Here is a 53,059-nt window from a genome sequence, read left to right as displayed (position 1 = left end):
GTACTTTCATCGGAGTAACCTCACTATGGGTTGGGAACGTTTGAGCACAACAGCCTCATCATCGCCCGGGCCTTATCAGGTAACGCGGCCTCAATCAGATAGGTGGTGTCACCGCAGACAACACGCATGCCGGCAACGATGGTCTTGCGAAAGCGCACCCGGATTTCAGCGGTTACCACGGTGCTGAGCTGAGCAGCCACCGCAGCTATTCGCCCGGTAGGAAGAGTGATCTCGGCCCATACCTTGCCGGCATCGACCCAAGCGACAGACGCGCCGCCGCCCTGCCGCCTTACCTCTTCCGACCGGAGCAAAGAACAACGACGATCCAGCGGACCTGCACGCATATCAGAACCTCGGCGGGACAGTGATCGGGGCCAGCAAGGTGTCGAGCATAGAAGCAGGCAGCTCGGCCAAGCTGACGCCCACCACCAGTGTTTCCCGGTTCTCATGGGCCGTGGCCGCCTGCATCAGCAACCAGGTGCGCACCGAGGGGTAAACGTTGAGGTCGGTGCCGGCCTGGTAGCGAATCAGCAACTCACCCGCAGGACGGCCTTCTGGGAAAAACAGAAAGCTCTCCCGGCCCCGGTTGCGCAGTGAATACGCCACCGACAGCTCTAGCTCGCTGCCATCTGCCTGGAGCCGGCTGATGGATACGATGGCCGTGGCCTGCCCGATGTCGAGCGCATGCCCGGAGGGGTAATGCGCAGGCCACTCTTCCTCGTACTCGGCGAGCTGGATACCGGCGCCCGTACGTTCCTCTGCCTGCGCCGTGACGCCGGGAATGATCAAATCCGTGATCAGTTCCGGTACCGTGTCTTCAGGGTCAAGCCGACACTGGAACGCTACCTGCTCCAAGGTCAGGACCGGCTCACCGATGTATGCGATTCGACGTGCCATGGTTACGGCTTCGCGTCATCGTCATCTTCTTCGGGCTCGCCGCCACTGCCATCGACGACAGTGCTGCCGGTTGATTCAGGGCCATCCTCGCCCTCACCGCCACCAGCGTCCGCATCTTCCAGCCCATCGTTGTCCGGACCTGGCTCAGGGGCCACCATCGAGGCCGCTGGCAGTGCCGACACCAGCGAGCCGGCGCCAGACGACCCGTTATCCACCTTGGCAGTACCGACCCGCCTGGCAGGCGCCTTGTTTGTAGCCGGTTTCGGCGCCTTGTCGATCGGCGCGCCAACAGGCTTGTCGCTGTAAGCCGTGGCCACGCCACCGCCCACCAGGGCATCGGCAATGTCCTTTTCAAATCCGGCAACATCACCAGGGAAATAGGTGCGCCACGGCTTCGTGAAACGCACGGTTACGGTTGTGCTCATAATCAGTACCTCGCTCAAACTGAAGTGATGGCCCCGGACGATGGCCAGGGCCTCGCCGACTTACATCCCGGCGCCCCAAGTGATGCCGGTACCTACCGATACCGACTCCACATGGCGAGGACCGAAGTCATGCTTGCTGATGACGCGGATCAGGGTCTGGTCGCGCTGGAAGGCACTGACGGTGTCGCCGTTGGCATCCTTGTAGGAAGCCTCGGTACTGATAGCGATCGCCAAGTTGGTGTCCTCGCCGATGTAGCAATCGGCGAAGTTGACGAAGTAGATCTCGGACTCATTGCCACCGGCGCCAAGGTTGGTCGGGATCTGCGTGGTCAGTGCCACCTTGTAGCCCTTGAGCAAGCCCAGATCGATTTCCGGGTAGGCCTTGTTGCCGTTGCCATCACGCAGCGACTGGAGCCAGCGCAGGGTGCGTGGCGCCATCAGCCAGCCACATGCATTCAGATCGACGTTCGCCGCCTCGAGGCGCAGCATCATGCCGCCAAGGTAGCGATCAACGATCTGCAGCGTCTCACCAGCCGGTGCCGGCAGAACGTTTGCCGCTGGTGCCCAGTAGCGCAGGCCCTTCGGCAGGGTCGCGCTGCCCACGCTGCGGATGAAGTGCAGGTCTTCCGACAGGCCCATGCTGGTGGCCAAGTCACCGCTCACTTGCCCATCGATGCGCGGGTTAACACCAGCATAGGCCAGCAGGTCATTGGAGATTGGCACAATAGCCGCCGCCTTTTTCGAGGACAGCTTCAGGTCACCGAACTGCATGTCGGTGACCGCGATGTCTTGCTCGGTGCCGATATAGCTCACCTGGGTGTTGCCGATCACGCGGGGCATGGTCAGGTTTCCGTTGTTCAACGGCAGGCTGACCGCGCCCATGCTGCGGACCACTGATTTCGGTCGCAGCGATTCGATAACGCTGGTACTGAAGTTCTCCGGTACCAATACCCCGCCAGCGCCAGGGGTCACGGTCGACAACGCCATGTGCACGTCAGCACCGTAACCACCGGTTTTGGCCATTTCGGCAGCAGCGTGCTGGTTGCCCTGCGCCTGGACCAGCAGGCGCACCATCTGAGCCATCGCGACACCTGGCTTGGTGGCCTCGTTGAACGGACCGGAGATATGGCTGGCCGGCTTGTCGAGGGCCTTAGGGTCCTCGCTCAAGGGCTTGGCAGTTGCAGCGGCAAGCCGCTCAGCCGTCTCGGCACGGGACAGTTTCGAGGTCAGTGCGGTGAATTGGGCCTCCAGCTCAGTGAACTGAGTGAGTTGCTCAGCACTGAGGGTGCCGCCTTCAGTCTCGATCTTGGCCAACGCCTGAATCGAGGCGTTCAGCGTGGCGCGTTCGCTTCGCAGTTGTGTAACAAGGGACATAGTGCCTCCTGGGCATAAAAAAACCCGCCGAAGCGGGTTGTAGATCACTGCCGCGAACGCGGTCAGAGGGTTGCTTGAATGTTCATTGCCGAAGCCCGAAGGCCGATTCGGCTGCCCCGCCGCTGCATCCGGCTCTGCGCGACAGCGCGGGCCAAATCATCGACTGCGTCCTGCGGGGTTTGCAGGCGATCCGCAAAACCAATGGCTATCGCGGCTTGACCGCGATACAGCCCTGCCTCAGTAGCCCGCACCGCCTGGATGCTCATGCCACGATAGTCGGCCACCGCGCCAGTGAAGAGCTGATAGCTTTCCTGCACCAGGTCATTGAGCACCCTGATCGATTGCTCGGTTAGCGGCTCATTCGGGCTCAGGTCGTTCTTGTGCGCACCGGCATACACCGTCGTCACCTTGACTCCCGCCGTCTCCAGTTGCTTGGAGCGCTCCATATGACTGGCGATGACACCCACCGAGCCAACGCCACTGGTCTGGCTGACCACCAGCTCGCTGCACGCCGCGCCGATCAGATAACCGCCGCTGTAGGCCATGAAGTTGACGATCCCGGTGATGGGCTTGATCAACGACATCGCCCGGATGTCCGCAGCCAGCTCGAAGGCACCCACGGCCGAGCCGCCTGGCGTGTCGATATCCAGCACGATGCGCTCTACCAGGGGATCAGCGATGGCAGCGCGCAGTTGCTGCCGCAAACCTTCGTAACTGGTCATCGTCTCGCAGGCATTGATATGGGCGCCGCGACTGACCAGAAAGCCATGTACAGGCAGCACTTGCACCCCGGTGGCCTCCAGCGCTACGCGCTCCCGCTCTGCTTCGAGGTTGGCGCGGTCTTGGGCTTCATCATCGTCATAGAAGCCCAGTTTGGCCACGCCTGGGGCCAGATTGATGATGTTGAGGTTCATGGCCTGGTTTGCCCAGCGCACACCTAGATCGAGCATGTCAGGCGCAAGCAGCAGCGGCTGATTGAACAGCAGGCCGGAGGCCCGGATGTAGTGCTTCATTGTGCAAGCATCCTTTCGATATCGCGCAGCTGCAGCTCCAGCTGAGCCCGCACCTTCGGATCATTGAGGTCAGGCTGTCCTTTGCCCGCGCCAACCATGTTCAGCGGCTGGAGGTAGACATCGCCGCCCGTCACAGGCGGCATGTTTTCCAGACGCCGGATGTCGTTGACCGACAACCAGCCCCACTGCCGACCAATGGCGTAGGACTCGTATCGGCTTTTTTGATCGCCGCGCAGGAGCCCTGCCATGTTGAACTCGATGAAGTAATCGCGCCGATCCTGCGGCAGCAGGAAGTCGCGCATCATCGACTGCTCGTGCCGCTTGACCCAGGGCAGCAAACCAAACACCACGAACTGAATCAGCAGTTGCTCGATGGTGTTGTAGTTGGCCTTGTCCAGGTCGTTGACCATCGGCAGCGGGATCTTGTAGATCCGTGCGCAGTCGACCCCGGACAGTTTGAGGATGCCGACAATCTCCGCGTCAACGTTGGTCATCGAGACCGGCTTGAAGGTCATACCCTCCTGCAGCATCGCGACCTTCTTGGCGTTATCCATACCGCCAAACTTGTTGCCCCACTGATCCAGGACGCGGTCAATCGAACCCTGATCCTTGATAGCCGGTGATTCGCGTGGTCGCTCGATCACACCCGAGACCGTCACCCCGTTAGCAAACGACTTGCCGGTGTACTGACGGACCGCCTGAGCCAGCCCCACTGCCTCGGCGTGCAGCAGGATCGGTGACAACCCCTCGTAAAAATTGTGCGACTGCCACCGGACGAGGTGAATCAGGCGCATCGGCAATCGGTCTTCGAAGGCGCCGATCTGGTAATACGGCAACATGTCGCCGCCTTTACACACAACCACCTTGTCGTTGTGGATCGGCCAGAGCCCGACTACGTTGCCATCGTCGCGCCGGTCGATGTAGCTGTAGCTGTTGCCCCGCAGGCCGGCTGCCATCTGACTGCCTTCGCGATGTTCGTAGGGAGTCTGAAAGGCGTTGGGCTGGTAGCGCAGCACGTCGTACAGCGGATGGTTGATCGCCGCGTCTCGTTGGCCGTTACCGGTTCGCCGGTACAGCTCAAGTGGCAGCTGCGCGATGCTCTCGGCCAGCAGCGTGACGCAGTTCTGAATGACCGGCACTGCGAGCGCAGATTCCGGGGTGACCCTGGCGCCTGAGCTGCTGCGGCCCGACCCAATCAAACCGCGCCAAACATCACCGTCCGGGCTGGACACCACGCTTTGCGCCGATCCGCGTTGTTTGCTGAAGAACATCAGCCACCCCCGTCATGCATGGGCGCCGGAGCGGCCGCCGCCTTGTCTGCCAGATAGGCCCACAGCAGCAAGCCGATACCGGCCATGATGAATGCGAAGGGCACGCTGAGCATCGCCAAGCCAGCCACCAGCAGGCCAAAGCCAAGCAGCCCCACCACCCAGGCCAACAGTTCGAGTTTTTTCATATACCAGCACCTTCGTCGTAGATTGATTTGCCGCTGCCTTCGATAGCCGCACCGCTGATTCCGGTAGCCATCAAGCCCGCAACGATCCCGTCAATACGGCCTGTGGCCTTGGCCTTGTCTGCTTTGCGGTTGTTTGCCGGGTCACACACGATCACCGCGTTGCCGGCGCACCAGGTCATCACCGGGTTTCCGTCGTGCCGCAACGTCTCGACATCGGGCACTTCGCTGACCACCTCAAAGTCCTCTGCACTCAGATCGGTAAACTCGCCCTGACTGGGTTCGGGCGGCAGCCCCAACAGCCGGCGCTCGAACTCATCAACCGCCGGCCCCATGTCCTTGAACCCCTGGCCAAACGGCAGCATTTCCGGCAGCTCGATGTCGTGCTCGATCATCAGCTGTTTCAAGTCTTCAATGCGCCAGCGATCGTAGGCGATCTTGCGCACGTCAAAGTACGCGCAGATGGTCTGCAGTCGACGCAGCACATGCAGCTTGCTGATAGCGCGACCCGGCGTGGTTTCCAGATGGCCCTCCTTGATCCAGAGCGCATACGGCACCTTGTCGCGCTTTTCCCGCTCGGCCAGGTCGTGATCCGGGATCCAGAAGTAAGGCAAAAGCCGCCAGTGCGGGTCCTCGGCCGTGGGGTAGAACAGCAGCACGAACGCCGTGAGGTCGGTGGTGCTCGCAAGGTCGAGGCCACCCACACAGGGCCGATCGCGAAGACGGCGCATCCGCACCCGCTCCGTAGCCTGGCTCCAGATCTCCCAAGAAATCCATGGCGACTCGGCCTGCGTCCACTCGCAGAAGTTCAAGCGGCGAACGACCGATTCCTGCGCGGGTAGACCGCGTGCTGACTGGACCTGTTCTCGCAGGTACTTGCGCCCGGGGATCCCGTCGCTCTGCCCTTCGGCAATGTAATCCAGCGAAGGGTTTACTTTAGCCCAGCAGCTTTCGTCCTTGAATGGATCGTCGCCCTCATCAAGGGAGCAAATGAACGCAAAGAAGCTGTCGTCATCCTCCTGGCCCGCACAGATGCGCACACCGAGGTCGTGATACTGGCCGCAGACCGTTTTCTTGTCAGAGCCGCTGTTGGTGATCATCACCACCATGGCCTTGCGCCGGTTCTTGGTACCGGCGCGCATCATGTTCACGGTGGTCGCGGTCTTGTGCTCGTGCAGCTCATCCAGCAAGCCGATGTGAGGCCGGGGGCCGGACTGGCCTTCGTCCGCGCTGATCGGTTTGAAGAACGACTTGGTGTTCGGGTAATAAAGGTTCCACACCTTCTCATCGCGGCCTGACTGGACCACTCGGCTGGCCATATGCGGCGACATGTTCACCATGCTGACTGCATCGCGGAAAAGAATCATGGCCTGGTCACGCTTGGTCGCGGCAGCGTAAATTTCGGCGCGGTTTTCGCCATCCGACACCAGGCCATACAGGCCGATGCCGGCAACCAGGGGGCTCTTCCCTGAGCCCTTCCCGGTCTCGATGTAAGCAAGGCGGAAGCGACGGTAGCCGTCTTCGGTCATCCAACCAAACAGGCTGCCCACCACGAATGCTTGCCAGGGCGCGAGGAAGAACGGCAGCCCCTCATAGTCGCCGCCGTTGAGGCACAGAACATCCTCGAAAAATCCAATGGCGCGATCAGCTGCTGCCCGATCCCAGACTAAGCCCCGCTCTGCGCCAGATTCCAGGTCGCGCAGGTGGCGCGCACATGCGTTGCGGACATTGGGGCCCGCAACAATTTCGCTGGCCAGGACAGCCTGTGCGAATGCGGTGACACGGTCATCAGCTGAAATATCGGGTTGCGGCGTCTCGTTGCTCATTGGGGAAAAGCTCACCTTGCGGCGCTGGGGCCGTTTTCAGATTCCGGCGAGCCATGGGCGAGAAGCCAAACTGAGCGCCTGCGGCGTTGGCGCGCTTCTCTGCATCGTTCGCGAGCTGCCGCAAGACATGCATCTGCTGGGCGCCGGTCTTGAAGGTTTGAATGTCGCCACCAAGATCGTCTGTCGACTGCGCATTGCGCTGGGCGATCAAGCGCTGGTAGCGCAGCCAATCGGCATATGCCTGGCAGTACGTGGCCAACGCCATCTGATCCAACGTGGAGATCAAGCCCAGCGCGGTGAGGTCAGGAATCAAGCGCTCCCATTCGGCGACGGCATCGTCGCTCAGCACATCAGGCATCGGCGGCGCAGCCACCGGAACGGCCGGCGACTTGATTTCCTCGATCAGCTCATCGAAGTTTTTCTTGCTGCGGTTGCCCTGCAGGATATGCAATGATGCGGGCTTCGCAGGACGCCCTGAATTTCCATTTCCTGCCATGTTCCCTCCTAAATTCGATACCCCCCCCTCCCCATTTTTCCCGCATTTTGCGGAAAGAGGGCGAGTGGCGGTCTAGTGCTGGACGGGTAAAAAGTTTTTCACCCCCCCTCCCCTGGCAGCGGCTTGACCGAAGCGGTCACGCCCCTGCCAACCCAGCGACCGACCCGATCCCAGTCGGGCTCGCAGCCCGTGAGCATCGCCGCCGCCTCGACGCCCCGCAGGTACCAGCGCACCCACCAAGCGACGCGAACTGTCACAATCACGCTGATCGTTTTCATCACCGATTCCAGTGGTGGTTAGGGTCAAGCGGCCTACCGTCAGACGCGCATCCGACCATTCGTCCTGACTTCTCCAAGCGCTGCTTGGTCGAGTCGTGACAGAGCTTGCACAGCGGCTGCCAGTTGTTCTGGCTCCAGAAGAGTTTCCATGCTGCCTTGATACGCGCCGGATCACCGCTCGCTTTGGCATCTTTCAACCTGGGCGCAACCTTGTGGTCAACGACAGCTGCCGCTACCGGGCGGTCATCGCGGGAACACATGGAGCAAAGCGGATGATCTCGCAGGAATTGGTCGCGGGACTTCTGCCAGCGGTAGCCATAACCCCGGGCAGCGCTGCTGCCTCGGTCATCAGTTTTCATTGCGGCCGACTTCTGGCTTCACATCGCAGACGCCCAGCCGCTTGGCCACCCAACGCTTGTACAAGCCGATGGCGACATCCGCACCGGCTGTGGCCGTGAGGCAGCCGATGGCACTGGCCGACCACATCGACATGCCTGCCGAGTACAGCAACATGATGGTCGACAGCCCGCACACGACGCAGGCGCCGGAGCGCAGCAGCACCTGACGGAAAATGAACCAGCCGCTAACACCGGCCATGTCGGCCCGCCACATCTCGCCTGACACCCCGCCGACCAGGGACAGGAAGATCACCAACCAGATAGGCATCTCAACTAACGCTTGCTGCTCGCTGTTCATCGAATCCCCCAAATGCAAAAACCCCGGCGCTAAGGCCGGGGTTTTCAGTGTTTAGCGGGTCGCTTTATGTGCCCGCACGTCTCGAAGATGGGTACATTTTGCAGGTCGAGTTTCCTGGCAGCAAGAGAGTTTTAATGCCACCCAGCAATAAGGGGTAAACGCCTGGGGAATGTCTAGCGAATATCGAGGCAATACACCTTCCCGGCTTAGCTTTACTTTGACGCTGGCCCATTGGACCCAAAGGGAGCAGAGATAGTGGGACTTGTAGAGCCCCCGAAAATCAAGGGCTGTCCCACTGTCTAACTGTTATTAACCCTTTCCCGTGTAAAGAGAGAGATTAAAAGCACGCTGCGCGCAACGCGCGCGTAATACGCTGCATGCGCCTATGTGCGCGCCTTCGTGTGAGCGGTGGGACGGTGGGACAGCCCGCGAGCTGCGCGGGCTGGAGCTGGGCTCACCTGCGAAAAACGCAGCAGGACCGCAGCGGGACGGTAGGACCATAGGTGACGGATCATGCAGCCCTCTTCCCTTTCAACAACATTTGAATAGCAACATGGGCCTGGTGCAGGCGCTCATAGTACGTCTTTCTACTGCACCTACAATACGACATCTTCTGCTCGAGCAGGCTGTCCTGGTTGCAGTAGTGCTCTTTGACAATGACGTACAACTGTGGCTCCAGATGCTTATTCACGATGATCTCGATATCCGCAGACTCATCAAGCAGCACCCGACTTCCCCTTGTGCCTCGGATCAGATCTCCACGGCAGTCCATGAGAAGCCCAAGCATGCTACCACCACCCGAACCACCGCCGTAAACATCTGGCGTGTGCAGTTCTTGCGCCCACAGCTTCAGCATCTCATCAATATGCTTGATCAAAAGCATTCCTCCTTCGGCGCCGGAGGCTGCTCCAGGGGGGGCGTCCGCCCCCAGCCCTCTGGCTTCTGATACGCCCAAGGGCGCTTGCCGCTCTTTGGCAGCGCCGCTAGCCTACGACGACGCCAACCCAGGCGGTGCATGATCGACCCCACACGCATCTGCTCGGGCTTGCCCCAGTGGCCAGGGTCTAGGTTCAGCGCCTGACCCAGCACTTCGCTGCCAGTCACCGTTTCACCGACTTGGGAGGCCTCCAGCCAATCGAGTATCGGCCCCTCCCATTCATCCACCACGAAGCGCTCTTCCTGCTCCGCAGTGAACAGCTCTTCCTCCTCACGGGTCACCCACCAGATATCACCGGCTTGGTAGCAGAACATGGCTTCTGCCCACAGCTGGTCGCGCACGCGGCGCAACGCCTCCAGATCGACCTTGACGCAGGCGACCGGCCAATAGCGCCGGTTACCCGTGGCATCTTTGAGGTATTCATCTTGGTTGGTGGTCCCCGCGAAAACACACTGGCGTGGAACGTCGCTTGTTCTTCGACCATAGCTTTCGCGGTAGGTATCGATGGAGGCCGAGAAGAATTGCTTGGCCTTGGTGCTCTCAGCCTTGTTGAAGCTGTCCAGCTCACCCAGCTCGACGATCCACTTACCGCGGATGGCCTGAAACGCGTCCTTGTCTCCCAGGGTGAACGGCGTGTCCATGAACCACTCACCCCCAAGGATGCCCAAGGCCGAGGACTTGCCCGCGCCCTGCGCGCCCTCAAGGATCATTACTGCATCCGCCTTACAGCCGGGCTTCATGACTCGCGCCACTGCTGAGATCAGCCAGCGCTTCCCGACCTTTGCGCTGTATTCATTGCGTGGGACGCCGAAGATCTCATGCAGCCAGCGCTCCAAGCGCGGCACACGATCCCATTCGAGCTTGGCCAAGTAGGTGCACACTGGGTGGAAGGCGTTGTCGTGCGCGACGACGCTGACCGCTTCAACCACATGGGAGGCCTTAACGCGCAGGCCCTGCTGAGCTAGCCATTTCATCACTCGCATATCGTCGATGTCGCTCCATTCCCCTGGCACACCGCCATAAGGCGCAGCACGAAGGCGCATAATCTTCGAGCTGAAGGCGTTGTAGCCGATCACCCCGCCCCAACGCTCATCATTGGCCAAGATCAGCTCGACGTTCTGCATGTGGGCGATCAGGGCACCGCTCTCGGTCCTGGCCAGCATGTCCTTCCAGCCACCGGTAGCCGGTGGTTTGATCACCGCCGTGACTTGCCGGCGAACGGCCTCAAGGCCTTCAGCGCAGTGAAGGTCGTTGAAGTCGGTCCACTTGACCTCACGCTCGCCCGAAAAGATCGGGCCGACCACCTGGCCACCCACAACCACCGCTGCGTTGTTGGCCTTTTCCTCACCAGGGTTCCAGGGCTCGCCGGTCGGCCGCTTGGTCTTCCAGTCGTCATCGCGGCAGATGATGATGGACCGACCAGGGAAGCGTTCGCGCATGTGCTTGGCGACCGCCATCAGGTTGCCCGCATCGAAGGCGATGGCCACTGCCTGGGAGGTCGCCATGTGCAGGCTAGCGCCGGTGGCGTAGCCCTCACACACAAGCACAGGCTCACCGGGCTCTGGATGACCACCAATCATGTGAAAAGCACCATCCTTGGCCATGCCATGCGGCCAGTAGGACTTGTCCCGTCCTGTATCCTCCTGGATAGTCGGGAAAATCACCTGCAGGCCGACAATGGCGTCCTGAGCATTCTGCATCGGAACGAGCACTGCGCCCGACTTCGGCGCATAACGAACGCCGAAACCGACCACCTGCTTTCGATCCAGATAGGAGCTACGCCCCTTCTCGGGCATACGTTTGAACAGCGCTTCCGCCCGCTTGGCTGCACGGCGTGCAGCGTTCGCGGCGATCTCGGCAGCACGCCGCTTGGCGTCAGCCTGCCGTGCGCGCATAACTTCACGCTCGTCCGGGGTCAGCCCCCGGCCGTCAGTTTTCACCTTCTGCGTTTCGCCCAGGCGCCAATCGCCAAAGCTGCCGAAGATCAGGGTTTGCCCCTTCTCGGCCAGATGCTCATGCAGGACATACCAACCGTTCTTTTCCTTGCCCTTGTCATCCTTGGTGCGGCAGCGGGTCAGCTTGGCGAAAATCAGAGGCTGGTCGGGCTGCAGGCCGTAGTCATGCAACTGATCAAGAACCTTATCCAGCATACCGAGCCCCTTTCTTCTCGAAATATCCCTGGCATTCGATGCAACGCTGGCAACCTTGCACGGCTAACCGGCGCGGCTCAGGGATGGAGCCCCCACAACCAACGCAATCTTCCAGTGACTCACACTCGGGCGCAGGCAAGCGTGCCGACAGAACCAGGTCCAGGTGCCATTGGGCGCGATCATTCGCCAGATCTGCGATATCAGCCACGGTGAGCCCCCCGAGTGGTCTGGTTGACGTACTCGGCACGGCGATACATGCCGAGCAGCCCCTGGATGCCCCGGAACACCTGATTCTGGATTTCAGCCAGTTCCTGATCGTCGACCTTTCCATCACCGATGCTGCGGGCCCAGGTTTCGGCCAGATTGGCTACCTGCCGGAAGAACTCGGCAATGCCCATCGTCAGCGTTTCGGGGATGTCATGGGTGTATGCGTCAGACAGCTCTTGCCAAATGGTGTCACCGACAAGAGCGTGGACCGAATCAAGGATCCGTGGGTCCTTGGTCAGCTCCAGGATCTCACTGAACTCTTGAACGTTGACGATGTGAGTCGGATGGGTGGGAGACAACTTGTGTTGGAGAGTCGTGGCGTTACGGCCGGTGGTGGCGGCAATGGCGGCAGCACCGCCTGTGTAGTCCCGCACAGCGTGGTACAGCGCGAGTTCGAGCGGGAGCACTTCGCGCTTGGCGCGCTCAATGCAGCTCATTGCAATTCGGCTCATGGCGTTGGTCCTTGTCGGTAGCCAGTGCCTGCGGCGTGTTGTGGTGAAACCAGCACCGCATAGCGTTGTAGGTGTGCAATAGCCGTCCCATCAAGGGCAGAAACGGCCTCAGACCGGGGCGGCGCTCCATCGACCAGCCCCGGCGAAACAACCACCTCCCGTGGTGAAGGAGATGACACCCAAGCTCCCTGCTTGGGCGTTACGATCAAGGTGAGTGGACCTATGTGGTGTGCCCGACTACCTATCACGCGCCCCGGCAGCATCGTGGTGCTACTGCCGGGTTTGAAAGACGATCACTCGCCTTCCTTCTGGCACATGGCATTACGCTACTAAAGCTGCCAGTGCCAGCGACGAGCGGTGGTGTTAGACTCGCCGCGTGGTTCGTAAAGAGCCCTTGCCAATGATGTCGCCCGACTATCACTGGCACCCCGCCGCCCTATCTGTGGTGGAGAAAGGCGGCACCCCAGGCACCTGTGCCTGGACCCCCGGGTTCAAGGACAGTAGTTTCGTGGTGTGCACCACATCCTTGAACGCGGCCCGGTAGCACTGTGGTGGTGCTACTGGGGGAAACCAGGCGACCTTCGGGTCGCCTTTTTTCTATGTTGGCCGCTGTCTCTGAGGAGCGGCTACTTCAAGCAACCAGGACGCTTCAAATGGGTTACCTTTCTGTCCAGCAGCATTCGCTAAGCGCTCTGCATAATTCGTTTCGCCGGTGTAGTCCGTCCTAGGCAAGGAGCCAGCCAGACGCCATTTATTCAAAGCCTGATAACTGATCCCGCATACCTTGGCAGCAGCACCGATACCTCCAACAGCTTCAAAAGCGAACGCTATCGCATTCGGAAAATCTTCGGGCCGCAGCATGTCAACCTCCATTATCAACCCGGAGTTGATATTATAGATCAACTGACTATTGCGCAAGCTCTGTGCAACCATCAACCCATGGTTGATAAAAATGAGCTACGCGCAGCCTTCAGCGCACGACTACATGAGGCCCTCGACGACGCCGGCGTTAGAAGCCGAGGCAGAGGCGTGGACATCCACAAACGCCTGAAGATGGTCGGGGTTCATAAAACGACTCAAGCCATCAGCAAATGGCTGAATGGCGAGGCAATTGCGGAAGCTGACAGCATGGCCGCGCTGTGCGCTTGGCTGAACGTACGCCGCGAATGGCTGGAGTATGGGGTACTGCCTAAAGCCCAGGAGCCTAACGGTAAGGCTCACCAACTCAAGGTCGGCGATCAATCCAATGTGAGTGGAATACTGGAGCGTTTCGGGAAGGTGCCTCTAATCTCCTGGGTTCAAGCTGGTGCATGGTGTGAAGCCATCTCAAACTTTGAGCCCTACCAAGCAGATAGCTGGCTGTCATGCCCAGTCCCCATCAGCGACAGCGGTTATGCCCTAAAGGTGCTTGGCGACTCAATGACAAACCCTGGACCAGGGAGAAGCTATCCTACCGGCTGCATCATTTTCGTAGATCCCGAGGTAGAGGCACATACAGGTGATCGTGTCATAGCGAGGGTACCAAGGACCAATGAGGTGACCTTCAAGGTGCTTGTGTCAGATGCTGGACGTCAATTCCTGCGGCCCATAAATCCTCAATATCCAATCATAGACATCACGGAAGAGACCCACATCTGCGGTAAGGTCGTGGGCTCCTTCATCCCCGAGTAATCAACCATTGGACACATGGCCCCTTACAACATCAATTTTCAGTTGACATAAAACAACCAGAAGTTGATATTTGCCTCACTCTTCCACCACAGAGTGAGGCAACACCATGCACACCACTGCATCACTACATGTCCATCCAGCAGCCGCATCCATCGACCTGACCTTCAAAGTCCGGCGACTGGCCAAGCAGCACGGCTGCGCATTCGTCACTACCAAACGCCCTACGTCATCCCCCGCTTCAAACTGCACGCCCCCACACGATGGAGGGCACGCGGCATGAGCTACGCACTTAGCCATAACGCATTTGCCTGCCTCAAAGCGCAGACAAACCTGACCGGGCAGTTCACCCACATCCTTCGCGACGAATCGAATGGCGCGCGCGCCAAGGCAACGCTGCAGACTGAGGTTTATCTCGACCAGGTCAATGTCGTAATCCGCATGGGCTCGACAGTGAACAGCGTGACGCTGCCAGCGAACAATCTCGCCAGTGCGCGAAAGGTTGCAGCGCACCTCGAAGCTATCGCCAACGGCAAGCTGGACACAGCCGACATGCCACATGTCGAGCCTGTACTCGCCGACGTGGCTTAGGAGGTGGACTTGGAACGCACACTTGCACAGACCGCCAAGCACTTCGGTATCAGCCGTAACGAGCTGATCCGCCGCATGCGTGAGAACGAACTGTTGACCGAGCGCAATCTGCCCCGCTACCCCACGCGCGACCGCGAATACCTGCGGATCAAGGAGGGCAGCTGGTTTCACCCCGAAGCCGGGATGCAGTACAGCGAGTCGACACGCGTGAAGCAGGCCGGGATCCCCTGGCTTGCCGAACGCCTCAATCTGCAACTTCCGACACCACCGGAAGACAAGCGCTATGCGGCCTAGGCAGTACGCGGCCCAGATCCTCCAGTTCAAGACCCGTGAGGAGCGCAACGCTGCGCTCCAGGAGGTTCCTGAAGAATGGCGCGACCTGGTACGCAAGCACTGCGAGATCACTTGGCACCACCCGTCACGCCACAAGCTCAGGGAGAGCCCGAAGCCTGATGAGCAATACCAACCAAATCGCGCTGCGCCTGCCGCACGCACCTGACGCAACCACCGTTGAACTGCTGTACCGAACCTTTGGCGATGTGCTCATCCCACTCGACAAGGTGCGCGTGCAGTACTTCCGCAACCTCAACGAAGACACCTTTGCCGAACAACTGAAGGTCGGTCGGATCTGCTTGCCCATCACGACACTGGACAACAGCCAGAAAGCCCTGAAGTTCGCCCACATCCGTCATGTGGCCGCCTTGATAGATAGCAGGGCCTACCTGGCGGATGAAAAGCACTCTCGGCAGCCAGATCAAGAAAAGCAGTAACACCCAGCAAGGGCCGCCACCACCGGCCCGCACACCACCAGGAGTAAGACCCATGACTACCCAACAGGTCATCGCCCTCATCGTCATCAGCGCGTTCATAGTCGGGCTGTATGCCTACGCCTATTTCCTTGGTCGAAAAGCAGGTCGTGCCCACCACCAAGGCGGCTTGTTTTTTGATCTCCTGCTAGGCAATAACAGTGGCACCACCATCATGGGGATACCACCACAGGGCTCGAACCCGGAGGGAAGCGGGCACGCGATAACACAGGACTTCATCGAGGCCACTCCCGCTTCGCTCCGCGAAGTCCGTGTTGTCGACGCGCAAAAAACAAAAAGTTTCTGCTGCGAAGCAGCAGGCATTATCCGCCCCGTCAGCAGCCCCGCCGAGGCACTGATACCCCACTACAAGCTGCGCGAGGCAGCGCCCGCTGATGCAACGCTAATCGCTAAAAATCGCCCGCACGCGCAGCCTGCCGTGGGGTATACGCAACCATCAGCCGCCAGCTGCATTGAGGCCGCGCTGGACGCAACACTGGCCGAGCAGAACGGTACGTACGCCACCTGCGGGCAGATGGCACAGGCAATTGAGGCCGCCCTGCAGCGAGCCGGGTTCCTGCCCCCTGCTGATCAGCCCAACCCGAGCATACCGGTGACCAGATCGGACTATGACCTGCTGATCAATACGGCCGAGACGTTGCTTCTGGCCGAAAAGACTTGGAAAGCCCTTCCAGGCACCGAGCCAGGCTGCAAACGGGCCACGCAGCAACAGCAGGACATCCAGGCGCTCGCATTGCGCGTCCACTTCGAGCTGCGCAGAACCCTGGCCATCGGCACAACAGCGGGGAAAGCAGCATGAGCCGCACTCAACACATCATCTTCACCGCAACCTCGCTTGAGCACGCACTTTCATCCGTTCGCAGCCTCCACGACATGAGTACAGAGGTGATAGCCCAAGAAGTGTTCCGGCAGATATCGGAGCTAGCCGCCCATCGACTGACACCAACGACCGTCTGGTGTGGCCCAGGCGGACTGTACCAGTCGAAGTTGGATGCAGCCCGCAACGGCGAGCAACAGATCGACTCAGCCATTCTGGTCGACACTTCAGATCTCGCAAATCTGGCCGTCGACATGAGCGACGCGCATGACGCCATGAGGGCAGCTGACTTTGCTAATCGCCGGTACTCCGCCGCAGTCCAGCACACATACCCCAAGGGGACCAAAGTGCGGGCCGATGTAGGAGGTCATTTAATTACTGTGGAAATCACTGGTTACGGCTCTTATTGGAGCAACCCAGGCGAGCTTTACGGCACCAACGTGAAGACAGGAAAAGCCCGCCACTTCAGTCACAGACATGTGCTGGAGGTGCAGCCATGATCAACGATCTGCACCCTGTCAGCGTGCCACGCGAGCTTCTGGAGCAAGCCCTGGATGCTGCAGCAGCTGTTGGCATGCAGGACGTAGCTGACGAGCTGGATCGCATCCTCACTCCAACCACCGCGAAATCCGCCGAGCCAATCGACGTGCTGCCAACGGTGGCTGTCGAAGGCGACCAACTGGTTATCCGCATCACCACGGAGTGCCTCCTGCACGCAGTCACTTGCGCACCGGAATGGCCGGTCGACTACAGGGGCGATCCGATCAGCATCCAGAACGGCACGTTATTGATACAGGAAATCATCCACGAACTGCAGCGTGAGGACGAGCAAGGCACCAACCAGATGCATCGTTTGCTTGACCAAGCCGCGCTGGACGCTATCAACAATGGCAGCGAGGCGGTGAGTTATGACTGATCGCATCCGGCCACCCATGGCCTCACACAGCCTCGACCTTCCTGCCATTTGCGATGTTTGCGGCAAAGGCCGGTCAACCCGCCGACACATGAAATGCAGCCGTATCCGCCAACAACGGGAGGGCGACAAGTGGGCAGCCTACATGGCCAACGTGGCCGCGAAACGAGCGCTGGGGAGACGTGCATGAATACCGCTTTCGTTCTGATGGCGCAGTACAACGGCAAAGCCATCATCTCAATAGAACAGGTCTGTACCGACTATTTCACGCACCTGACGCCCGATATGTTTCAACGCAAGGTACTGGCCGGACAGATCCAGCTCCCTATAACCAGGCTCGAAGCGAGCCAGAAGAGTGCTCGAGGAGTGCACATCGCTGATCTGGCCTTGTACCTGGACCGACAGAGGGAAGCTGCGCGCCTCGAATGCGCGCAGCTGAACAAACCTCTTCGTGCGAGCTAGCTAGCCTACCCGGGCGCCGAGCTTCACCGGCGCCTGGATAATTTGATTCAACCACTTCCAGCCCTTATACCCATCTCCTCGGCCGCGCAAATGCGTATAACGCCGCATCGAGTTCCAATCGCGATGGCCGGAGACACTGGAAACCCTGGGTATATCCCAATCCATCTCGAATAGTCGGCTCACTCCTTCGTGACGTAAATCATGGAAGTGCAGATCCTCAATACCGGTCATCTTGCATGCCTTGGACCAGGCGGTGCCGATTGAATCCGTGTTGTAGGGAAATATCTCAGCACACTCCCGTGGCATGCTCTGCACAATAATCCAAGCCTCATCCGGCAAATAACACCAAACGTCATTGCCAATCTTCTGGCCGGGGTTCTTCATGTCCCGGACTTTCACAGCCTGCTGATGCTCGTCCAAGTCCTCCCAACGGATGCGGGTAATCTCGTCCATCCGCCGCGTTGAATAAATAGCGAATGCCACTACCTTGGGCATATGGATGACTGTCGGCCGGCGCTGTAACATCTCGAAAAAGTGCTTCATCAGCTTGTCGAGTTCATCTAACGTGGGCCGACGATCACGCTCGCGACTCCTCATGTTGTAACCGAACTTTTTCAAAACGAGGCGAGCGTCAGGCATCGCCAGGGGATTGATCTCGTACCCCCAGGCCGCCCTGGCCAGGGACAGAACCGAACCCAGGTGAGCCAAATCATTACCGGCAGTCTGAGGCTTTACTGAACCACCCTCGGGTCCCATGCGCCAGAGCGCGTAATCCACCAGTACCTGCTGGCTGATGTCCGAGTCGACCTTATCCCCCAAGTAGCTCTTCTTGATGGCATTGAGCGTTAGCCGCTTGGTTTCACCAAGAGGCCTGGCTTTCTCCGCCTCAATCAAGTAGCGATCGATCATCTCCCTGACAGTGTGACCCTGGCGGCTTGCCCGCTCGATCGCACCAGGCACCGCTAGCTCTGTCTCTCGTCGCTTCGCCCAGGCCTGAGCAGCCTGCTTGCGGGCGAACGTCTGGGCTTCTTGGTAGACTATGACACCCTTTTTCTTGAGGCGGATCTGGACGGTATAGCTCACTGTCCCATCGGCCTTTTTCCTTGCTCTGATCGTTGCCATGATTTTTGGTGGTACAAGCGTGATTGGCGGTGGTACATCGTACCACTGTCACACCAAAAACGCCCAAAAACCCCCGAAAATGGCCCACAAATGCGTAGACCAGAATGCCCCTAGAATCAGCCTCAAAGCCACAAACCACGCGCCCTGAGCCCTCCCGCCGCTTCAGCGTTGCGCCGATGATGGATCGTGTCGATAAATTTGGAATGCCCAGTGTTTACGGGGCCTGTAGGCATGCCGAATATTTTCTGTAGCAAAAATTAAGCAAGTTTGATGGGATAGCCACATAAGTGGCTTTTTTTTGGACATGAGAAGGGTGGCACTCCGGTATGGCATTGCCGGTGTTTCTCTTGGCTGGAAACAGGGACCGCAAGACACCTGATCGGCTACTTCCTTTGTAAAGCTACTCACCGGGGAAGGGCTTGCCACTGCCCTGTACCAGCTGTGCGCCGCCGGGATGATCCTGCGGATAGTCGTCAAACAAACCCAGCGCCCAGGCTTCCTCGTGCTCCATCAGCGCCCACATCCTGGCCGCCTCGGCAAGCTCGAGCATGTCGACCAGAGTGTCATCGTCGATGTCCCGGCGCCGGCGCGCAGCATAGGCCATTTCACTGAGCACAGCCGCTCGCCCATCAGGGTCAGTTACCAGGGCAGTCTGGTCATCAAGTTCCACCACCCAGGCCTGTGGTAATCCAGCCATCATTCTGCTCTGCACCACCAGGACTGGGCGTACAGAACGCCGTCGACTTCCTCAAGCCCGTTGATGTTGATGCCGAGCTGGGCCATCCCGTTGACCCTGGCGTCGTGCAGGCGCGGGATGATATCGGGCCCGGGCGTTGGATTGAACACCCATGCCTGGGTCGATACCCGGCCCAGCGGCTCGCTGTGGTGGTCACCGATGTGGACGTCGGCGCGCAAAGGCTGGACCCTTCTGAGCTGATCAGCAGGGATGGCCACGCCATTTACGCGGCGGCGAACGAGGAGGAAATACATGGGACTCCGACACTGTATAGAGATACAGTATCGTATAGGCCATTCCTGGCGCCGAGCAACTGCCGATGGGCGGATCAATGAAGAGGCGGCAGATCCGTGCCCCGGGCCTTGGCTATGACGCGAAGCTGGTAGTCGGACACCGCCTGGAACAGTGACTCGGCAAGCAAGTGCAGGCGCTCGACCTCTTCAGCTGGTTCGCCACGATCTTGGCCTCGTGGTAGGCACGGAATGCGTCCACCGCCTGCTGAATCAGTGACTCGCCGGCCTGAACCATTCCTACAAAAGTACGCTTGTCCATAACCATACCCGACTAGTTTCTCTACAAATAGTAGCCTCCTTCGCGGAATTAGAGCTTGGTCAATCCAAACGCTCGGCATCAGCCCTTACTGTGCTCTGGGGAAGATGGCCCCGTCCCCCGCTTGATGCCGCGTGGCCCCATGATGCCCCAGATAGCTAGGCCGACGATAGGCAGTGCTAGCAGTAGCAGTGCCCACATCGCTTTGGTCGACTCGGTCTTGTCACTCCGAAAGACACTGACGATGGCCCACAAATCGACAAGCAGAATGATCACCGCAACGGCGATCCAGAAATACGTCACAGGCTCGGTCATAACCGCCTCTCATATACAAGTGGACAGACCACGAAAACCCGTGGCCTTGTATAACAGGGAAGCCTCAGGGCCGTTCAAAGTTCAGCCAGCTTGGTCCGGCGCAGATGAATGGACGCCACGCACACTGAACCAACTTCGGCTGCAACAAGTCCATCGCAAAACAGCACTCGGATGACCCACTATGCCTAAAGACCTAGTATTCGAGGCGCTTGACTACCTGAGGATCCACACGCTGGTCCTGACAACCGCCGAATCATGTACTGCTGGCGCCATGGTCTCACTGCTGGCGGAAGTTCCGGGCACCGGCGAAGTACTTGAAAGCGGTTACGTCGTTTATTCGCCCAGCGCCAAAAGACGACTGCTGGGCATTAGCTCACAAACAATTGACCGCTTCGGACTCACCAGCGAGGCAGTGGCCTGGGAAATGGCAGTGGGTGCATTGAAAGACAGCGACGCCACGGTCGCCATCGCTAGCACCGGTGTCACAGGGCCGGAGCCGCAAGACGGCATTATTCCTGGCACTGTCTGCTTTGCTTGGGCATTTGCCGGCGAGCCGATTGCCGTCTTCACCCGGACCCAGCATTTTTTCGGTCACCGCGCAGATGTCATCCGACAAGGAGCACTGTTTGGGTTGTCACATATAGCGCACTACCATCAGTGCTGGCTGCGTGGTGAGCGCGCCTGAGGGCAAAGGCCATGAACGAAGACGAGCTGATCTCAAGGCACCATCCGGTCGATGAAGACATGCCCATGCAGCACCGTGTATGGCGCTTTGAACGGGTTGGATGGTACACGCTGGTGCTGCTCGTGATGCTTGCGCTGGCCGGGTTGTTTGGCAACGGTCCGCTCAGTGACGCCCAGGCCCTGAGTACCGACGGCCGTATAGAGGTCGACTATCAGCGGCTCAGCCGTACTGGCAGCATCGATAATTTGCGAATCACAGTTCGCGGCGCCCCGGGGGAGCAGGTGGTACTGATGCTGGGCGGAACATTGCTGCAGAGCGCCAGCATCGAAACCATGCAGCCCCAGCCGCAGACGTCGCGGTCCCATGGAGAGGCGCTTCTGCTGGAACTTGGAACCAGCAAAGACGGTATCGCCACACTCTACCTGACCCTGCGCAGCGAGCATGTTGGCATCCTTGAAGGCATTGTCAGGGCAGACCCGGCCAGCGCTGTAAGTTTTACAACCTTCCTGTACCCCTAGGAGCGTGATATGGATTCCATCCTTCGTGCGGCAGGTATGTATGTTGCGCTGATGTTGCTTTTTCGTGTGGCTGGCAGGCGCTCGCTGGCCGACCTAACCACATTCGACTTCGTGCTGCTACTGATCATTGGCGAAGCAACTCAGCAGGCGTTGCTCGGGGAAGACTTTTCCTTTACCAACGCTATCTTGGTGATTGCTACGCTGATTGTGCTGGATGTCGGTCTGTCGTTGGCCAAGCTTAATTCCAGACCATTGGCACGCCTGCTCGACGGTCATGCCACATTGGTGGTGGAACAGGGACGCTTTCTACACCAGCGCATGCGCCAGGCAAGGCTAACAGAGGACGATATCCTTGAGTCGGCCAGGGACAGCCAAGGCATCGAAAGCGTCGAGCAGATCAAATTTGCTATCGTCGAGCGAAACGGCAAGATCTCGATTATTCCCCGAAACTGACATCAGTTTCTGATAGCAGCCCGTCACGGCAACTTTGGTCCGGTAACAGAGAGAAGTTTACGGCAGTTTTTAGACAGGGTTATCACCCCATCCAGGCGTTCTCGCAACCCCGATCCGCGCTAGGTCGTCCCCTATCTGACCTTACTTGGGGATCATGGGCGCACTAGAAGGTTGTATGGATGGCAGAAATGATCCGCACTTTTTCCAGACGCTGCTCTCCAATAAATCGGGTGTTCCCGTCAGCGCCCACATTGAAGCCCGTTGATACAAGGAGATAAGACATGCCTGCACGTAAGACTGTTGAAGACCTGTTCATCCATGAGCTCTCTGATGTCTACAGCGCCGAGAAACAAATCACCAAAGCGTTGCCAAGGTTGGCTCGCGCTGCCACCAATCCGCTGCTTGCTGAGGCCTTCACTTCCCATCTCGAAGAGACCCACGGGCAGATCGAACGCATCGACCAATTAGTCGAAAAGGCAGGATTGAAGCTCAAGCGGATGAAGTGCGTCGCAATGGAGGGCTTGCTCGAGGAGGGCAAAGAACTATTGGACGAGATTGAAAAGGGCCCAGTTCTGGATGCTGCGCTGATTGGCGCCAGTCAGAAGGTGGAGCACTATGAGATTGCAGCTTATGGCACGCTGATCGCTATGGCAAAGCATCTGGGAATCAAGGAAGCTGTTGACCTACTTGTCGATACGCTTGCCGAAGAAAAAGCTGCAGACGAAAAGCTTTCGGCGATTGCCGAAGAAGGTGGTAACCAAGCGGCCACTCTAGAGAAGTAAAACAGGGCTGCCCTGCGTGACCTCGCAGGGCTAGCTTTCAACACGCATGACCAATCGTCGTCTCATCAAGGTGTAAGAAAAGATTTCCAAGAATCGCAGAGGTCATACGCACTGAGCCTGCTTGGAGCTACGTTATGAAATTTGCACAGTTCTGCCAATGGCTGGCGAATAACTCTGGCCGACCGCGGACATTTCTAATCGCCGTTTGCCTCATCATCCTCTGGGCCGCTTCAGGGCCGTGGTTCCACTACAACGACACCTGGCAGCTGATCATCAATACCTCAACTACGATCATTACCTTTTTAATGGTGTTCCTCATTCAAAATACGCAGAACCGGGATAATGACATCATTCACGTTAAGCTTGACGAGCTCATAAGAGCAACCAAGTCCGCTGAAAGGTCAGTACTGGACCTAGAGGCGCTAGACAATCGACAAATTCACGAACTTCGAAAGGAATATCAAGCCATGGGAAGTGAATGCGAGCAAGAGCCATCTCCGCTCGCAACCTCGGAGGACCGGCCGAGAGACGGCCATCCGCGATAGGTTAATAACTATGACGGAGCTTAGTCGGCAGAGCCGGCACGCGTCTCGTACGCTAGCGCCCGGTTAATAGTCATAACAAGCTCCTCGATGGACCAAGGCTTAAAAAGATAGCTGATGGGTGGTGTGATAGTCGACACGTCCAAAGGAGAACCGGAGGTCAAAATCGCTGGGACCCTTGGCCATTTTTCATGAGCCATGGAGATAAACTCCATTCCCTTGATGCAACCAGGAATATGGTGGTCGACGATCATCAGAGAGCAGGAACCCTGAGATGCAAGGAGATGAATAAGGGCGTCGTCGGCATTGCCGAACCCCACACACGTGGCCTCCATCTCAGCCAAGATTGCTACCAGCAATGTTCGAAGAATCTCATCATCTTCGACAACTAATACAGTCAGTCCTGACAATGACAGCCCATCAGTGTCGACTTTCATCTGGTTCTCCAGCTACGACGAAGCTCTGAGTGTTTCAGGTTCAGAATCATCGGTCGATGGCGGCATTTGGCCGCATCAATTGGGAGCACCAGGGCGGATGCCGCCCTGGCAAACCCTCTCAGGGCTGCGGACTTCAAGGAGCGGCGGAAAACCTCTTCATATCAATCGCAGGCGCCACAAACTCAGGGCCTTGCCCACTAGGGCGCCACCGCACCTTGGATATCCCATAGCGCTCAGCCATTGGGCGACTGACCTTCTTGATGTTGTGCTGACCGAACCTGGGAATTACGCCAACTCCGGCATCGCAACTCGCCCAATGCCAAGCCTCAACGTTGTCCATTCGCTCCTGCCGGATGATGAACGTCCGGTAATCACCGTGAAGCTCATACTCAATTATGTAAAGTTTGTGCTCTGCCATTGGACTCTCCTCCATAGAATCACCGTCAATGGAGCTACAAAGCGGGCGAAAAATTCACTTCTTTTTTACCGCATGGTCACGCCCCTCCAAGCAGAGCTATGATCGCGGTGCCCGCCTTACCAACGAGTCGTACTCTCGCTCGCACTGCTGGCCTGCTATTCGTGCCCGGTCAAAAGCCCGCGCCAACTCTCCCGCTCGTTCATCAGCCCGTGAGAGCAGCTCGGAGAGCACCATGGCGGCGCGGGTGGCTGCCTGGCCTCGGGCGATAGCGGCGGTATCCGTGCCGGAGCAACTGACGGTGGAAGCGAGCTTTCCGGCTTCGTGGCGCAACCGCTGGCCAGCAGCATCGGCGTCAGCAGCGCCAGCATCAGCAACCTTTCTTTCTTCATAGCCTTTTACCCTCGCCTCTTGTTGCGCATCTGTGCTGCGGTGTTCTTCCAGACGCGCCGCGCGCTCGCCAATCACTTCGGCGAGTCGGTCGCCGCTGTCCCGTTTCGCTGATTTCTGGTCAGCCTGGGCAAGTTCAACCGATCGACCGTGTTCGTACGCCGCCCAGTGGGTCACCAGCAACAGCGCTAACACTCCAGAGAGCACCCAGCCGTTCACGCTGCCCCCAGGAACAGATCTCGCTCAGCGGCCCGCCGGTGGACCAGGCCGGCCAGCACCTGCCCGCCAGCCTTGTTCCAGCGCGGGAACTGCTCTGCAGCAGATGCGTAGTTGCCAGCATTCAGCAACTGGCGGAGCGTGGACGATTCGAGATTCGCCGCACCCAAGTTGTAGGTGAAGCTCATCAGGGCGTCCCACTGGTTTTGGCTCAGCGGAACAGTGATCAAGCGCTGCACTTCTGGCTCGAAGCGCTGTACGTCGTTCAGCAGCATGCGCTCGGCCTGCTCCTTGCTGATCTTCATGCCGGCCTTCACGCCGCGGGTAGCACCGTAGCCAATGGTCCAGACACCTACTGAATCCTGATAGGCCTGCAGGCGCAGGCCCTCGAACGACTTGATGAGGCTCAAGCCGCGTTGCGATGTTCGCATTTGGGTTTTCTCCAGGCAAAAAAAAACCCGCACTTGGCGGGCTTGGTAGGGGTCAGCTATGTCAGGCGGCAGGAGCTTCAGCCTCCGGCTCAGCCGGATCCTGAACAGTTACGGTCACGGTGGCCCGGTACTCGCTGAGCACCTTGGCCACCAGCACCTGGGCGGCAGGGAACTGCTGCAGGATTTCCCGGGCGCGGGTGTCGGCCTGCTCCTGGGTGGCGTACGGAATCAGGTTGGCGGCGTCGTACAGGTTGGTTGCGTTGATGGCTACGAAAGGCATGGGTCAATCTCCAGACAAAAAGAAGCCCGCTCGATGGCGGGCATTGGGTAGTTGGCTTGGGTTCAAGCCTTGGGGTATTGCTGCTTGATCTGCTGCAGGGTCGAGAAAAACGGTTCTGCTTTGGGCATATGCCCTTGATTCATGGCATGCCACAGCATGTCCAGTTGTTCCTCCACCGGCGGATACTCGGCCGCACGGCGCTTGGTGTGGTCGCTCTTATGCTGAATTTTCAAAGGTGAACTCCTGGTCGCGGTAGGGCCAAAGGCTGACCGTGACTTGATAGGTACCCGGCGCCGAGAATTCCAGCTCGATGTCACTGCCGTCAGCGGTGTAGGTTTCACTCTCGATGTTGACGGCGGCACCTTCATGCACGCCCTTTAACCAGTGCCCCTGGATAACCGCCCCCATCTGGGGGCGCTCCTTGAGCATCTGGCCCAACACAAAGTGCTCGGCCGGACGTGCCGGGGTGGCCACCTGGATGTAGGGGCGATCGGTGTTTAGCCTGATGATCTTCTTGCCGTGCTCGGGCGGGCAGCTGACGGCAAACACAATCCGGCCGTCAGTCTCATAGGCTACATAGTGCTCAATGCTGCTCATCGTTTGGTTCCCATTGCGTAAAGGGTGTGGTTCTGAACGCCTACCCCCGAGTTCTCCCCCCACCACTTCACCGTGATGACGAAGTAACCCGGACCCACACCGATCGATCCCATCAGGTTGGGGAAACCATCCGCCCAGTCGCCGCCACCTTGAGCGATCACCAAGCCGTTGATATCCATCTGGAACATGTATTTACGGATACCGCTGCCAAACCCTTGATAACAGCTGTACTGGGCAGTGATGAATCCACCCTCGTCCATTTGCACGCCGATGGCGATCAGGTTTTGCCACTGACCTACACCGACGCCGAGCACATTCCCGGGGTTATTAGCCGATACCGGCACCGTGACGGCGTTGCCACGGATGCGCAGCGTGTCAATTTCGGCCACCCCGATCTTGGCGGCCGTGATGGCACCGTCTGCGATCTTCGCGTTGCCAATACTGGCGCTCCGAATGTACGCGTCAGCAATAAATGTCTGACCACCCACGACAGAGAACGGTGACGAGAGCCCACCGCCATTCGCATTCAGCAAAATGAACTGGTCGGAATAGACAGCAAAAGCGGACTGAACAACGCCGTTTTGTTCGTTGATTCCGATGCCAAATCCTGCGAAATGATGAACACCGTACTGGTTATTAACCTGCACCCGCAGGGTGTACTGGGCGTTGAGCATTCCCTTCATGTTCGCCTGAGCCGTCGCAACCTGCTGCACAGCCGCATTGGTCGTGCCCAGCGACGCCTGGGTGGTCTGGATTTGCTTGCTCAGCGCCCCATCCCCATCAACCCGGGCTTTGGCTTCGTTCTGAATCGCCGCGTTGGCATCGCCCACCGACGTATAAAGCCCATCGATTCGCAGCCCCTCGGCGGTGAGCTTGCCGCCCTGCTGGGTAACGTTGCTCTCCAGGCTAGCCACCGCCTGCGCCGAGGCAGCCGCCGAGCGGCGGCCAACCGCGATGTAGGCAACGTCGATTTCACCTGACGAGTCCACCGCGTTCATCATGTCCAGGCGAATGGCGATGATGTTTTTCCCGTTCCAGCCGGCGTGGCCAGACAGGTCAAACTCAATGTCTTGCCAATCGTTGGTGGTCAGATTGATGGTCCACGCCATGCGGCGAGCTTCGGCCAGGCCGCCATCCTCGTTCGCCCAATACATCTGGGCTCCCGCGCGGGTGGTATTGCGTCGACGCAGCCGGATGCGCAGGTAAGGATTCTCGGCGCCGGCAATCGCCGGGGTGAAGTTGCACTGCAGGTTCGGGCATTTGCTCGCCGTGGCGAACAGCGGGCCAGCGGTGAAGGTCGAACCGGCGATGGTGCCTACCCATCCTTGAGTAGAGCCGATGAACTCCCAGGCCTTGCCCGCCACGAATGGCTGGGCAGTGCCAAAGCTGTTCTTGAGCTGGGTGATATCGCTGCTCTGGCTGCTGAGCACGCCTTCGGCATTGCTGACACGGTTGGTCAGCAGGTTCACCGCCGACGCATCCGCTTTGGTCGCAGCCAGGGCATTGGCTGCGGCCGCTGCGGCGGCAGCATCAGTGGCCACCTTGTCGCTCACCGCCACCCAGGTGCTGCCATTCCACCGTTTCGGCGTGTTGGCGTTACCGGTGGTGTCGATCCACAGGTTCTGGGCCAGGCGATCTGCCACGGCCGGCGCGGTCGACTGGTACAGCACCTTGCCCTTGGCACCGGCCGCGTCGGACGCCGCTTGTGCCGCCTGCTGCGCCGCCGTGACGTTGCCATTGGTAGTAGTCAGGCTGTTTTCCAGACTGGTGGTGCGGCTCCCCACACTGGACAGCGTGCTGCCTTGCTGCGAGACGGTAGAGGTAAGCGATTCGACAGCCGCAGACGTCGCGGACTGCTGGGCGCTCATGGCCTGTCCGTTGTCCCTCCAGCCCGTGACACGGCTGCCCTCCTCGATCTGGTAGCGATCGGCCTCAATGTAACCACCACTGACCGAAGCGCCGCCATACACGACGAATGCCGCATAGATCCTGGCGGTGGCGGAACCAGGGGTAAAGGTCACAGACAACCGGACCCAGGATTCAGTGGCATCCACCCGGGCCCCTGGCCAAGTTTCAAGGCCTGATCCCGCTTCGCTGGTCCCGTACACCTGCGGAAGAATCCGCAGGCCTGGCGTGCCGCGCAGGTACACGGACGCGGTGTAAGTCTTCCCCGGTACCGGTTTAAACCTGGCCACCGATTTCACATAGACCCGAGCCCAGGTCGTTGGGGTCAGGCCTGTCACATCCAGGCGCTGGGCAAAGCCCGAGGCCAGGCTTGATTGCACCAGCGTAGGCGTGCGACCACCGCTCGCCGTACCGTCATACCACCAGCCATCCGCCATGCCTGGGGTGCCTGGGTCCACCTTTTCGAACGACGGATTGAACACCAGGTTTTCTGATCCAGCATCACCGATGCTGTTGGTCAGCTCGGTCAACTGTCCAGACGCGCTGGTCAGCCCCTGTTCCGTCAACGTTACCCGCCCGGTCAAAGCACTTGTAGCTGTCGCATTGCTGTCGATTTGCGCCTGCTCGGTGACATCGTCAATGGTGAAGAAGTCCACCGCCAGGTCACCGCCTACCATGCTGTAACCCGCGATAACCATCGGCGATATCCAGGCGACCCCTGCCTTCATCCGCTTGGGATCTGCAACGGTACCGGCACCCGCCCCGCCGGTCTCGCTCCCGACAGTGTGACCTTTGACGTACGAAGTGTGGGTCACCCACTCCCCTTGTGGCTGAGGCCTGCCATTGATGACCACGTAATGCGAAGAGCCGACCCCGGAAGTACCAGTGGTGGTAATGCGCGTCACACCATCTTCGGCAAAACCATCAAGCCCCGCATAGGTCACGGGAGCGCCCTTGCCGAGGGTGAGCTGTTGAACGCGCACTGTGAGCTTGTAAAGCCTCTCTGGGTCAAACCGGATTTTCCGGGTCGAAGCCCCCCACCAGGTTGCGTTGCTGCCACCGCCGCTCAACGTCAAGGTAGCGCCGCTGGCATTCCCGGCAACGTTCGAGAACGACGCGGTGGAGCCTGCGCCGCTATTGGTGGAAACCCATTTATCAAGCGCCATGTCCGAAAACACGCTCTGATAAACCTTGGTGGGGCTGTTGTCCAGCCGCTGTGAAAGGTTGGCATTGATACTGACAAGCGCCTGGCCATCGGCGGTTATCTGCTGGCCTTGTTGTGAAACGGTGTTGGTCAGGGCCTGCACCGCTGAGGCATCTGCCTTGTTGGCCACCTGACTCAACGCACTGGCAGCGGCGGCGGCGGCATCCGTGGCCACTTTATCCGTCACAGGCACCCAGGCCGAACCGCTCCAGCGCTTGGGCATGTTGGCATTCCCAGTGGTGTCGATCCACAGATTCTGCGCAAGACGTTTGTCAGCCGCCGGCGCAGCAGCTCCGTAGATCACCTCGCCCTTTGCACCTGCTGCCGTTGCGGCGGCTTGAGCGGCCTGCTGCGCCGCCGTGACGTTACCATTGGTGGTGGTCAGCCCATTTTGGAGTGAAACGACCGCTCCGGACTGGGCTGTCAGTGAAGACTCCGTCTGATCCACTCGGCCACTGAGGTTCTGAACAGCGGTCGAAGTGGCAGCAGCAGCGGCCGAGTTGACGGCACCGTTATCGCGCCATCCCGTCATGACGGGGCTGAATTCAATCTGGGTTCTGTCCACCTCCATGAAGCCGGCGTTGATCGACGCAGTGCCGTAAATCGTGACGAAGTAATTGCACCTGACTGCACCCTGAGGCGGGACAACACTGTGCGAGATCCGGGCAAACTCTGAGGTCAATGGCGTATTGGCGGCGACCGGCACCCCACTGATGCCAACCCCTGCGCTGTTCAAGAATTGGATCTCGCACCGCACATTGACCCCGGGCGTGCCACGAACAAACGCAGACATCGTGACCGGCGTGCCGGGGGTTACCTCGATCCGTCGAGCTGACGGGTTGCCGATTCTGGACCAGGCAGACGCTGATATCCCCGTCACATCGATACGCTGCGCTATCTCGCCAGCGGCCATAGCCGACGCCACCAGGCTCGCGGTCGTGTTGACCCCGCTTGCGCCGGCAGCGGCCCAGCCCTCGGCAAAGCCATTGGAGCCCTGTTTTTCAAACGACGGGTTGTAGATCCAGTTTTCACCGCCTGCCTGGCCGATCGAGACTTTGATCTCTGTCAGCGATTGCCCCTGCGCTGTCAGATCCTGCCCGTGCTGATTGACCACGTTGCTCAGCGCCTGCACGGTCGAGGCGTCAGCTTTCTTGGCCACTTCCGTCAGTGCCGATTGAGCTGCTGCAGCTGCATCGGTGGCCACCTTGTCGCTCACCGCGACCCAGCCGCTACCGCTCCAGCGTTTCGGCGTATTGGCGTTGCCGGTGGTGTCGATCCACAGGTTTTGCGCCAGGCGCTTGTCAGCTGCAGGCGCGGTCGATCCATAGATGACCTCGCCTTTCGCCCCCGCCGCCGTCGCGGCCGCCTGCGCCGCTTGCTGGGCAGCGGTAACGCCCTGATTGGTCGTAGTCAGACCGTTTTGCAAGCTGACGATAGACCCGCCCTGACTGGTCAGCTTGCCATCTGCGTCGCTGACAGCACTGCTCAGGCTGGATACCGCTTCCGCAGACGCCGCAACCGAGCGCCGGCCGACGGCGATGTAGGCAATGTCCATTTCGCCCGTGGTGTCCGCCGCGCTCATCATGTCCAGGCGAATCGCCAAGATATTCTTGCCGGTCCAGCCAGTGTGGCCAGACAGGTCAATCTCGATATCCTGCCAATCGGTCGTGGCGGTGTTGATCGTCCAGGCCATGCGCCGGGCTTCTGCCAGGCCGCCATCTTCGTTCGCCCAATACATCTGCGCGCCTGCGCGGGCCGTGTTGCGCCGACGCAGCCGGATGCGCAAGTACGGGTTTTCGGCGCCTGGGAACGTCGGGGTAAAGTTACACTGCAGGTTAGGGCAGTTGCTGGCAGTCGCGAACAACGGACCCGCGACAAATGTCGAGCCACTGATGGTGCCGAACCATCCCCGGGCCGAGCCGGTGAACTCCCACGCCTTACCGGCAACGAACGACTGCGCGGCACTCAGGCTGTTCTTCAGCTGGGTGATATCGCTGCTGTTGCTGGTGAGAGTGCCTTCGGCGCTGATCACCCGGTTGGTCAGCGAGTTCACGGCCGACGCTTCTGCCTTGGTGGCCACCTGACTCAGCGCACTGGCTGCGGCGGCGGCCGCGTCCGTGGCCACCTTGTCGCTCACCGCCACCCAGGTGCTGCCGTTCCAGCGTTTCGGCGTGTTGGCATTGCCCGTGGTGTCGATCCACAGGTTCTGGGCCAGGCGATCTGCCACGGCCGGCGCGGTCGACTGGTACAGCACCTTGCCCTTGGCACCGGCCGCGTCGGACGCCGCTTGTGCCGCCTGCTGCGCCGTCGTGACGTTGCCATTGGTAGTGGTCAGGCTGTTTTCCAGGGAGGTGGTCTTGCTCGACACGCTGGCCAGGTCGGCGCCCTGTTGGGTCACCTTGGCGGACATGGCATCGACAGCGGCCGCTGTGGCCGCCTGGTTCCCGGCCTCGACCTGTCCATTGTCACGCCAACCACTTGCTTGGGAACCCTCCTCCAGCTGGTACTGATCGACTTCGATAAACCCTGCAGTGACACCGGCCCCACCATAGACAACCGCCGCTGGCCAGACGTCGACGGTCTGGTCGGTGGCGGTGAAGGTCACCGATACCCGCTGCCATGTCTCGGCTGCGTCGACTCGGTTGCCTGGCCATGAAACGCTGTTGACCCCGGCCGCGTCTCGGCTATACACCTGGGCCAAAATCCGCAGCCCTGCAGTGCCCCGCATGTACACCGAGGCGGTGTAAACGGCGCCCGGCCGGACTTTGATCGCTTTGAGCGACGCCCGCAGATAAACCCGGGCCCAGCCATTGGTGGGAATGTCGGTGACATCAAGACGCTGCGCGACACCTGCGGCAAGCTTCGAGGGGACCAGCGACGGCACGCTGCTGCCGACGTTGCTCGACCGGTCGTGCCACCATGCCTGGGCAACGCCATTGTTATCGGTTTGTCGCTCGAACGAGGGGTTGTAGACCAGGTTCTCTCCGCCCATCGTCGGCAGAGCAGCATTGATGCTGACCAGCGACTGCCCCTGCGCAGCGAGGTCTTGACCTTGCTGGTTCACCACGTTGCTAAGGGCCTGCACGGTCGAGACTTCGGCCTTCTTGGCCACGCTGTCGGTGAGCGAGACGATGGCAGAACTCTGCGAGCTGATCTGCTGGTCTTGAGTGGCGTTCTTACCTTCGGTCGCGGTGACACGGCTGGTGACCTGCTGCAGGGCGGCCGAGGTCGCCTTGCCGTCCAGGCTGGTCTGCATGCCATCCAGCCGCTGACCTTCGGCCACCAGCTTGCCCTCGGCATCCGAGACGCGCAGGGTCAGGTTGTTTACCACCGTGGCGTCAGCCTTGGTCTGGGCCAGCGCCAAAGCGCTCGCGGCCGCCGCCGCCGCATCCGTAGCAGCCTTGTCCGTGACCGCCACCCAGGCGCTGCCACTCCAGCGTTTCGGCGTGTTGGCGTTGCCCGTGGTATCGATCCAGAGATTCTGGGCCAGCCGATCGGCAACCGCCGGGGCCGCCGCCTGGATGATGACCTTGCCCTTGCCACCTGCCAGCGTGTTTGCCGCTTCAGCTGCCTGCTGCGCGGTGGTCACGTTCTGGTTGATGGTGGTCAGGCTGGTCTGCAGGCCATTGAGCTGCGTGGCCTGGGCAGTCGTCTTGCCGTCCAGCGTGGTCACGTCAGTTTCGACCTTGGACACACGCGCGGCGGTACCGGCCGCCGTGACGATGGCCTGGCCAACATCCGTCCAGTACGTCGCGTTTGGCGGCGGGTTGTTCTTCGGTACCGCCTTCAACGCCTGATACAGCTTGCCGTCGGCGCCCAGTGTGCCCTGGTTAATGCTGTAGGCCTTGTCCTTGTTGTACGGCAGCGAGCCGGCCAGCACGGACACGCTGTTGATCTGCTGCTGCAGGTCTGCCTTGGCAGCATCAACCTCCTGATCAACCGCGGCGATCTGTTGCTGGAGCGCGACTTTGGCGGCTTCGACATCCTGGTCTACCGCATTGATCTGCAGCTGCAAATCATCCCGCGCGGCCGTCAACGAGTCATTGACCGACTGGATTGATGAATTGACCTCGGCAATCTGCTCGTTGAGCTCGTTGCGGACCTCACCAACGCGTTCATTAACCGAGCCGGGTCCATTCTTGTCGATCAGGTCGATGCGTTCGGTCAGTTCCTTACCCAGCTCGGTCTCGGTGATCTGTTTTGCAATCTGTTCGAGGATAGGGCCTGCGTCTGCACTGGCCTGGCCACTGACCACTGCGCCGCCGACCGGATACCAAGGACCGACGTTACCAGTGCGGTCTACCAGACGGACCCAGAAGTAGAACGTCTGCCCGGCGCGCAGCCCCTGCATGACGTGTTCGTTTTGCGGGTAGGCCAGGTCGGCCAGCTTGGTGGCCTTGTCCAGTTCAGCGCCTTCGCTGTACCACAGCTCAGTACGCTGGGTGTCCTCGGCTCCGGCCGGAAAGCCCCACTTGATACCGATGCCGAACAGCAGGCTCTCGGTGGTCAGGAAGGTAACGGCCGCTGGCAAGCCCTCTTTGCCGTTCAGCTGGGTCAGAGCCGAGCTCTTCCAGATCGATGTACTGTCGAACGCACTTACCGCACGCACACGCGCCAAGTAGGCGCCAGCGTAAATACCAACCACGTCGACAGACGCCGCACCGGTGCGCTGTACGCGAACCCAGTTGCCGTTGTCCTTGCGCCACTCCACGTCATAGGCGACAGCGCCCTCCACTGCCGGCCAGGCGATGGTCATGGTGCTGACCGCGAGCCCCTGGTCGATCATGTGGGCGGACGACAGAGTAACGCTAGCCGGGGGCTGCACGGTGGTCACCGGGATAACGCTGATCGGTCGCTCGTCCAGCTTGGCGCCGGTATCGATCGCCGCGAATTTGCTCGGGTTGAACTCGAGCGCGGTGATCTCGTACTCGCCCTCTTGGGTGCGCGTTGTCTTCAGCACCCGGAACAGCTGCACCGCCAGGTCGTGGTAATCGATTGCCCACTGCAGTTCCGGCTCGGGCTGCACGCCATACGCGGTGGTTACCGTCACCGCGCGGCCGGCGACCGACTGCACCGTGCGTGCCTGGGCGGTGCCGTTCGGCAGATTCAAGATCAGCCGGTCGCCAGCCTTGATCGGCGTGTCACGGTCCAAAGTCACGACGCGGCCGGCAGCCGCCGAAATCCGACCGCCGTTTGGACGGCCCGCAACCAGCTCGTCTGCGACGGGAATGACGTAGCCAGGCAGCGGAATGCGCCCTTCCATGCCGGTCTTGAATGTGACGGTGCGGTCCTGGTTGTTGCTCAACAGCGCCCACTTGCCGCGGCGCTGGGCCTCGGACGCACGGGTGCAGCCGATGGCTGAAATCTCCACCGGCCGGTCCCGGTACCGGCGCTGGAGAGTGTTGTCCGTGACCGGGATTACATCGGTGTCATAGTTGTTGGCCGGGTTGTCGTAGCTGACCAGAGCCCGGCTGTAGTGCGTGTTACGCTCGGCACCGCCGTAAACGAACTCACCGTCGATGACGTTGGCCCGGGTGAACACGTAGTCGATATCCTGGGCGCGCGGCATGTCTGCCTGCATGAACAGAGAGCCGTGAGCCCAGTACACCATGCCCCGGTAAATCGCCGAGAGGTCGCGCAGCAAGGTCCAGGCTTCGGCGCGGCCCTGAAGGTTCATGTCGCACAGAAAACGCGGCTCCTGACCGCCCTGCCCATTCGGCACCTGCTGGTCGCAATACTGGGCGATGCGGTACATCTCCCACTTATCGACCATCCACGACTTGATGCGCTTGCCCAAGCCAAAACGGTCCTCGACGCACAGACCATAGGTCACAAACGCCGGGTTGTTGGTCCAGGCCTGCTTGAAGGTGCCGTCCCATACGCCGGCATAGGTGCGCGCAACGGGATCGTAGTTGGTCGGCACCGGCCAGCGCTTGGCCTTGCACTTCACGGTTACCGCAGGGATGTTCTGGAACTGCTGGGCGTCGAACTCGATATACAGCAGCGCAGTGTTCGGGTAACGCAGCTTCTGGTCGATGATCTCGGTGTAGCCAGCGATGGTCATCGTGTCGGCCACGGTGCCGCTGTTGGCATTCGGAGTGATACGGCGCACGCGCAGCATCCAGCCGGAGGTTGCCTTGGGCAGGTTGACGCGTACCGAGCGCTGGTAGCCGTTGGTGGTCTTGCCGTCCACTGCCCCCAGGTGCGCCTCGACATAGGCGCCGCCATCGGTAGCGATATCGATGGCGTACTCAATGCGGTAGCCGTTGGTATTGCCACTGCTGTCCTGCTGCGCCAGGCGCGGCCAGGCCATTCGCACGCGCACGGCCGAGAGCTGGATGTTGCTCAGGGCTCGGGCAAATGGGTTGTCGCTGCGCAGTTCCACATTAACGGTGGTCTCGTTCTCGATCGCAGGGATACCCTGGATGTAGTCCTGCTCGATCGAGCCCGAGCGCCACTCCCACCGCACCCCAGGGAAATTCACGCTTCCGCTGGCATCCATGATCGGGGTGTTATCGAGGTAGATATCGCGATCCGTCGGCTCCTCATCGAACTCCCCCTCCCCCACGGCAATCAGAATCTTGCCGATGTTGGTGGACTGCAGGCTATCGGGTGCCTCTACAGGCGTTTTCGGCTTGCTGCTGCCGCCCTTGGCGCCAGTGATAGCAACGTGATCTGCTGGGCCCATGCTTTCCTCCGGGCAATAAAAAACCGCCCGGAGGCGGTCTGTTCACTGAGTTGGCGCTAGGCCTTGTCTTGCGCCTCGATCGAGGCCGAAATAATTGCCCCGCCCCAACGGCGCTCGCCGATGCAGATCGGTACAGGGTTGCCGCTTGCTGTGGTGTTCTTAGCAGAGCCGAAAGAGTAACTTGGTATGTTTTCGGGCGCAGCGCTCTGCGATAGGCCATTTGCTTGAGGGCTGAGCAGTTGGATAGCTCCCCCCGCGACGTTGGCCACGCCAGCCCCCATCAAGCCTGCAGCGAGGCCACCAGATGCGAATGTCGACGCTATGATCAAGGCTGCGCCGATGACAACCTGAAGGATGCCACCCCGCTTGCTTCCCTCAATGACTGGAACAATTCGAACCTCTTGGGTTCCGCGCCTTCCCAAGTCATTAAGTCCAACGTTCTTACGGTTGCGAAAGATGGCGAAGCACATGCCAAGGCCGTCCAAACGTTTGATTTCCTCCTCAAATCCCTGCAGCGTGACCTTGAGGGCCTTAAATATCTCCCATGTCTCACCGCTGTCGATTTGACGATGGTGTGTGCGACCGAATTTCTGAGCCAGCGACCCAGAGAGCTTAATAACTGTTATTGGTGACGCTTCCAGCATTTCCCTTCTCCAGATACAGAACAGCCCGCAAAATGCGGGCTGTATAATCACAACGTAGACCGGCGACACGGCTGGCGGGAATTACTCAATTATATTCGACGGACTCAGACCAGCAGGGCGACCATGAGCTACAAGCAATGAAATCAATGAGATACCAGAATATCCTTTCCCAGCTGCAGTTACCGAACCAAGCTCGAATCCACTGCCTATGTCCATGAACCAACAGGTAGCCTTCTCCCGACGAGCGCCGCTCGATCTATCTGTATAATCGACATTTGCATAGCTTTCCTTGATTTTCGAGATATTTTTAACTCGAATCTCTAGTGCAGCCTTCTGGTCGTCATTAAGTTTTCCTTTTGAATTAAGTCCAGCGAACCTTGTAACATTTCCCTCTGTAGCTTGAGCAGAAACCACAGAGCTGGAGTTAACAATCATTGCGCCTGGATCGGCAACTGACATTTTAACTATGTCAGTACAAACCGACATCATCTTATCCTCTACAGAGCTCCCGCAGCCGGCCAGCAGCATCAAACCTGCCGCCCCGATCAAAACTCGCATGACATCCCTCCTTGAAAAGGCGGAATGTATCACCTGCCGTCTAGATGGCGTAGAACTAGGCGAGTCCGGTCGAGCCAGGGGCCACCAAACACGATGATTTCTGATGGCCTGCCGTACAGGTGGTGCATCAGGAATGGGCCGGGGCCGAACACCTGTGCCTGCTCGCTGGGCAGCTGTGCGTCGCCGCCCAAGTAGATGCCCGCGTGGTTCGGGTGCGCGGTACGCCCAACGGCCATGACGATCATGTCGCCGCGCTGCGGCTGGCTGACCTGGTAGAAGCCAGCAGACTCATAGGCCCGCTCGTACAGGCTCGGGCCGTCTGCCTGCTCCCACCACCCCTCCTCCCTGGCGTACGCTGGAAACTCCAGACCCCACTCGCGCCTGAACCAGTCCGCACAGACCTGCCAGCAGTCCCAGGCGCCGTGCACGAACGGACGCCCAAGCAGCGGCGTATGACCGGTGGGCGTGATGGTGCGCAGGTCGCCCTCCGGCCATGACAGAATGTGCCAAGGCAGGCCGGTGGCCTCACACATCGCCAGGTCGCGCGGTGACGGCCTGCTGGTGGCGTCTGGGTGCGAGTGCACGATGCCGATCACCTCACCAAGGTCTTCGGCCGCCGCGTACTGCTCCGGCGCGATCCGGAATTCCTCGGTTGGCTCGGTGGCCACGTTGGCACACGGGAAGTAGACCTGTCTGCGGCCCACGGCCAGGATCAGCCCGCACGATTCAGTGGGATAGCAGTCCGCAGCGTGCGCTTGCACTGCGGCGAGGATGTGTTTGCGCATGGTCAGCTCCGTGCGATGAGTGAAACAGCAGGGAAACCACCAAAACTATTCGGATTACCTTCACCGAACCGCACAACGCAGCCCGAATCCAGGCAGCCATTGCACTGGTCCTTGGCCGGATCGTTGGTGGGATTGCCGTCGAGATCGAAGTACGGGCCGGTGTAGCCGCAGTTCGGGCCACGGTAGCCGGCGGTCATTGCCCAGTGGCACAGTTGCGTCATCTGCCGGCCGATCGTCTCCCCGCCCACGTCGCCAGGGCTGGCCAGCTCCCAAGACACAGTCGTGCCGTTCTCGGACACCTTCTGGTCGATGTACCAGACCTCGATAGCTTCCTCGGCCGGGTCGGCCTCCGGGTTGCCTGCCGGAAAATTCACAGCATCCAAATAGCGAGCCATGGTGTGACGCATGGTCAGCTTGAACTCAAGCAGGTTGTCGAAGGCCAGGCACAAGGCTGTGATCCGGCCGTTGACGTTGCCCACGGTCAGCGTGGGCCGAACGGCAGTGCCGTCCGAGTTCGCCTCAATGCCGTCGATCTGCATGGGCCAGGCACCGTATTCATTGCCCTGCCACCAGATCGACTTGGCAGGCAGCTGGTCGGCGTTCGCGCCAGCGGCGGCCAGTTCCTGTGCCGTGTGCGGTATTGCATGTCCATGGAAGCGCAACATATCGGCGCCAAAATCCGAGCCATCCAGCTCGAACAGCAGGATCTCAGCGCCCGGTTCAAGCTTCTGCAGCTGTGTGATCAAGCTCATGGGTGATACGCCCTTTCAAAGGTTGCGGTGAGCAGGATCACCGCACCCGGCTTACGCTGCTGACGGAAGGATTCGCACCGGTACAAACCGAGCACTCCTTCGGGATTGGTCCATAAGAATGACTTGGCACCGCGATGGCGACGGATGAAAGCCAAGATGGGCGCGATCTCGTCAGCCAAGCCGCCGAACGACAGCGCCCAGCTGTCCGACTCAGCGTTCAAACCATTGGTGGAGACCTGCACATAGTTATCGCCAAACTGCGACTTCCGGGTCCGGAGGGTGCTGTCGCCACCGGCTTCATCGTCAGGTGTCCAAGTGAAAGTTTCGATCGCCATCAGTGCCTCCCATTACTGTTTCGATGGCTCAAACCCCCGGCTCGCCAGGAATCGGAAATAGCCCGTTCCGCTACTCCTCTCATTTGCCTTTCCATGTTCTGCTGCAGCGCGGCGCTGTCCAACTCCATGCCATCCCCGCTCCGATCTTCCAAAGTCACGGCAACCGGAATACTGAGTTGAAGCACTGTCGAACCACCGCCGGCGCCGCCGACCATCTGCACACCAAGAGACCCATCGGGACCCCGCGCCAATGGCATGATTGCCTCGGGCCCGTCTTCGCCAGCGACGCCAAGTCCACCGCCGCCCATGCCGAACATCGTCGGGGTGTCGAGGACGGAATTGGTAGCGAACCCTGCGCCCTTGGCGAAAAGCTGCACACCGCCAGACCAAGCACCGCCCAATGCCTGCGGAAAATACGCACTGCCATAGCCAGCTTGTGACGCCCCAAGATTCGATGAGACGGCGCCTGCAGACCCCGGAGCCATGCCGTTACCCCCACCACCGCCGAAGTAGCTCCCCACCGCAGATACGCCCAGCCCGACCAACCCACTTAGCAGCGAGCTAGCTGCCTGCTGGCTCGCAATCCTGGCCATGTCAGAGATCACACTTACGGCGAAGCTCTTGAAGTTGGCCTTACCAGTCATGGCGAACTCGGCCACAGCATCGCGAGCCGAGTTGAAGCCGGTGGTGAGCATGTCGTCGGTTGCCCCCGCCACGTTCGCGGCGTCCGATTGGATGTTCGCCCAGGCTCGTTTGGCGCCGTTGCGATAGTCGCGCTGGGCTTCAAGGCGGGCCTCGAAGCCGTCGACCTCCATTTGCAGCTCCCGTGCCTGGTAGTCGGCGAGATCAGCTAGCCGCTGCTGATAGGCGTCCTGGCTGAGCCGGCGCGAGACATCCTCCTGCTGTTCCTCCAACTGCCGACGCGACTCGGCATACTTTTGCCGCACCGCGTTCAGCCGATCGGCCTCCTCGCGCTGGTCGTCGCCCATGCCGACGCCGGACACGTCTGCGTCGATGGCGTCTTGCCGGGTCTGCAGCACCACTTCCATGGCTTTGCGATAGGCCTCCGCGCTGTTGCGGCGGATCTCTGCAAGCTTCTTCTCCTCCTCGGCACGCTTCTGCAAAACCGGGTCGGCGTAGGCCGTGTTCAGGTTCTTGATGCCAAGTTCCATCTCGGCGGCGGTGATCTTGCCCGCGGCTTGCGCCTTACGCAGCCCCTGCACACCCTCCGCCAGATCCTCCAGCCGCTTTTTCTCCGGCAACGCGCGGTCGATGATCGCGTCGAGGGCCTTGATCTCATCCTTCAGCGCCTTCGTGCGGTCCTTGCTGCCCTCAGTAGCATCCTTGTTGGCCTTCTTCTGCGACTCGATCGCGCTGGCCGCCGAAAGAATCGCCTGGCGATCCGTGTCGGTGAGGTCGGCATTTTCCTCGATATAGCGGTTGGCGATCTTGGTGGCATCGCCGTTGTCTTGGAGGCCGGCCAGCTGCTTCTGCAGTGTCTCCAGGTAGGTCTGACCCGCCGAGCTCATGCCAACCTTCGCGGCGTTGTTCGCCTGGGTGGCCGAGGTATTTTCTTGGGTGACGCCGGTGAGCACCCGCAGCGTTTCGGCGATCAGGTTCGAGCGTTGGTCGGCGTCGCTGACCGCACCGGCCTGGGTAATCCACTGCTGCACCGTGCTGGACGGCAGCTGAAGACGGTTGCCGACCTCTTGCAGGATCGGCGAAAGCCCTTGGCCCGCCGTGCGCGCTTCGTTGAGCCGATCAACCAGGCCTTGGTACTCAGCCAACTGCCGGTTGTACTGGCCACCGGAGTCACGCGCCGGCGCAGTGACCACGGCAGAGCGGATGGACTGGGCCAGGTCGCCATACGCATCCTTGACCTTGCCCGCCGAGGTGATCTGTTCCTGCTGCCACTTGACCAGCGATGCTTCGCGCTGGTCCTTGTTGAGCTTTGCGAATTCCTCCCGAAGCTGGGCGACCGGCTTGCGCAGATCCTCCAGGCTAACGCCTGCCTGATCGGCGTTGTTGCTCAGTAGCAGGAAGCTGGCAGCCGCCGTGCCGGCCAACAGGGCAAGCCCCATCGGACCGCCCAGAACGCTGAGCAGGCCTGCACTGACTGTCCGAAGGCCGGCCTGTGCAGTTGCAACCGCGGTGGTAGCAGCTGCTTCGCGCTCCCGCGCCTGCGCCAGTTGGATGGACATTTGGGTCTGTACAGCAGTGCCACGCGCCGCCACTGCTTCGCGAGCTGCCAGGATGGTAGCGGTTTCGGCTTTGCGCTGATCGGCTAAGGCCGCCTGCAACACCGCTTCGGCCTGAGCGATACGCGCGGCGCGGTCGGCCAGCGACGCTTTTACGGCCAACCCAGACTTAGCGACGTAGTTGGTCAACGCGGCGACGCCAGCTCCCCCCATGGCCACGGCCACCAGGTCGACGTTGTCGGCCAGCGCAATCAGCACATTCGACAGGCCTGCTACGGCGCCGGTCTGCTCTTCCATCCCTCCGAGGAAGGTCTGCACGGCGTTGCCGATGTTCACCAAGGCGTCCTGTACGCTGGTGGACATATCAGCCGCAGCCTTACGGTTGGCCTCAACGGTGCGCAGCAGCCCGGTATTGATGTCGTCAAGCGATAGCTTGCCCTGTACCCCCAGCTTGCGGATCTCTTCAGCGCTCTTGCCGGTGGCGTTGGCGATAGCCGTGACGATCGTCGGCATGGCCTCCTGAATGGACACCCAGCCATCGGCCTCGACTTTGCCGGTTTGCAGCGCTTTAGAGTAGGCATCCAACGCTGAGCCTGCCTTGTCGGCGGCGGCGGCGTTGGTCACCAGCAGGAAGCTGAAGCTGTCGGTGATGTCGAGCGTCTGCTGGGTGTTGAAGCCCAGGCTGCGCATGACATCGGCAGTGCGAATGTACAGCTCTTGGGCCTCGGCCAGGGGACGGTAGGTTTCCTGGGCCGTGCGCAGCAGGTGTTCCTGCACCATCTGGTATTCGCCAGCACTGCTGGCGGCAGCCATCATCCGATCCGACATCTGCCCGTAGGCGTCGACCTGCTTGATGATGCTGCCGATGATGCCCGCACCGGCCACGGCGGCAAAGGCGCCGCGGATGAGCACGCCAGCCTGCTGGGCCGCACCACCTGCGCTATCAAACGCGGAGTCGACTTGGGCCAGATTGCGGTCGATCGAATCTGTGGTGCGGGCCACCACCTGGTCAGCACTGGCCAGCTCCCGGCGCAGCTGAGCCGTTGTGGCCTCGATCTGGACCAGCATCCCTTGGACTTGTTGGTCGGCCATGCAAATCTCCAAGCACAAAAAATCCGCCCGGAGGCGGCACGCTATCTACTGTTTAGGCCTCCCCCGCAGGAAGTTTTTGAGCTTTTCGGCGACGCTCTCCCGTTTCTGGGGCCCAGCTTGGGCTTTTCCTTGGTCAGCCTGCCCGCGCCCTGTCCAGTCGAGGTGAGCATCGAGCGCAAGCATGATCTGGGGGATGGGGGTCTGCCACGCGGTGTCAGGCGGCCAGCCAAGCCAGCCGGTGGCCACGCCGAATAGGTAATCGACGTAGCTGCCGTTCTTCACTGCGCTGTGCTGGCCGCCTCGTCCTTTCCCCGGGCGGCAACGCTCGGCGGCACCGGGTTGAGTAGGACAGTGATAAACTCGGTCAGCTGACCGGACACTTTGGCTACACCGGAGTGGAATACTTCACCGGCGATGGCCGGGTGCTGATCGGGCTTCAGGTCGGCGCCAGCGATGACGATGTCTGCGCAAGCAGCAATGCTCATCAGGCGCATGGACTCCAGGGCTGCGCGCAACCCGCCAAAACGGGCCTCAATGCGCAGTGCCGCATCCAACGTAGGCTTGAGGGTGTAGCTGCGCGCACCGATTACCAGCGTGACGGTGCCATGCAAGGCTTCGCTCATTGGGGTTCTCGCAACGAAGGAAGGGGCTCAGCCCCTTCGGTCAAGGGCCTGCCGGGCCGGCAGGGATTTCAATGATGTCGGTGTTGATCGCGAACGTCATATTGCGACGCACCACGTTATCGGCCGCACCTGGAGCCACGGTGTTGTTCATCACCTTCACCCCGAAGTAGAAGGTGGTGGGCAGGATGACAGGGCTTGCATCTGGGTCACCATCGTTGAGCGTGACCTTGACGTTGTAGTTGCCCTTGGAGCGGTCCTTGTGCGCCACCGACACGGCTTTTTGACCAGCATCGCCACTGTCCAGGCCCACGGTCATGGTCATGTTCCCCGCGTCGGCGGTGCCCTTGTACTTGCGTACGCGGCCATCGCTCAGGGAGGTGAAGTTTACGGCACTGAAGGTGTCGCCAAATTCGCCCAGATCTTCGATCTCGCCCACCTGTACGTACGTGTCGGCCTTGTACTTGGTTTCGCTATCGGCACCGGTCTTTCCGCCGATGGCAAGGCGGCAGCCCGCGGCTGTGTTGAGGTTGTCGTCGGCCATGAGGGTTCCTCCAAAGGCACATTGGATAAAAGCCGCGGCGCGGCAGATGGGTGGTTCAGTGGGTAGTGATCACGCGGACGGTGATCGAGCCCTGGTAAGTAATGCCGTCGGCGTCGCGCTGAGCGTCGACCTGCTCGACCCGGATGGATACCGCGCGACCAACCTCCAATGGGAGGCGACGCTCGTCCAAAGCGGCGATGACTTCGCCGTTGATGCGCTTAACCTCGGCCTGACCCACGGCATCGGACCAGACGGACAGGTACAACAGGCGCGTTTCGCGCTTGCGGCCAGCGATTGGGCTGCTGTTGACCGATACCTCCCGGTCGATGGATACGTAGGGCATTTCAGCATTCAAGGGCGCGCCGTCGTATATCGGGCAGCTGACCTCGGTCTGAAGCCTGGCGAAGATGGCCTCCTGTAGTGCCAGAGATGGATCACCCATTGCCAACCCCCTGGCTCGCTTTGAGCAGCGTACGGTTCACGGCGGCTTTGATGTCAGCCATGACATACTCGCGGTTTACCTGGATAGATGGGCGCAGCCACGGGTGGGCCGGCCTGGCCGGGATATCCGGGTATTTGCCGAAGAAGTGGGTGCCATCGCTTTTGTTGGTGACACGCCGGTTGCGATCACCGGCCCGCTTACCGCCGGTATAGCCCTTGGTGCCGTACTCGATGAAGCGCAGGTAGAAAAACCGCCGGTTGTCGCGCTTGCCACGAATGCCGATCTGGGCATCTAAACCGCTGGGCGAAACGTAAACCCTGAGCGCGGCAGCAGCCGCTCCGGTGTCCTTGGGCATCAACTCTCGCTGAGTCTCCAGGATGCGGTTCGCCGCCTCTAGCATCGCGGGCTGCAACTCGTTGTCCATCGTCTTGTGGATGTTGCGCAGCGTCCGGCGTAAACGGATGTCGCCACGAATGCTCGACCGGCGCGCCATTCCCTACTCCTTGGCCGCATCGGCCTTCGCTGGCTTCGCGGCCTTGTCGGTGACCGCCTCGGCGTAGCCTCGGGCAATCAGGCCTTCGCCATAGGCATTGTCGACCTCGAATTCTTCGCCCTTCTCACGCTCACCAGATGCGCCCGTCAAAGGGCCTAGTGCTCTAATTTTCATCATTCACCTCATGGGTTAGGTACCGATGAGCAGAGAAGCCTCATCAAGGAGTTTTCGTTGTCCGGCAAAACGGCCTCAACCTGGTAGGTGATCCCCCGGCGCGTCAGGCGCGATCCTGCGATGATATCTGGGCGCGGCCTGCCGATGATTTCGGCGGTTACAACAGCACTCAGCTTTTCCGCAACCGCAATGACCCGACCGCTTGGGGTACGAACCTCACCCCACATTTCAGGGCGAGCAGCTGGCAGCCACGTCACTGTGGCGCCCCCGGATTTATTCCTCTCCTCGTGTCGATGAGCCACCTGCAGCCGATGACGCAGCGGCCCAGCCCTCATATGCCCCACCCGATACGATGCGGCGTCAGGAGCGCCTTCGAACCTTGCGGGAGTTCGATGGCGATGGTTCCGATCACAACGTCCTCGCGGTTGGCGTAAAGGTGGCCGAGGATCAGCAAGCAGGCAGCCTTGATCTGCTTATTGCAGACCATGGGGGACTCGCCGGCATCGTCGGCAGCGACAGCTTCGTCCAGCGCTTGCTGATCTGCGTAGAAGCGACGGTTCAAATAGTCCATAGCCTGCCCTTCTGCCGCCTCGATCAGGAGCTCCAGGTATTCGTCATCATCGTCGGGATCTCGGAGATGATGCCGGGCAATGGTCAAGCTGATGACCGACATACCCTTACTCCTTCAGCGGTTCGAGCGATGCCAGATTCCGCTGCACCAGTTCCTCCGCATGCCGGCGCGGGACCGTATAAGCAGGCCCGCCACGACGACGAAGCTCGCCTTCATCCATGTAAGACCGCAGCGGATAAATCTGAAGAGTCGCAGGGTTGGGCTTCGCCTGCTCTTCTGGTGCCACCTGATCAGTGCCGGCGCTGCTTCTGGCCAAGGTTGATGCAGCCGGACCGGCGTCTTCGGATCCCGCAGCGTCAGTTGTGGCGATGCCGGGGCTGGTACCCTGATCGCCCGTGGCGACATCCGGCCCATTGCCGGCGACTGCTTGTCCTTCTGGCGGCACCAGCCCCGAGCCTTCCGCTTGGCCTGGAGCAACTGCCGGGACACCCGAGTTGGTTGAGTCGCTGCTATCTGGGACAAGCGCAGTGCCAGCCGAAGGAGGCGGACCGGCAGTTTCAGAAGAGCTGCTGCTGGAGTCAACGGTGGTGACCGGATCCTTCGCATCAGCCGTGGATGCTGGTGTTTCCTGTTTACGTGCCATTTGATTACTCCGTTGGGGCGCCATTTCTGGCGCCGCGTTGCGGAAGAGTTAAGGAGTGACCAACGGGCCAGTGACGAACGCCTCGTCGCGGTAGATCGCGAATGCCAGGCGCTCCTCGGCACGGATCGTTGCCATGTTGTTCTCGAAGTCCTTGTCGTTCTCGGTCGAGATCAGCACTTCGATCTCCATGCGGTCGAAGATTTGTGCGCCGAGCTTGAACGCGCCGACCAGGAAGTCGTTCTGGGTCATGGCCTGAGTCGAAACCACCGGGCGATTCCAGAGCTTCGCGTTGGTGCCTTCCTGCGGCTGGCCGATGATGTACCGGCCCTCTCCATCCTTGGTGAGCTCGATCGCTGCCCAGTCGATGGGGTTCAGCACGATGCCGTCCGAGGGGAAGTCGGCCAGCTCTGCTTGCAGCAGCGCGAGGCGCAGACGGTCGATCCGTTGCTCGCCCACTACCGTCAGCCCGGCCTGCGGGGCATACAGCTGAGCAACAGTCACAAGACCCTGCAGGTTGGCACCGGTACCGTTGCCGTAGAGCAGCTGAGCCTCTTCCGCCATGTTCAGGCCGTAGCGAGCGCGACCGTCGATGTAGCTCTGGAGTGCCTTGGCATCGTCGAGCATCTGCCGACTCGCCTTGAACAGGTGGGCAATGGTGCGGACGTTCGCGGTGGTCAGCGCGAAGGTGATGTCGGAGTACGGCTTGGCGGTGTTCTCCGCCACGGTTCGCGCGTTGTTGGTGAATCCGGTCTCGCGAATGTACTCGATGGAGTTCGACTCGGTCTGGCCCGGCGCCACCAGGTCGCGAATGGTCAGCCGACGCTGAGGCGGAGCAACGACGCCAGCCAAACGCTCAGCAGGCACCAGGTCCCCGCCGGTTGCGGTGGTAATGGCCGCGCGCGGTACGGACACGCGGCGAGACCCGCGGAAGGACGAGTTCATGTCCTGCATTTCTTCGCTGCCGATCACCAGAGCGCCAACCGACTTCTGCGGCTCCTCCTGATTGCCGCGGTCACGGCTGGCGTTCACCAGCTTCTGCTCAGCTTCGCCCAGGCGGGCATTGAGCTCACCCTGCTTGGTCAGCAGTTCGTCGACCTTGGTACGGGTTTCGGCAGTCATCTCGCCTGACGCCTTGATCTGTTTGTCGGTAGCCTCAGCCTGCGCTTTGATCTGATCACCAATGCCCTTGAGGCTGGCGTTGAGTTCTTTGACTTGGGCTTCAAAGTCCATGGTCACTTTCCTTTCAGAGAATTGAGGAGATTGGTTGCCGCGCTCAGAGAGGCGGAGAGGTCTGGCGCGACAGCGCGGGGCTTATCGGGCGGGGCAGCGTTGTGCGTACCCCCGCCGGTAGCGCGAGGCATACCGGACTTGAAACTGGCGAATAGTTCGCGGCGCTCGGAGCGAGGCATTCCACCCTTGGCCAGCGCTACATCCATGGCCTTGAGCGCATTGGCCTGCGCGGCGTCTTCGGTTTCGCGCTCGGTTACTTCAGTGGCCGACAACAGCCCGGTGGCCAGGCCAAGCTCCACGGCACGCTTGCCGCGGATGTAGGTTTCGTCGTCCATCAGCTCGGCCATGTCTTCTGTCGACTGGCCACTGGTCTCGGCATAGAGGTCTGCCATCGCGGCGTCGAACTCCTCCATGTCGTCAGCGATATCGCGCAGGTAGTTGCGATTGCCGGCGAGCCAGGTCCAGCAGTTGTGGATCATGAGGAAGGCGCTGCTGGCCACCTCACGCTTTTTGCCAGCCAGGAAGACAATCGAAGCAGCGCTAGCCGCCATGCCGAGCACCTTGGTGGTGACCTGATGGCTGTGCTCCTGCAGACGGTTGTAGATAGCAATGCCTTCAAACATGTCGCCGCCTGGCGAGTTGATGTAGACGGTGACATCTCGCTCGCCGATGGCCCGCAGAGCGGCATCGATTCGTTTCAGTGTGACGCCTTCGCCATACCAGTCTTCGCCGATCACTCCGTAAACAGTGATGGTGTCCGAGGTGTTCTCGACGGCCGCCTGGATCGCGGGATTCCATTTTTCGAGCGCGCGCGGGCTCATCTCGCTGCGCAGGCCGCGAGACTGGATCTTGTGCTTCATGGATTGCTCCCGTGATTTACTTTTCCGGCTGTTGGAGCCAGTTCATCAATGCGGCCCTTGCGGCCTGGCTATCGTTTTGCTTGCCCAGCTGGTCAAGTGGCACCAGGTTGGATTGCACGGTCAGTACATCGCCACCCGGCATGCTCGGAAGGTTTTCTTTCCGCCGGCCCTCGTTTCGGGTCATGTAGCCGTTCTGCCCCATCGTGCTGAGATAGGCCGCGCGACCAGCGCTGTCCGCACGCAGGAACGCTTCAAGTGAGTACTCTGCGTAGAACTTGATCCGGTCGACAGCCGTCATGCACCACTTGTTTACGCACTGCTCGATAGGCGCCGTGAAGGACATGATGCAGTAGGTGAGAAACGCGATCTGCTGCTGTTCCAAGCCTGTGCCCCAGTTGCTGCCCTTGTCGGTCTTCATCACCATCCAGGGCGGAACACCGAACCATCGGCAGATCTCTTCGATGCTGTGGCCTCTCGACTCGAGCAGCTGAGCATCGGCAGGGTTGATGCCGATCATCTCCGGCTTCACGCCTTGCTCGAGCACAGGGCTCTTGCCGGCATTCAGCGCTCCGGAAATGGTCTTCACGTACTCACGAAACTCAACGCGCTGGGCTGGGTTGAGCGTCTTGTCGACCGAAAACGCGACCGTGGGCATCATGCCGTTTCGGAACGTGCTGTTGGCGGCATCGTCTGCTGACATCGCTGAACCGAACACGTCTGCACCGTACCGAATAGCAGAAAGGCCGACTCGGCCATCCAGGGTAAAGGCTGGGATGTGCAGCATGTCCTGCCGCTGGATCTCTCGACGGGCTCCCTTTCGGGGCTTGAAGAAATACCTGAGCCGTCCATCGTCGTCGAACTCCAGATCGACTCTCGACGGCATCAGGAAGTCCAAGGCGATGACGCGCCCAGCAGAGCGATGGATCTCGCAGTAGGCGTTGCCCCACAACAGCATCGAGGCGACGACTGCCTGCCAGAAATGAAAGGCAGCCATGTCTTCGTTGGGGCTGTTGTGCACAACATCGTACAGCGGGAAATCACGGGCGCTCTCTCGACTACCATCGGGCATCCGCCGGTAGATGCTCAACGGCAAGCCAGCTACCGAAGTCGAGATAATCCGAACGCATGCCCACACTGTGGACAATCGCATGGCCTTATCGACGCTGACTGACTTACCACTACTGGACTGGGCGCCGTTGAAGGCACTCCAGAAACCTCCATCCGACAGCTTGATGGTCTTGCCCAGCCATTCACTCATACTGGCTGAAGGCTTGGTAACAGCAGCCCCCAATGCCTGGGATAGGGTTTTAATCACTGACAAGCCCTCTGCGGATGAAGCCAGCGATGCAGAAGAAGCTCAGCGATCCGGCCAGCAAAGCCCAGCCGGTACCAGCCAGCATCCAGACCCCGCTGCACGCCAAGCAGAAAGCGACCACTGCGCAGGCGATGAAAATATGAAATGCGTTCATGCGATCAGTGGGTCCCGAATGCCAGCCATGAAGTTGTCCATTCCTCCACGGCCTTCAGGGTTGAGGCTGATCAGAGAAACGGCGTTGATAGTAGCCATCAGCGGGTCGATCTTTGCTGTGCCCGAAGCCTGCTTAGTGATCAAGAACGCGTTGGCCGATGGCACCCCTTTGGCGTTACCGCAGGACCAGGCCATTAGCGGTTGGCCGCAGTGCAGCAGCGTGCCTTCGGCAAGCTTGCGCTCTGTCGTCTTGATTGCGCCGGTGAGCTTCCAGCCCTGGGAGATGCCGACGATCTTGTCTTCCTCGACCTCAGCATCCGCCAAGGCATCAAGAACAGAGCCAATCCCTGCAGGGTCGAGCCCCACCTTATCCAGAAGACCGGTGGCATTGACCCGGGCGACGATAGCCGCGAATTGCGCTACGTCTTCACCAATACGCTCGACGATGGTGAGGTCGCCTGCTTTCTCCAGGTCTCTGAGTCGCGGAGCCTCAGATTTGCGCCGTTCAAGAACAGAAGGATGTGCCCAAGCGTGAGCCCAGTGGAACCACCTGCGGGTACCCGCCTCCCGCCCGATCACTGCCAGCCCGAGCAGGTCATCAAGGCCGCCTCCATCACCACCAACATCGACCACTTCGCACCGGGTGAGGATTTCATCAAGGTTCAGCCACGTAGCAGCTTGAGCCTCCCAAAACTCCGCGCCGACCCATGCGTCTGACATCAGCGCGAGGCCGATCTCAATATTGAGATGCTTGGCTAAAAATCCGCGAAGCTCAGCCTCGCCATCCAGTTCAGCCTGCATGAACAGGCGTTCTAGGGTGGGGCGGTCGACGGAGTAGTCGATGTTCGGATTGACCAGGTGGAAGTTCTCAGGCTTCCGCGCCTCGCCGCTCTTGATCATCTCTTGAGAGAACTCATAGATGATCGGCAGGAAGCGGTTGTCGTCGATCCGGCCATCACGCACGCCGCGTGCATAGTTGAGCTTGGAGCGGAACACACCCGCCGGCGGCTCATTCGACTGGGTCGTGAGCCAGATGATGAAGCCTTCGGGTCGCGACAGCAGACCGCCAGTCGCCTCACGGATCATGTCAGCGGCTTTCGGGTTTTTGCCGAATAGCCAAGCTTCGTCGATGAGGACACCGACGGCTTTCTTGCCGCCCACCACATCGCTATCCGCAGCCACCACCTTCAAGGTGGCACCGGTCTCGCGATGGGTGATCAACCGCAGGTGCGGCTGAACATGCAGCAACGCTTTCAGCTCGTCGTCATTGTTGACCATGTCTTTGGCCGGGATGAACGAGTTGTCGGCAATCTCCTTGGTCGGCGCCAGGATGATGAACTCAGCCGAAAGACGCCAGTTGCGGATCAGTGCGGTCAGCATGATCCCTGCAGCGATCGTAGATTTACTGTTTTTCTTCGGGATGCAGAGCATCACTTCGCGGATCAGACGCTCGCCAGTCTCGCTGTTGTAGCTGCCGAAGATGGCCCCGGCGAATGCCAAGACCCAGGGTGCGCAGGCAGCCTCAATGGTGGGGCTGCCCGGGGCATCGACGATCTTCAGCCCCTTGAACACGTCGAGGCCGGCTTCAGCTTCGTCTGGAAACAGCGGCTCGGGGATGATTGATTCGCTCGCAGCCAGGCACCTCCACCAATCCGGGCAGGCGGTTGTCCATTGCATAGGTCAGTTCTTCACTACGGAGAGAGGCGGCTTGCCCTGGGAGTACTTGCCTTTACCGACCTGCTTGGCGGCCTCGGCCTTCTGCTCTTTCTTGCCCTGGTCGGCGACCTTGCCGTGCACATAAGGCATTAACGTCTTGGCCGCTTCCAGCCGCATGCGCATGTCGGCGCCTTCTGCGTTCATCAGTTCAGTGAGGAAGGCTCGCGGGTCGTCGGTCTCGGTTAACGACAGCTCATCGGCGTGCTGCTCCTGAGGTTGTTCGGCTTTAACTTTTCGAGACGGTTTAACCTCGGTGCTGGAAGCCTGCTTTTGCTTCAACCGGCGTCCGACTTCAGCAAGGACATCGGGGTCCTTCGCAAGCTTGGAGCCCGCTTGCGACGCGGTTTTCTCCGAATATCCGGCAGCGATCGCCGCCTCGCGATTTGTGGCACCCGACAGCAAAGCGTCAACAAACCGCCGCTTCTTGTCGGTTAAAGCCATGGTTAACTTTTCCTGAAACGGGAAAAAATGTGTACGTGGGGTCGGAGGCGGTCTAGCTAGATGAGAACCCCTAGCTTTTTCCCCCCCTTCCCCTTTCGAAGCATGTCACTGACGTGCTTCATGAGTTCGCCCGGCCGCCTCGCGACGATCTGCTGACGCCTCAGCCACCTAGGCCGGCAGCCTCCTCGGCCTGCTTGACCGAGTCGTGGCAGGGCTTGCAGAGGCTCTGCCAATTGGCCTGATCCCAGAAGAGAATCATGTCTCCACGGTGAGCAACGATGTGGTCGACAACACTTGCCGCTGTTGTGCGGCCACTCCGCTCGCAGTAGACGCATAGCGGGTTGTCGCGCAAGTATTGCTCTCTGGCCTTCTGCCACTTGTAGTCGTAGCCACGCTGGGAGCTGGTCATGCCACTTCGCCAACTCCCCGGCGATACAACTTTGATTCGTGTACCGATACTCTCTTTGATTCGAGAATCGAGGGTCTTGAGCCGTCCTGCCATTCGTCGACCTTATATGAGTCAGACTGCGATCATTCATGATTGCATCTAATACTTAGGTATCTGCCTGGGGAGGCTCGAACATGCAACCAAGATTCGTTATCGTTCCGGCTGTGCCAATCGAAGGCGAGTCCTTCCAAATTGGTAACCGGTTCTATGCCGCCACCATTTCGGGCGGCTTTGATATCTATGACAATCAGGAGAAGGAAAGACGGAAGTTCAGCTTTAAAACCAGATCTGAAGCCGCAGAGACGTGCAACAAGATGAATGCCGAATCACGAAACCCAGAGGAGTTATTCCCTTTGCTGCGCACAGACTGAACCGCCACGAAATGGCGCTTCACCAAGTCGTGGCGCGACTCAGAAGGCCGGCCGCTTACTCGCCGCTCCACCCCATCAGCTTGAGCTGATCGTCTATGGCGGTCAGCTCGCTCCTGAAGTGATCTGCCAGCGGCGTTATAATCGTCGCCAGAACCTCTGGCGTCTGGTAGTCACCAGTAATCGCAAGTGCAACACCGGAACCGCTCAGCAACGTATCCAACCGTCGCTGCACCTGGTCGCGCTTGAAGAACAGGCTGTTCGCTGTCGCAATCTGGTCTCGGTTCATCGTTTACCCCTGCGCCTTGCGAGACAGGAACAGATCGGAGTAGCCGCGAAGCTTTTCCACTCCCATGAAACCAACCATGCCACCGGCGAAGGTGGCCATGCCCTGTGGCAGGCCCATCCATTCGAGCAGCGGCACCAGGGCCAAGGTGATTAGGCCGCACAAGGCGCCCTCCAAGAACATCTGCCGGCGGGTGCCGCCGCCATACACCACCCGAAGGACGGCGATCGCGACCGACAAGCCAGCGGCATACAGCTGGGGCTGATGGGCCAGCACCCAGGTGAGCACAGCGGCCCACAGGCCAGGATCCTTCTCGGGCATGTTTGGCATCTCGGTTCCTCCCTTTTGGGGAGCGAATAGATTTGGCCCCAACAGCACTCCCAGCTCGGGGCGATGGGTGTGGTGGAGCCGAAAACGAAAAAGCCCCGGCGAATGCCGAGGCTCTAAGGAGGCTGCTGGGGATGACGAGTTTGCTCTCGCGCACCTACCGCAAAGTACCACGAAAGATACGGGTGAGGACCGGGGCTGTCAAGCGGCTTCACGACGAATCTCGATCGCACCATCGATCCAGGCCACACCTGCCT

68 protein-coding genes and 2 pseudogenes (2 of these 70 cut by a window edge) are annotated in these 53,059 nt (G+C 60.1%); 16 read left to right on the top strand and 54 right to left on the bottom strand.

The window, feature by feature from the left end; all coding sequences use genetic code 11:
• The 17 genes from OZ911_RS08755 to OZ911_RS08675 form a co-directional block, all read right to left on the bottom strand.
• A protein-coding gene (locus OZ911_RS08755) for a hypothetical protein (RefSeq protein ID WP_186506674.1) crosses the window boundary here: on the bottom strand, positions 1 to 10 show its 5' end (the start). It extends 158 nt beyond the left edge of the window; the window shows 10 of its 168 coding nt (coding positions 1-10); it begins with the start codon at positions 8 to 10; its stop codon lies beyond the left edge, outside the window.
• Between the two features lie 13 nt (positions 11 to 23).
• Positions 24 to 344 (bottom strand): phage head closure protein, encoded by a 321-nt coding sequence (locus tag OZ911_RS08750; RefSeq protein WP_268968623.1) that lies wholly within the window; start codon positions 342 to 344, stop codon positions 24 to 26.
• Position 345: 1 nt separating this feature from the next.
• Positions 346 to 897: a hypothetical protein gene (locus tag OZ911_RS08745; protein ID WP_268968622.1), complete on the bottom strand. Its 552-nt coding sequence runs from the start codon at positions 895 to 897 to the stop codon at positions 346 to 348.
• Between the two features lie 2 nt (positions 898 to 899).
• Positions 900 to 1,322, bottom strand: coding sequence for a hypothetical protein (locus OZ911_RS08740; RefSeq protein WP_145913802.1), 423 nt, complete (start codon positions 1,320 to 1,322; stop codon positions 900 to 902).
• 60 nt (positions 1,323 to 1,382) lie between these two features.
• Entirely contained in the window at positions 1,383 to 2,696 is a 1,314-nt protein-coding gene (locus tag OZ911_RS08735) for a phage major capsid protein (protein ID WP_268968621.1), read from the bottom strand.
• Positions 2,697 to 2,758: 62 nt separating this feature from the next.
• Positions 2,759 to 3,709, bottom strand: a complete 951-nt coding sequence (locus tag OZ911_RS08730) for a S49 family peptidase (RefSeq protein ID WP_268968620.1) — start codon at positions 3,707 to 3,709, stop codon at positions 2,759 to 2,761.
• Complete coding sequence (locus OZ911_RS08725) at positions 3,706 to 4,980, bottom strand: phage portal protein (RefSeq protein ID WP_268968619.1); 1,275 nt, start codon at positions 4,978 to 4,980, stop codon at positions 3,706 to 3,708. Before OZ911_RS08725 ends, OZ911_RS08730 begins: the two co-directional genes overlap by 4 nt.
• The gene (locus OZ911_RS08720; protein WP_268968618.1) at positions 4,980 to 5,165 is read right to left on the bottom strand and encodes a hypothetical protein; all 186 of its coding nucleotides are present in this window, start codon (positions 5,163 to 5,165) and stop codon (positions 4,980 to 4,982) included. Before OZ911_RS08720 ends, OZ911_RS08725 begins: the two co-directional genes overlap by 1 nt.
• The gene (locus OZ911_RS08715) at positions 5,162 to 6,988 is read right to left on the bottom strand and encodes a terminase large subunit (protein ID WP_268968617.1); all 1,827 of its coding nucleotides are present in this window, start codon (positions 6,986 to 6,988) and stop codon (positions 5,162 to 5,164) included. The genes OZ911_RS08720 and OZ911_RS08715 overlap by 4 nt, the downstream gene beginning before the upstream one ends.
• The gene (locus tag OZ911_RS08710) at positions 6,951 to 7,484 is read right to left on the bottom strand and encodes a phage terminase small subunit P27 family (RefSeq protein ID WP_145913796.1); all 534 of its coding nucleotides are present in this window, start codon (positions 7,482 to 7,484) and stop codon (positions 6,951 to 6,953) included. Before OZ911_RS08710 ends, OZ911_RS08715 begins: the two co-directional genes overlap by 38 nt.
• A gap of 98 nt (positions 7,485 to 7,582) precedes the next feature.
• On the bottom strand, positions 7,583 to 7,762 hold the full coding sequence (locus OZ911_RS08705; RefSeq protein ID WP_268968616.1) for a hypothetical protein: 180 nt from the start codon (positions 7,760 to 7,762) through the stop codon (positions 7,583 to 7,585).
• Positions 7,763 to 8,110: 348 nt separating this feature from the next.
• Positions 8,111 to 8,458 carry a phage holin family protein gene (locus tag OZ911_RS08700; RefSeq protein ID WP_268968615.1) on the bottom strand — a complete coding sequence of 116 codons (348 nt, stop codon included), beginning with the start codon at positions 8,456 to 8,458 and terminating at the stop codon, positions 8,111 to 8,113.
• A gap of 511 nt (positions 8,459 to 8,969) precedes the next feature.
• A complete protein-coding gene (locus OZ911_RS08695; RefSeq protein WP_268968614.1) occupies positions 8,970 to 9,335 on the bottom strand; it encodes a PA0613 family protein in 366 nt (121 codons plus the stop codon).
• Positions 9,332 to 11,545 carry a virulence-associated E family protein gene (locus OZ911_RS08690; protein WP_268968613.1) on the bottom strand — a complete coding sequence of 738 codons (2,214 nt, stop codon included), beginning with the start codon at positions 11,543 to 11,545 and terminating at the stop codon, positions 9,332 to 9,334. The genes OZ911_RS08695 and OZ911_RS08690 overlap by 4 nt, the downstream gene beginning before the upstream one ends.
• Positions 11,535 to 11,753 carry a TraR/DksA C4-type zinc finger protein gene (locus OZ911_RS08685; protein ID WP_086975626.1) on the bottom strand — a complete coding sequence of 73 codons (219 nt, stop codon included), beginning with the start codon at positions 11,751 to 11,753 and terminating at the stop codon, positions 11,535 to 11,537. The genes OZ911_RS08690 and OZ911_RS08685 overlap by 11 nt, the downstream gene beginning before the upstream one ends.
• Entirely contained in the window at positions 11,746 to 12,264 is a 519-nt protein-coding gene (locus OZ911_RS08680; RefSeq protein ID WP_268968612.1) for a phage regulatory CII family protein, read from the bottom strand. Before OZ911_RS08680 ends, OZ911_RS08685 begins: the two co-directional genes overlap by 8 nt.
• A gap of 597 nt (positions 12,265 to 12,861) precedes the next feature.
• Positions 12,862 to 13,125: a helix-turn-helix domain-containing protein gene (locus tag OZ911_RS08675; protein WP_268968611.1), complete on the bottom strand. Its 264-nt coding sequence runs from the start codon at positions 13,123 to 13,125 to the stop codon at positions 12,862 to 12,864.
• A gap of 78 nt (positions 13,126 to 13,203) precedes the next feature.
• Here OZ911_RS08675 and OZ911_RS08670 point away from each other — a divergent pair, with 78 nt between their 5' ends.
• From OZ911_RS08670 to OZ911_RS08630, 9 genes are all read left to right on the top strand, one after another.
• On the top strand, positions 13,204 to 13,935 hold the full coding sequence (locus OZ911_RS08670; protein WP_268968610.1) for a LexA family protein: 732 nt from the start codon (positions 13,204 to 13,206) through the stop codon (positions 13,933 to 13,935).
• A gap of 276 nt (positions 13,936 to 14,211) precedes the next feature.
• On the top strand, positions 14,212 to 14,523 hold the full coding sequence (locus OZ911_RS08665; RefSeq protein ID WP_268968609.1) for a hypothetical protein: 312 nt from the start codon (positions 14,212 to 14,214) through the stop codon (positions 14,521 to 14,523).
• A 9-nt stretch (positions 14,524 to 14,532) separates the two neighbouring features.
• Complete coding sequence (locus OZ911_RS08660; protein WP_268968608.1) at positions 14,533 to 14,817, top strand: phage antirepressor KilAC domain-containing protein; 285 nt, start codon at positions 14,533 to 14,535, stop codon at positions 14,815 to 14,817.
• 158 nt (positions 14,818 to 14,975) lie between these two features.
• On the top strand, positions 14,976 to 15,293 hold the full coding sequence (locus OZ911_RS08655) for a pyocin activator PrtN family protein (RefSeq protein ID WP_268968607.1): 318 nt from the start codon (positions 14,976 to 14,978) through the stop codon (positions 15,291 to 15,293).
• A gap of 52 nt (positions 15,294 to 15,345) precedes the next feature.
• Positions 15,346 to 16,149, top strand: a complete 804-nt coding sequence (locus OZ911_RS08650) for a hypothetical protein (RefSeq protein ID WP_268968606.1) — start codon at positions 15,346 to 15,348, stop codon at positions 16,147 to 16,149.
• Entirely contained in the window at positions 16,146 to 16,667 is a 522-nt protein-coding gene (locus OZ911_RS08645) for a hypothetical protein (protein WP_268968605.1), read from the top strand. Before OZ911_RS08650 ends, OZ911_RS08645 begins: the two co-directional genes overlap by 4 nt.
• A complete protein-coding gene (locus OZ911_RS08640) occupies positions 16,664 to 17,083 on the top strand; it encodes a hypothetical protein (RefSeq protein WP_086975634.1) in 420 nt (139 codons plus the stop codon). Before OZ911_RS08645 ends, OZ911_RS08640 begins: the two co-directional genes overlap by 4 nt.
• The gene (locus OZ911_RS08635) at positions 17,076 to 17,270 is read left to right on the top strand and encodes a hypothetical protein (RefSeq protein ID WP_268968604.1); all 195 of its coding nucleotides are present in this window, start codon (positions 17,076 to 17,078) and stop codon (positions 17,268 to 17,270) included. The genes OZ911_RS08640 and OZ911_RS08635 overlap by 8 nt, the downstream gene beginning before the upstream one ends.
• Positions 17,267 to 17,542 carry a pyocin activator PrtN family protein gene (locus OZ911_RS08630; protein ID WP_268968603.1) on the top strand — a complete coding sequence of 92 codons (276 nt, stop codon included), beginning with the start codon at positions 17,267 to 17,269 and terminating at the stop codon, positions 17,540 to 17,542. Before OZ911_RS08635 ends, OZ911_RS08630 begins: the two co-directional genes overlap by 4 nt.
• On the opposite strand, the gene OZ911_RS08625 is transcribed toward OZ911_RS08630, so the two are convergent.
• Complete coding sequence (locus tag OZ911_RS08625) at positions 17,543 to 18,664, bottom strand: site-specific integrase (RefSeq protein WP_268968602.1); 1,122 nt, start codon at positions 18,662 to 18,664, stop codon at positions 17,543 to 17,545.
• Between the two features lie 104 nt (positions 18,665 to 18,768).
• Here OZ911_RS08625 and OZ911_RS28950 point away from each other — a divergent pair.
• Positions 18,769 to 18,912 (top strand): annotated as a pseudogene (locus tag OZ911_RS28950) (hypothetical protein); the annotation flags it as partial.
• Between the two features lie 152 nt (positions 18,913 to 19,064).
• Here the strand turns inward: OZ911_RS28950 and OZ911_RS08620 are convergent.
• The 4 genes and pseudogenes from OZ911_RS08620 to OZ911_RS08605 form a co-directional block, all read right to left on the bottom strand.
• Complete coding sequence (locus OZ911_RS08620) at positions 19,065 to 19,364, bottom strand: hypothetical protein (protein WP_016485740.1); 300 nt, start codon at positions 19,362 to 19,364, stop codon at positions 19,065 to 19,067.
• Entirely contained in the window at positions 19,361 to 19,654 is a 294-nt protein-coding gene (locus OZ911_RS08615; protein ID WP_016485739.1) for a hypothetical protein, read from the bottom strand. Before OZ911_RS08615 ends, OZ911_RS08620 begins: the two co-directional genes overlap by 4 nt.
• A gap of 74 nt (positions 19,655 to 19,728) precedes the next feature.
• Positions 19,729 to 19,952 (bottom strand): annotated as a pseudogene (locus OZ911_RS08610) (hypothetical protein).
• Positions 19,953 to 20,030: 78 nt separating this feature from the next.
• Entirely contained in the window at positions 20,031 to 20,264 is a 234-nt protein-coding gene (locus OZ911_RS08605; RefSeq protein ID WP_016485738.1) for a PLDc N-terminal domain-containing protein, read from the bottom strand.
• A gap of 181 nt (positions 20,265 to 20,445) precedes the next feature.
• On the opposite strand from OZ911_RS08605, the gene OZ911_RS08600 reads away from it, so the two are divergent.
• The 5 genes from OZ911_RS08600 to OZ911_RS08580 all read left to right on the top strand — a co-directional run bounded on the left by OZ911_RS08600 (position 20,446) and on the right by OZ911_RS08580 (position 23,247).
• Positions 20,446 to 20,949 carry a CinA family protein gene (locus OZ911_RS08600; RefSeq protein WP_016485737.1) on the top strand — a complete coding sequence of 168 codons (504 nt, stop codon included), beginning with the start codon at positions 20,446 to 20,448 and terminating at the stop codon, positions 20,947 to 20,949.
• Between the two features lie 11 nt (positions 20,950 to 20,960).
• Positions 20,961 to 21,467: a hypothetical protein gene (locus OZ911_RS08595; protein WP_268968601.1), complete on the top strand. Its 507-nt coding sequence runs from the start codon at positions 20,961 to 20,963 to the stop codon at positions 21,465 to 21,467.
• A 9-nt stretch (positions 21,468 to 21,476) separates the two neighbouring features.
• The gene (locus tag OZ911_RS08590) at positions 21,477 to 21,920 is read left to right on the top strand and encodes a DUF421 domain-containing protein (protein ID WP_016485735.1); all 444 of its coding nucleotides are present in this window, start codon (positions 21,477 to 21,479) and stop codon (positions 21,918 to 21,920) included.
• 281 nt (positions 21,921 to 22,201) lie between these two features.
• Positions 22,202 to 22,702 carry a YciE/YciF ferroxidase family protein gene (locus OZ911_RS08585; RefSeq protein ID WP_019471644.1) on the top strand — a complete coding sequence of 167 codons (501 nt, stop codon included), beginning with the start codon at positions 22,202 to 22,204 and terminating at the stop codon, positions 22,700 to 22,702.
• Positions 22,703 to 22,836: 134 nt separating this feature from the next.
• On the top strand, positions 22,837 to 23,247 hold the full coding sequence (locus OZ911_RS08580; RefSeq protein WP_016485733.1) for a low affinity iron permease family protein: 411 nt from the start codon (positions 22,837 to 22,839) through the stop codon (positions 23,245 to 23,247).
• A gap of 20 nt (positions 23,248 to 23,267) precedes the next feature.
• Here the strand turns inward: OZ911_RS08580 and OZ911_RS08575 are convergent, their stop codons facing one another.
• From OZ911_RS08575 to OZ911_RS08435, 29 genes are all read right to left on the bottom strand, one after another.
• Positions 23,268 to 23,681: a response regulator gene (locus OZ911_RS08575; protein WP_016485732.1), complete on the bottom strand. Its 414-nt coding sequence runs from the start codon at positions 23,679 to 23,681 to the stop codon at positions 23,268 to 23,270.
• A 133-nt stretch (positions 23,682 to 23,814) separates the two neighbouring features.
• Positions 23,815 to 24,099 carry a DUF6555 family protein gene (locus tag OZ911_RS08570; protein WP_016485731.1) on the bottom strand — a complete coding sequence of 95 codons (285 nt, stop codon included), beginning with the start codon at positions 24,097 to 24,099 and terminating at the stop codon, positions 23,815 to 23,817.
• A gap of 96 nt (positions 24,100 to 24,195) precedes the next feature.
• A complete protein-coding gene (locus OZ911_RS08565) occupies positions 24,196 to 24,705 on the bottom strand; it encodes a DUF2514 domain-containing protein (RefSeq protein WP_080641005.1) in 510 nt (169 codons plus the stop codon).
• Entirely contained in the window at positions 24,702 to 25,133 is a 432-nt protein-coding gene (locus OZ911_RS08560) for a lysozyme (RefSeq protein ID WP_016485728.1), read from the bottom strand. The genes OZ911_RS08565 and OZ911_RS08560 overlap by 4 nt, the downstream gene beginning before the upstream one ends.
• A gap of 61 nt (positions 25,134 to 25,194) precedes the next feature.
• Positions 25,195 to 25,413, bottom strand: coding sequence for a hypothetical protein (locus tag OZ911_RS08555; protein WP_016485727.1), 219 nt, complete (start codon positions 25,411 to 25,413; stop codon positions 25,195 to 25,197).
• 62 nt (positions 25,414 to 25,475) lie between these two features.
• Positions 25,476 to 25,646: a hypothetical protein gene (locus OZ911_RS08550; protein WP_016485726.1), complete on the bottom strand. Its 171-nt coding sequence runs from the start codon at positions 25,644 to 25,646 to the stop codon at positions 25,476 to 25,478.
• The gene (locus OZ911_RS08545; protein WP_016485725.1) at positions 25,630 to 26,010 is read right to left on the bottom strand and encodes a hypothetical protein; all 381 of its coding nucleotides are present in this window, start codon (positions 26,008 to 26,010) and stop codon (positions 25,630 to 25,632) included. The genes OZ911_RS08550 and OZ911_RS08545 overlap by 17 nt, the downstream gene beginning before the upstream one ends.
• Entirely contained in the window at positions 26,007 to 35,807 is a 9,801-nt protein-coding gene (gpJ, locus tag OZ911_RS08540; protein WP_268968598.1) for a TipJ family phage tail tip protein, read from the bottom strand. Before gpJ ends, OZ911_RS08545 begins: the two co-directional genes overlap by 4 nt.
• Positions 35,808 to 35,863: 56 nt before the next feature.
• Positions 35,864 to 36,451: a tail assembly protein gene (locus tag OZ911_RS08535; protein ID WP_070086806.1), complete on the bottom strand. Its 588-nt coding sequence runs from the start codon at positions 36,449 to 36,451 to the stop codon at positions 35,864 to 35,866.
• 81 nt (positions 36,452 to 36,532) lie between these two features.
• A complete protein-coding gene (locus tag OZ911_RS08530; RefSeq protein WP_139138816.1) occupies positions 36,533 to 37,009 on the bottom strand; it encodes a hypothetical protein in 477 nt (158 codons plus the stop codon).
• A gap of 29 nt (positions 37,010 to 37,038) precedes the next feature.
• The gene (locus OZ911_RS08525; RefSeq protein WP_070086807.1) at positions 37,039 to 37,794 is read right to left on the bottom strand and encodes a C40 family peptidase; all 756 of its coding nucleotides are present in this window, start codon (positions 37,792 to 37,794) and stop codon (positions 37,039 to 37,041) included.
• A 2-nt stretch (positions 37,795 to 37,796) separates the two neighbouring features.
• Positions 37,797 to 38,546: a phage minor tail protein L gene (locus OZ911_RS08520; protein WP_070086808.1), complete on the bottom strand. Its 750-nt coding sequence runs from the start codon at positions 38,544 to 38,546 to the stop codon at positions 37,797 to 37,799.
• Positions 38,543 to 38,881: a phage tail protein gene (locus OZ911_RS08515; protein ID WP_070086809.1), complete on the bottom strand. Its 339-nt coding sequence runs from the start codon at positions 38,879 to 38,881 to the stop codon at positions 38,543 to 38,545. The genes OZ911_RS08520 and OZ911_RS08515 overlap by 4 nt, the downstream gene beginning before the upstream one ends.
• Positions 38,881 to 42,171 carry a phage tail tape measure protein gene (locus OZ911_RS08510; RefSeq protein ID WP_070086810.1) on the bottom strand — a complete coding sequence of 1,097 codons (3,291 nt, stop codon included), beginning with the start codon at positions 42,169 to 42,171 and terminating at the stop codon, positions 38,881 to 38,883. The genes OZ911_RS08515 and OZ911_RS08510 overlap by 1 nt, the downstream gene beginning before the upstream one ends.
• Positions 42,172 to 42,216: 45 nt before the next feature.
• Positions 42,217 to 42,453 (bottom strand): hypothetical protein, encoded by a 237-nt coding sequence (locus tag OZ911_RS08505; protein ID WP_268968597.1) that lies wholly within the window; start codon positions 42,451 to 42,453, stop codon positions 42,217 to 42,219.
• On the bottom strand, positions 42,450 to 42,794 hold the full coding sequence (locus OZ911_RS08500) for a hypothetical protein (protein WP_020190152.1): 345 nt from the start codon (positions 42,792 to 42,794) through the stop codon (positions 42,450 to 42,452). Before OZ911_RS08500 ends, OZ911_RS08505 begins: the two co-directional genes overlap by 4 nt.
• Before the next feature lie 40 nt (positions 42,795 to 42,834).
• Entirely contained in the window at positions 42,835 to 43,335 is a 501-nt protein-coding gene (locus OZ911_RS08495) for a hypothetical protein (protein ID WP_070086812.1), read from the bottom strand.
• 55 nt (positions 43,336 to 43,390) lie between these two features.
• Complete coding sequence (locus tag OZ911_RS08490) at positions 43,391 to 43,777, bottom strand: DUF3168 domain-containing protein (RefSeq protein WP_070086813.1); 387 nt, start codon at positions 43,775 to 43,777, stop codon at positions 43,391 to 43,393.
• Positions 43,770 to 44,270: an HK97 gp10 family phage protein gene (locus tag OZ911_RS08485; RefSeq protein ID WP_070086814.1), complete on the bottom strand. Its 501-nt coding sequence runs from the start codon at positions 44,268 to 44,270 to the stop codon at positions 43,770 to 43,772. The genes OZ911_RS08490 and OZ911_RS08485 overlap by 8 nt, the downstream gene beginning before the upstream one ends.
• Before the next feature lie 3 nt (positions 44,271 to 44,273).
• Positions 44,274 to 44,444 (bottom strand): DUF7302 family protein, encoded by a 171-nt coding sequence (locus OZ911_RS08480; RefSeq protein ID WP_175444031.1) that lies wholly within the window; start codon positions 44,442 to 44,444, stop codon positions 44,274 to 44,276.
• Positions 44,445 to 44,452: 8 nt separating this feature from the next.
• Positions 44,453 to 44,779, bottom strand: coding sequence for a head-tail adaptor protein (locus OZ911_RS08475; protein ID WP_083283734.1), 327 nt, complete (start codon positions 44,777 to 44,779; stop codon positions 44,453 to 44,455).
• Entirely contained in the window at positions 44,776 to 45,117 is a 342-nt protein-coding gene (locus tag OZ911_RS08470) for a head-tail connector protein (RefSeq protein WP_070086815.1), read from the bottom strand. The genes OZ911_RS08475 and OZ911_RS08470 overlap by 4 nt, the downstream gene beginning before the upstream one ends.
• 4 nt (positions 45,118 to 45,121) lie before the next feature.
• Positions 45,122 to 45,658: a hypothetical protein gene (locus tag OZ911_RS08465; RefSeq protein WP_175444032.1), complete on the bottom strand. Its 537-nt coding sequence runs from the start codon at positions 45,656 to 45,658 to the stop codon at positions 45,122 to 45,124.
• A 48-nt stretch (positions 45,659 to 45,706) separates the two neighbouring features.
• A complete protein-coding gene (locus tag OZ911_RS08460) occupies positions 45,707 to 46,888 on the bottom strand; it encodes a phage major capsid protein (protein WP_268968596.1) in 1,182 nt (393 codons plus the stop codon).
• A gap of 2 nt (positions 46,889 to 46,890) precedes the next feature.
• Complete coding sequence (locus OZ911_RS08455; protein WP_020190890.1) at positions 46,891 to 47,748, bottom strand: head maturation protease, ClpP-related; 858 nt, start codon at positions 47,746 to 47,748, stop codon at positions 46,891 to 46,893.
• A 16-nt stretch (positions 47,749 to 47,764) separates the two neighbouring features.
• The gene (locus OZ911_RS08450; RefSeq protein WP_268968595.1) at positions 47,765 to 49,063 is read right to left on the bottom strand and encodes a phage portal protein; all 1,299 of its coding nucleotides are present in this window, start codon (positions 49,061 to 49,063) and stop codon (positions 47,765 to 47,767) included.
• Between the two features lie 150 nt (positions 49,064 to 49,213).
• The gene (locus tag OZ911_RS08445) at positions 49,214 to 50,893 is read right to left on the bottom strand and encodes a terminase large subunit (protein ID WP_268968594.1); all 1,680 of its coding nucleotides are present in this window, start codon (positions 50,891 to 50,893) and stop codon (positions 49,214 to 49,216) included.
• A 3-nt stretch (positions 50,894 to 50,896) separates the two neighbouring features.
• The gene (locus tag OZ911_RS08440) at positions 50,897 to 51,373 is read right to left on the bottom strand and encodes a terminase small subunit (protein WP_023047638.1); all 477 of its coding nucleotides are present in this window, start codon (positions 51,371 to 51,373) and stop codon (positions 50,897 to 50,899) included.
• 160 nt (positions 51,374 to 51,533) lie between these two features.
• On the bottom strand, positions 51,534 to 51,875 hold the full coding sequence (locus tag OZ911_RS08435; protein WP_070086602.1) for an HNH endonuclease: 342 nt from the start codon (positions 51,873 to 51,875) through the stop codon (positions 51,534 to 51,536).
• Positions 51,876 to 51,955: 80 nt separating this feature from the next.
• Between OZ911_RS08435 and OZ911_RS08430 the strand changes: the two genes are divergently transcribed.
• Positions 51,956 to 52,192 carry a hypothetical protein gene (locus tag OZ911_RS08430; RefSeq protein WP_016485701.1) on the top strand — a complete coding sequence of 79 codons (237 nt, stop codon included), beginning with the start codon at positions 51,956 to 51,958 and terminating at the stop codon, positions 52,190 to 52,192.
• A gap of 55 nt (positions 52,193 to 52,247) precedes the next feature.
• On the opposite strand, the gene OZ911_RS08425 is transcribed toward OZ911_RS08430, so the two are convergent.
• From OZ911_RS08425 to OZ911_RS08415, 3 genes are all read right to left on the bottom strand, one after another.
• Positions 52,248 to 52,478 (bottom strand): hypothetical protein, encoded by a 231-nt coding sequence (locus OZ911_RS08425; protein ID WP_016485700.1) that lies wholly within the window; start codon positions 52,476 to 52,478, stop codon positions 52,248 to 52,250.
• 3 nt (positions 52,479 to 52,481) lie between these two features.
• Positions 52,482 to 52,805 carry a phage holin, lambda family gene (locus OZ911_RS08420; protein ID WP_010952643.1) on the bottom strand — a complete coding sequence of 108 codons (324 nt, stop codon included), beginning with the start codon at positions 52,803 to 52,805 and terminating at the stop codon, positions 52,482 to 52,484.
• A 198-nt stretch (positions 52,806 to 53,003) separates the two neighbouring features.
• Positions 53,004 to 53,059, bottom strand: partial view of an antiterminator Q family protein gene (locus tag OZ911_RS08415; RefSeq protein WP_268968593.1) — the 3' portion only. The gene runs 286 nt beyond the window's last position; the window shows 56 of its 342 coding nt (coding positions 287-342); the start codon falls outside the window, past its right edge; its stop codon occupies positions 53,004 to 53,006.

Origin of the sequence: Pseudomonas fortuita, assembly GCF_026898135.2 — a bacterium.
Taxonomy (GTDB): Bacteria; Pseudomonadota; Gammaproteobacteria; order Pseudomonadales; family Pseudomonadaceae; genus Aquipseudomonas; species Aquipseudomonas fortuita.
Note: the sequence above shows the minus strand (reverse complement) of the source record. Positions and strands in the feature narration are given on the sequence as shown.

What these genes read in the sequence shown, in the direction of transcription:
- OZ911_RS08750 (WP_268968623.1), bottom strand. Translation starts at nt 344, where the DNA reads ATGCGTGCAGGTCCGCTGGATCGTCGTTGTTCTTTGCTCCGGTCGGAA.
- OZ911_RS08745 (WP_268968622.1), bottom strand. Translation starts at nt 897, where the DNA reads ATGGCACGTCGAATCGCATACATCGGTGAGCCGGTCCTGACCTTGGAG.
- OZ911_RS08740 (WP_145913802.1), bottom strand. Translation starts at nt 1,322, where the DNA reads ATGAGCACAACCGTAACCGTGCGTTTCACGAAGCCGTGGCGCACCTAT.
- OZ911_RS08735 (WP_268968621.1), bottom strand. Translation starts at nt 2,696, where the DNA reads ATGTCCCTTGTTACACAACTGCGAAGCGAACGCGCCACGCTGAACGCC.
- OZ911_RS08730 (WP_268968620.1), bottom strand. Translation starts at nt 3,709, where the DNA reads ATGAAGCACTACATCCGGGCCTCCGGCCTGCTGTTCAATCAGCCGCTG.
- OZ911_RS08725 (WP_268968619.1), bottom strand. Translation starts at nt 4,980, where the DNA reads ATGTTCTTCAGCAAACAACGCGGATCGGCGCAAAGCGTGGTGTCCAGC.
- OZ911_RS08720 (WP_268968618.1), bottom strand. Translation starts at nt 5,165, where the DNA reads ATGAAAAAACTCGAACTGTTGGCCTGGGTGGTGGGGCTGCTTGGCTTT.
- OZ911_RS08715 (WP_268968617.1), bottom strand. Translation starts at nt 6,988, where the DNA reads ATGAGCAACGAGACGCCGCAACCCGATATTTCAGCTGATGACCGTGTC.
- OZ911_RS08710 (WP_145913796.1), bottom strand. Translation starts at nt 7,484, where the DNA reads ATGGCAGGAAATGGAAATTCAGGGCGTCCTGCGAAGCCCGCATCATTG.
- OZ911_RS08705 (WP_268968616.1), bottom strand. Translation starts at nt 7,762, where the DNA reads ATGAAAACGATCAGCGTGATTGTGACAGTTCGCGTCGCTTGGTGGGTG.
- OZ911_RS08700 (WP_268968615.1), bottom strand. Translation starts at nt 8,458, where the DNA reads ATGAACAGCGAGCAGCAAGCGTTAGTTGAGATGCCTATCTGGTTGGTG.
- OZ911_RS08690 (WP_268968613.1), bottom strand. Translation starts at nt 11,545, where the DNA reads ATGCTGGATAAGGTTCTTGATCAGTTGCATGACTACGGCCTGCAGCCC.
- OZ911_RS08680 (WP_268968612.1), bottom strand. Translation starts at nt 12,264, where the DNA reads ATGAGCCGAATTGCAATGAGCTGCATTGAGCGCGCCAAGCGCGAAGTG.
- OZ911_RS08675 (WP_268968611.1), bottom strand. Translation starts at nt 13,125, where the DNA reads ATGCTGCGGCCCGAAGATTTTCCGAATGCGATAGCGTTCGCTTTTGAA.
- OZ911_RS08670 (WP_268968610.1), top strand. Translation starts at nt 13,204, where the DNA reads ATGGTTGATAAAAATGAGCTACGCGCAGCCTTCAGCGCACGACTACAT.
- OZ911_RS08665 (WP_268968609.1), top strand. Translation starts at nt 14,212, where the DNA reads ATGAGCTACGCACTTAGCCATAACGCATTTGCCTGCCTCAAAGCGCAG.
- OZ911_RS08655 (WP_268968607.1), top strand. Translation starts at nt 14,976, where the DNA reads ATGAGCAATACCAACCAAATCGCGCTGCGCCTGCCGCACGCACCTGAC.
- OZ911_RS08650 (WP_268968606.1), top strand. Translation starts at nt 15,346, where the DNA reads ATGACTACCCAACAGGTCATCGCCCTCATCGTCATCAGCGCGTTCATA.
- OZ911_RS08645 (WP_268968605.1), top strand. Translation starts at nt 16,146, where the DNA reads ATGAGCCGCACTCAACACATCATCTTCACCGCAACCTCGCTTGAGCAC.
- OZ911_RS08640 (WP_086975634.1), top strand. Translation starts at nt 16,664, where the DNA reads ATGATCAACGATCTGCACCCTGTCAGCGTGCCACGCGAGCTTCTGGAG.
- OZ911_RS08635 (WP_268968604.1), top strand. Translation starts at nt 17,076, where the DNA reads ATGACTGATCGCATCCGGCCACCCATGGCCTCACACAGCCTCGACCTT.
- OZ911_RS08630 (WP_268968603.1), top strand. Translation starts at nt 17,267, where the DNA reads ATGAATACCGCTTTCGTTCTGATGGCGCAGTACAACGGCAAAGCCATC.
- OZ911_RS08625 (WP_268968602.1), bottom strand. Translation starts at nt 18,664, where the DNA reads ATGGCAACGATCAGAGCAAGGAAAAAGGCCGATGGGACAGTGAGCTAT.
- OZ911_RS08620 (WP_016485740.1), bottom strand. Translation starts at nt 19,364, where the DNA reads ATGATGGCTGGATTACCACAGGCCTGGGTGGTGGAACTTGATGACCAG.
- OZ911_RS08615 (WP_016485739.1), bottom strand. Translation starts at nt 19,654, where the DNA reads ATGTATTTCCTCCTCGTTCGCCGCCGCGTAAATGGCGTGGCCATCCCT.
- OZ911_RS08605 (WP_016485738.1), bottom strand. Translation starts at nt 20,264, where the DNA reads ATGACCGAGCCTGTGACGTATTTCTGGATCGCCGTTGCGGTGATCATT.
- OZ911_RS08600 (WP_016485737.1), top strand. Translation starts at nt 20,446, where the DNA reads ATGCCTAAAGACCTAGTATTCGAGGCGCTTGACTACCTGAGGATCCAC.
- OZ911_RS08595 (WP_268968601.1), top strand. Translation starts at nt 20,961, where the DNA reads ATGAACGAAGACGAGCTGATCTCAAGGCACCATCCGGTCGATGAAGAC.
- OZ911_RS08590 (WP_016485735.1), top strand. Translation starts at nt 21,477, where the DNA reads ATGGATTCCATCCTTCGTGCGGCAGGTATGTATGTTGCGCTGATGTTG.
- OZ911_RS08585 (WP_019471644.1), top strand. Translation starts at nt 22,202, where the DNA reads ATGCCTGCACGTAAGACTGTTGAAGACCTGTTCATCCATGAGCTCTCT.
- OZ911_RS08580 (WP_016485733.1), top strand. Translation starts at nt 22,837, where the DNA reads ATGAAATTTGCACAGTTCTGCCAATGGCTGGCGAATAACTCTGGCCGA.
- OZ911_RS08575 (WP_016485732.1), bottom strand. Translation starts at nt 23,681, where the DNA reads ATGAAAGTCGACACTGATGGGCTGTCATTGTCAGGACTGACTGTATTA.
- OZ911_RS08570 (WP_016485731.1), bottom strand. Translation starts at nt 24,099, where the DNA reads ATGGCAGAGCACAAACTTTACATAATTGAGTATGAGCTTCACGGTGAT.
- OZ911_RS08560 (WP_016485728.1), bottom strand. Translation starts at nt 25,133, where the DNA reads ATGCGAACATCGCAACGCGGCTTGAGCCTCATCAAGTCGTTCGAGGGC.
- OZ911_RS08555 (WP_016485727.1), bottom strand. Translation starts at nt 25,413, where the DNA reads ATGCCTTTCGTAGCCATCAACGCAACCAACCTGTACGACGCCGCCAAC.
- OZ911_RS08545 (WP_016485725.1), bottom strand. Translation starts at nt 26,010, where the DNA reads ATGAGCAGCATTGAGCACTATGTAGCCTATGAGACTGACGGCCGGATT.
- gpJ (WP_268968598.1), bottom strand. Translation starts at nt 35,807, where the DNA reads ATGGGCCCAGCAGATCACGTTGCTATCACTGGCGCCAAGGGCGGCAGC.
- OZ911_RS08535 (WP_070086806.1), bottom strand. Translation starts at nt 36,451, where the DNA reads ATGCTGGAAGCGTCACCAATAACAGTTATTAAGCTCTCTGGGTCGCTG.
- OZ911_RS08530 (WP_139138816.1), bottom strand. Translation starts at nt 37,009, where the DNA reads ATGCGAGTTTTGATCGGGGCGGCAGGTTTGATGCTGCTGGCCGGCTGC.
- OZ911_RS08525 (WP_070086807.1), bottom strand. Translation starts at nt 37,794, where the DNA reads ATGCGCAAACACATCCTCGCCGCAGTGCAAGCGCACGCTGCGGACTGC.
- OZ911_RS08520 (WP_070086808.1), bottom strand. Translation starts at nt 38,546, where the DNA reads ATGAGCTTGATCACACAGCTGCAGAAGCTTGAACCGGGCGCTGAGATC.
- OZ911_RS08515 (WP_070086809.1), bottom strand. Translation starts at nt 38,881, where the DNA reads ATGGCGATCGAAACTTTCACTTGGACACCTGACGATGAAGCCGGTGGC.
- OZ911_RS08510 (WP_070086810.1), bottom strand. Translation starts at nt 42,171, where the DNA reads ATGGCCGACCAACAAGTCCAAGGGATGCTGGTCCAGATCGAGGCCACA.
- OZ911_RS08500 (WP_020190152.1), bottom strand. Translation starts at nt 42,794, where the DNA reads ATGAGCGAAGCCTTGCATGGCACCGTCACGCTGGTAATCGGTGCGCGC.
- OZ911_RS08495 (WP_070086812.1), bottom strand. Translation starts at nt 43,335, where the DNA reads ATGGCCGACGACAACCTCAACACAGCCGCGGGCTGCCGCCTTGCCATC.
- OZ911_RS08490 (WP_070086813.1), bottom strand. Translation starts at nt 43,777, where the DNA reads ATGGGTGATCCATCTCTGGCACTACAGGAGGCCATCTTCGCCAGGCTT.
- OZ911_RS08485 (WP_070086814.1), bottom strand. Translation starts at nt 44,270, where the DNA reads ATGGCGCGCCGGTCGAGCATTCGTGGCGACATCCGTTTACGCCGGACG.
- OZ911_RS08480 (WP_175444031.1), bottom strand. Translation starts at nt 44,444, where the DNA reads ATGAAAATTAGAGCACTAGGCCCTTTGACGGGCGCATCTGGTGAGCGT.
- OZ911_RS08475 (WP_083283734.1), bottom strand. Translation starts at nt 44,779, where the DNA reads ATGAGGGCTGGGCCGCTGCGTCATCGGCTGCAGGTGGCTCATCGACAC.
- OZ911_RS08470 (WP_070086815.1), bottom strand. Translation starts at nt 45,117, where the DNA reads ATGTCGGTCATCAGCTTGACCATTGCCCGGCATCATCTCCGAGATCCC.
- OZ911_RS08465 (WP_175444032.1), bottom strand. Translation starts at nt 45,658, where the DNA reads ATGGCACGTAAACAGGAAACACCAGCATCCACGGCTGATGCGAAGGAT.
- OZ911_RS08460 (WP_268968596.1), bottom strand. Translation starts at nt 46,888, where the DNA reads ATGGACTTTGAAGCCCAAGTCAAAGAACTCAACGCCAGCCTCAAGGGC.
- OZ911_RS08455 (WP_020190890.1), bottom strand. Translation starts at nt 47,748, where the DNA reads ATGAAGCACAAGATCCAGTCTCGCGGCCTGCGCAGCGAGATGAGCCCG.
- OZ911_RS08445 (WP_268968594.1), bottom strand. Translation starts at nt 50,893, where the DNA reads ATGCAATGGACAACCGCCTGCCCGGATTGGTGGAGGTGCCTGGCTGCG.
- OZ911_RS08440 (WP_023047638.1), bottom strand. Translation starts at nt 51,373, where the DNA reads ATGGCTTTAACCGACAAGAAGCGGCGGTTTGTTGACGCTTTGCTGTCG.
- OZ911_RS08435 (WP_070086602.1), bottom strand. Translation starts at nt 51,875, where the DNA reads ATGGCAGGACGGCTCAAGACCCTCGATTCTCGAATCAAAGAGAGTATC.
- OZ911_RS08430 (WP_016485701.1), top strand. Translation starts at nt 51,956, where the DNA reads ATGCAACCAAGATTCGTTATCGTTCCGGCTGTGCCAATCGAAGGCGAG.
- OZ911_RS08425 (WP_016485700.1), bottom strand. Translation starts at nt 52,478, where the DNA reads ATGAACCGAGACCAGATTGCGACAGCGAACAGCCTGTTCTTCAAGCGC.
- OZ911_RS08420 (WP_010952643.1), bottom strand. Translation starts at nt 52,805, where the DNA reads ATGCCAAACATGCCCGAGAAGGATCCTGGCCTGTGGGCCGCTGTGCTC.